Origin of the sequence: Martelella endophytica (assembly GCF_000960975.1) — a bacterium.
Taxonomy (GTDB): domain Bacteria; phylum Pseudomonadota; class Alphaproteobacteria; order Rhizobiales; family Rhizobiaceae; genus Martelella; species Martelella endophytica.
Genome location: NZ_CP010803.1, coordinates 3362379 through 3417744 on the forward strand (window position 1 = coordinate 3362379; position 55366 = coordinate 3417744).

General features: G+C 61.7%; 58 protein-coding genes and 1 tRNA gene (2 of these 59 only partly in view). 33 read left to right on the top strand and 26 right to left on the bottom strand.

Annotated elements, in window-relative coordinates:
* Positions 1-996: the 5' portion of a mechanosensitive ion channel family protein gene (locus TM49_RS15395; protein WP_082074764.1), read on the bottom strand. It extends 939 nt beyond the left edge of the window; the window shows 996 of its 1935 coding nt (coding positions 1-996); it begins with the start codon at positions 994-996; its stop codon lies beyond the left edge, outside the window.
* Positions 997-1239: 243 nt separating this feature from the next.
* On the opposite strand from TM49_RS15395, the gene TM49_RS15400 reads away from it, so the two are divergent.
* The 6 genes from TM49_RS15400 (at position 1240) to TM49_RS15425 (ending at position 10043) form a co-directional block, all read left to right on the top strand.
* Positions 1240-1313, top strand: a tRNA-Cys gene (locus TM49_RS15400).
* A gap of 690 nt (positions 1314-2003) precedes the next feature.
* The gene (locus TM49_RS15405; protein ID WP_425283250.1) at positions 2004-4043 is read left to right on the top strand and encodes a DNA translocase FtsK; all 2040 of its coding nucleotides are present in this window, start codon (positions 2004-2006) and stop codon (positions 4041-4043) included.
* Positions 4044-4523: 480 nt separating this feature from the next.
* Entirely contained in the window at positions 4524-5351 is an 828-nt protein-coding gene (locus TM49_RS23945) for a hypothetical protein (protein ID WP_052699872.1), read from the top strand.
* A gap of 188 nt (positions 5352-5539) precedes the next feature.
* Entirely contained in the window at positions 5540-6211 is a 672-nt protein-coding gene (locus TM49_RS15415; protein ID WP_045685323.1) for a protein-L-isoaspartate O-methyltransferase family protein, read from the top strand.
* A 144-nt stretch (positions 6212-6355) separates the two neighbouring features.
* On the top strand, positions 6356-6955 hold the full coding sequence (locus tag TM49_RS15420) for a PopZ family protein (RefSeq protein WP_045682570.1): 600 nt from the start codon (positions 6356-6358) through the stop codon (positions 6953-6955).
* A gap of 175 nt (positions 6956-7130) precedes the next feature.
* On the top strand, positions 7131-10043 hold the full coding sequence (locus tag TM49_RS15425; RefSeq protein ID WP_045682571.1) for a valine--tRNA ligase: 2913 nt from the start codon (positions 7131-7133) through the stop codon (positions 10041-10043).
* Positions 10044-10119: 76 nt separating this feature from the next.
* Here TM49_RS15425 and TM49_RS15430 read toward each other — a convergent pair whose 3' ends face one another.
* From TM49_RS15430 to TM49_RS23675, 4 genes are all read right to left on the bottom strand, one after another.
* On the bottom strand, positions 10120-10890 hold the full coding sequence (locus TM49_RS15430; protein WP_045682573.1) for an SDR family oxidoreductase: 771 nt from the start codon (positions 10888-10890) through the stop codon (positions 10120-10122).
* A 504-nt stretch (positions 10891-11394) separates the two neighbouring features.
* On the bottom strand, positions 11395-11871 hold the full coding sequence (gene rpsI / locus TM49_RS15435; protein ID WP_045682574.1) for a 30S ribosomal protein S9: 477 nt from the start codon (positions 11869-11871) through the stop codon (positions 11395-11397).
* The gene (gene rplM / locus TM49_RS15440) at positions 11871-12335 is read right to left on the bottom strand and encodes a 50S ribosomal protein L13 (RefSeq protein WP_045682575.1); all 465 of its coding nucleotides are present in this window, start codon (positions 12333-12335) and stop codon (positions 11871-11873) included. Before rplM ends, rpsI begins: the two co-directional genes overlap by 1 nt.
* Positions 12336-12474: 139 nt before the next feature.
* Positions 12475-12705 carry a hypothetical protein gene (locus TM49_RS23675; RefSeq protein WP_158498648.1) on the bottom strand — a complete coding sequence of 77 codons (231 nt, stop codon included), beginning with the start codon at positions 12703-12705 and terminating at the stop codon, positions 12475-12477.
* Positions 12706-12729: 24 nt separating this feature from the next.
* On the opposite strand from TM49_RS23675, the gene TM49_RS15445 reads away from it, so the two are divergent.
* On the top strand, positions 12730-14373 hold the full coding sequence (locus tag TM49_RS15445) for an acyltransferase (RefSeq protein WP_045682576.1): 1644 nt from the start codon (positions 12730-12732) through the stop codon (positions 14371-14373).
* A gap of 22 nt (positions 14374-14395) precedes the next feature.
* Positions 14396-15049, top strand: a complete 654-nt coding sequence (locus TM49_RS15450) for a ThuA domain-containing protein (protein WP_045682578.1) — start codon at positions 14396-14398, stop codon at positions 15047-15049.
* Positions 15050-15062: 13 nt separating this feature from the next.
* Here TM49_RS15450 and TM49_RS15455 read toward each other — a convergent pair whose 3' ends face one another.
* Genes TM49_RS15455 through TM49_RS15475 form a run of 5 tightly spaced genes read right to left on the bottom strand, consistent with a single transcriptional unit; the run spans position 15063 to position 19960 of the window.
* Positions 15063-16124: a siderophore-interacting protein gene (locus TM49_RS15455; RefSeq protein WP_045682580.1), complete on the bottom strand. Its 1062-nt coding sequence runs from the start codon at positions 16122-16124 to the stop codon at positions 15063-15065.
* Positions 16121-16930 (bottom strand): ABC transporter ATP-binding protein, encoded by an 810-nt coding sequence (locus tag TM49_RS15460; RefSeq protein ID WP_045682582.1) that lies wholly within the window; start codon positions 16928-16930, stop codon positions 16121-16123. Before TM49_RS15460 ends, TM49_RS15455 begins: the two co-directional genes overlap by 4 nt.
* Entirely contained in the window at positions 16927-17961 is a 1035-nt protein-coding gene (locus tag TM49_RS15465) for a FecCD family ABC transporter permease (protein WP_082074765.1), read from the bottom strand. The genes TM49_RS15460 and TM49_RS15465 overlap by 4 nt, the downstream gene beginning before the upstream one ends.
* On the bottom strand, positions 17958-18989 hold the full coding sequence (locus TM49_RS15470; protein ID WP_045682584.1) for a FecCD family ABC transporter permease: 1032 nt from the start codon (positions 18987-18989) through the stop codon (positions 17958-17960). Before TM49_RS15470 ends, TM49_RS15465 begins: the two co-directional genes overlap by 4 nt.
* Entirely contained in the window at positions 18986-19960 is a 975-nt protein-coding gene (locus TM49_RS15475) for an iron-siderophore ABC transporter substrate-binding protein (RefSeq protein WP_045682586.1), read from the bottom strand. The genes TM49_RS15470 and TM49_RS15475 overlap by 4 nt, the downstream gene beginning before the upstream one ends.
* 255 nt (positions 19961-20215) lie before the next feature.
* On the opposite strand from TM49_RS15475, the gene TM49_RS15480 reads away from it, so the two are divergent.
* Entirely contained in the window at positions 20216-22312 is a 2097-nt protein-coding gene (locus TM49_RS15480) for a TonB-dependent siderophore receptor (RefSeq protein WP_045682587.1), read from the top strand.
* Between the two features lie 22 nt (positions 22313-22334).
* Here the strand turns inward: TM49_RS15480 and TM49_RS15485 are convergent, their stop codons facing one another.
* From TM49_RS15485 to TM49_RS15500, 4 genes are all read right to left on the bottom strand, one after another.
* Entirely contained in the window at positions 22335-23249 is a 915-nt protein-coding gene (locus TM49_RS15485) for a helix-turn-helix domain-containing protein (RefSeq protein WP_144409579.1), read from the bottom strand.
* Between the two features lie 225 nt (positions 23250-23474).
* Positions 23475-24320, bottom strand: coding sequence for an FTR1 family iron permease (locus TM49_RS15490; RefSeq protein WP_045685326.1), 846 nt, complete (start codon positions 24318-24320; stop codon positions 23475-23477).
* A gap of 16 nt (positions 24321-24336) precedes the next feature.
* On the bottom strand, positions 24337-24711 hold the full coding sequence (locus tag TM49_RS15495) for a cupredoxin domain-containing protein (RefSeq protein ID WP_425283252.1): 375 nt from the start codon (positions 24709-24711) through the stop codon (positions 24337-24339).
* Positions 24701-25252, bottom strand: coding sequence for an iron transporter (locus tag TM49_RS15500; protein ID WP_045682591.1), 552 nt, complete (start codon positions 25250-25252; stop codon positions 24701-24703). Before TM49_RS15500 ends, TM49_RS15495 begins: the two co-directional genes overlap by 11 nt.
* A 248-nt stretch (positions 25253-25500) precedes the next feature.
* On the opposite strand from TM49_RS15500, the gene TM49_RS15505 reads away from it, so the two are divergent.
* Positions 25501-26955 carry a 4Fe-4S binding protein gene (locus tag TM49_RS15505; protein WP_052699874.1) on the top strand — a complete coding sequence of 485 codons (1455 nt, stop codon included), beginning with the start codon at positions 25501-25503 and terminating at the stop codon, positions 26953-26955.
* A 78-nt stretch (positions 26956-27033) separates the two neighbouring features.
* Here TM49_RS15505 and TM49_RS15510 read toward each other — a convergent pair whose 3' ends face one another.
* From TM49_RS15510 to TM49_RS15540, 7 genes are read right to left on the bottom strand one after another with little or no spacing between them, the layout of a single operon-like run.
* On the bottom strand, positions 27034-28059 hold the full coding sequence (locus tag TM49_RS15510) for an FAD-dependent oxidoreductase (protein ID WP_052699876.1): 1026 nt from the start codon (positions 28057-28059) through the stop codon (positions 27034-27036).
* Positions 28060-28086: 27 nt separating this feature from the next.
* Complete coding sequence (gene nifM / locus TM49_RS15515) at positions 28087-28935, bottom strand: nitrogen fixation protein NifM (protein ID WP_045682592.1); 849 nt, start codon at positions 28933-28935, stop codon at positions 28087-28089.
* On the bottom strand, positions 28932-29393 hold the full coding sequence (locus TM49_RS15520; protein WP_045682594.1) for a nitrogen fixation protein NifZ: 462 nt from the start codon (positions 29391-29393) through the stop codon (positions 28932-28934). Before TM49_RS15520 ends, nifM begins: the two co-directional genes overlap by 4 nt.
* Before the next feature lie 3 nt (positions 29394-29396).
* Positions 29397-29726 carry a nitrogenase-stabilizing/protective protein NifW gene (gene nifW, locus TM49_RS15525; protein WP_045685334.1) on the bottom strand — a complete coding sequence of 110 codons (330 nt, stop codon included), beginning with the start codon at positions 29724-29726 and terminating at the stop codon, positions 29397-29399.
* Positions 29723-30883, bottom strand: a complete 1161-nt coding sequence (nifV, locus tag TM49_RS15530; protein ID WP_201777007.1) for a homocitrate synthase — start codon at positions 30881-30883, stop codon at positions 29723-29725. The genes nifW and nifV overlap by 4 nt, the downstream gene beginning before the upstream one ends.
* 10 nt (positions 30884-30893) lie before the next feature.
* The gene (locus TM49_RS15535; protein ID WP_052699878.1) at positions 30894-31208 is read right to left on the bottom strand and encodes a NifU family protein; all 315 of its coding nucleotides are present in this window, start codon (positions 31206-31208) and stop codon (positions 30894-30896) included.
* The gene (locus TM49_RS15540) at positions 31205-31528 is read right to left on the bottom strand and encodes a HesB/IscA family protein (protein WP_045682598.1); all 324 of its coding nucleotides are present in this window, start codon (positions 31526-31528) and stop codon (positions 31205-31207) included. The genes TM49_RS15535 and TM49_RS15540 overlap by 4 nt, the downstream gene beginning before the upstream one ends.
* A 622-nt stretch (positions 31529-32150) precedes the next feature.
* Between TM49_RS15540 and nifB the strand changes: the two genes are divergently transcribed.
* The 4 genes from nifB (at position 32151) to TM49_RS15560 (ending at position 34633) form a co-directional block, all read left to right on the top strand.
* Positions 32151-33545, top strand: a complete 1395-nt coding sequence (gene nifB / locus TM49_RS15545) for a nitrogenase cofactor biosynthesis protein NifB (protein WP_342021294.1) — start codon at positions 32151-32153, stop codon at positions 33543-33545.
* Positions 33546-33567: 22 nt separating this feature from the next.
* On the top strand, positions 33568-33837 hold the full coding sequence (locus tag TM49_RS15550) for a 4Fe-4S binding protein (RefSeq protein WP_045682601.1): 270 nt from the start codon (positions 33568-33570) through the stop codon (positions 33835-33837).
* Between the two features lie 103 nt (positions 33838-33940).
* Positions 33941-34231 carry a 2Fe-2S iron-sulfur cluster-binding protein gene (locus tag TM49_RS15555; protein WP_045682602.1) on the top strand — a complete coding sequence of 97 codons (291 nt, stop codon included), beginning with the start codon at positions 33941-33943 and terminating at the stop codon, positions 34229-34231.
* A gap of 27 nt (positions 34232-34258) precedes the next feature.
* Positions 34259-34633 (top strand): 2Fe-2S iron-sulfur cluster-binding protein, encoded by a 375-nt coding sequence (locus tag TM49_RS15560; protein WP_045682604.1) that lies wholly within the window; start codon positions 34259-34261, stop codon positions 34631-34633.
* Positions 34634-34733: 100 nt separating this feature from the next.
* On the opposite strand, the gene TM49_RS15565 is transcribed toward TM49_RS15560, so the two are convergent.
* The 3 genes from TM49_RS15565 to TM49_RS15575 are packed head-to-tail and all read right to left on the bottom strand — an operon-like array spanning position 34734 to position 37185.
* Complete coding sequence (locus tag TM49_RS15565; RefSeq protein WP_045682605.1) at positions 34734-35843, bottom strand: FAD:protein FMN transferase; 1110 nt, start codon at positions 35841-35843, stop codon at positions 34734-34736.
* Positions 35843-36340, bottom strand: coding sequence for a SoxR reducing system RseC family protein (locus TM49_RS15570; protein ID WP_052699880.1), 498 nt, complete (start codon positions 36338-36340; stop codon positions 35843-35845). The genes TM49_RS15565 and TM49_RS15570 overlap by 1 nt, the downstream gene beginning before the upstream one ends.
* Positions 36337-37185: an SIR2 family protein gene (locus TM49_RS15575; RefSeq protein ID WP_045682607.1), complete on the bottom strand. Its 849-nt coding sequence runs from the start codon at positions 37183-37185 to the stop codon at positions 36337-36339. Before TM49_RS15575 ends, TM49_RS15570 begins: the two co-directional genes overlap by 4 nt.
* Positions 37186-37816: 631 nt before the next feature.
* On the opposite strand from TM49_RS15575, the gene nifH reads away from it, so the two are divergent.
* The 19 genes from nifH (at position 37817) to modC (ending at position 53415) form a co-directional block, all read left to right on the top strand.
* Complete coding sequence (gene nifH / locus TM49_RS15580) at positions 37817-38695, top strand: nitrogenase iron protein (RefSeq protein WP_045682609.1); 879 nt, start codon at positions 37817-37819, stop codon at positions 38693-38695.
* An 80-nt stretch (positions 38696-38775) separates the two neighbouring features.
* The gene (gene nifD / locus TM49_RS15585; protein ID WP_045682611.1) at positions 38776-40248 is read left to right on the top strand and encodes a nitrogenase molybdenum-iron protein alpha chain; all 1473 of its coding nucleotides are present in this window, start codon (positions 38776-38778) and stop codon (positions 40246-40248) included.
* A 64-nt stretch (positions 40249-40312) separates the two neighbouring features.
* On the top strand, positions 40313-41884 hold the full coding sequence (gene nifK, locus TM49_RS15590; protein ID WP_045685338.1) for a nitrogenase molybdenum-iron protein subunit beta: 1572 nt from the start codon (positions 40313-40315) through the stop codon (positions 41882-41884).
* Between the two features lie 66 nt (positions 41885-41950).
* The gene (gene nifT / locus TM49_RS15595; RefSeq protein ID WP_045682614.1) at positions 41951-42163 is read left to right on the top strand and encodes a putative nitrogen fixation protein NifT; all 213 of its coding nucleotides are present in this window, start codon (positions 41951-41953) and stop codon (positions 42161-42163) included.
* A gap of 30 nt (positions 42164-42193) precedes the next feature.
* Complete coding sequence (locus TM49_RS15600; protein ID WP_045682616.1) at positions 42194-42385, top strand: 4Fe-4S binding protein; 192 nt, start codon at positions 42194-42196, stop codon at positions 42383-42385.
* An 87-nt stretch (positions 42386-42472) separates the two neighbouring features.
* Positions 42473-43171 (top strand): NifB/NifX family molybdenum-iron cluster-binding protein, encoded by a 699-nt coding sequence (locus tag TM49_RS15605; RefSeq protein WP_045682618.1) that lies wholly within the window; start codon positions 42473-42475, stop codon positions 43169-43171.
* Positions 43168-43461 (top strand): DUF6129 family protein, encoded by a 294-nt coding sequence (locus tag TM49_RS15610; RefSeq protein ID WP_045682620.1) that lies wholly within the window; start codon positions 43168-43170, stop codon positions 43459-43461. The genes TM49_RS15605 and TM49_RS15610 overlap by 4 nt, the downstream gene beginning before the upstream one ends.
* A gap of 11 nt (positions 43462-43472) precedes the next feature.
* A complete protein-coding gene (locus TM49_RS15615; RefSeq protein WP_052699881.1) occupies positions 43473-44423 on the top strand; it encodes a hypothetical protein in 951 nt (316 codons plus the stop codon).
* A gap of 343 nt (positions 44424-44766) precedes the next feature.
* Entirely contained in the window at positions 44767-46170 is a 1404-nt protein-coding gene (gene nifE / locus TM49_RS15620) for a nitrogenase iron-molybdenum cofactor biosynthesis protein NifE (protein WP_045685340.1), read from the top strand.
* Positions 46171-46173: 3 nt separating this feature from the next.
* Positions 46174-47538, top strand: a complete 1365-nt coding sequence (gene nifN / locus TM49_RS15625; protein WP_045682621.1) for a nitrogenase iron-molybdenum cofactor biosynthesis protein NifN — start codon at positions 46174-46176, stop codon at positions 47536-47538.
* Between the two features lie 62 nt (positions 47539-47600).
* A complete protein-coding gene (locus TM49_RS15630; protein ID WP_045685341.1) occupies positions 47601-48038 on the top strand; it encodes a NifB/NifX family molybdenum-iron cluster-binding protein in 438 nt (145 codons plus the stop codon).
* Positions 48039-48062: 24 nt separating this feature from the next.
* A complete protein-coding gene (locus TM49_RS15635) occupies positions 48063-48539 on the top strand; it encodes a NifX-associated nitrogen fixation protein (RefSeq protein WP_045682623.1) in 477 nt (158 codons plus the stop codon).
* A gap of 27 nt (positions 48540-48566) precedes the next feature.
* Positions 48567-48779 carry a CCE_0567 family metalloprotein gene (locus TM49_RS15640; protein ID WP_045682625.1) on the top strand — a complete coding sequence of 71 codons (213 nt, stop codon included), beginning with the start codon at positions 48567-48569 and terminating at the stop codon, positions 48777-48779.
* Positions 48780-48782: 3 nt separating this feature from the next.
* Positions 48783-49124 carry a ferredoxin III, nif-specific gene (fdxB, locus tag TM49_RS15645; RefSeq protein ID WP_045682628.1) on the top strand — a complete coding sequence of 114 codons (342 nt, stop codon included), beginning with the start codon at positions 48783-48785 and terminating at the stop codon, positions 49122-49124.
* A 16-nt stretch (positions 49125-49140) separates the two neighbouring features.
* Entirely contained in the window at positions 49141-49785 is a 645-nt protein-coding gene (locus TM49_RS15650; protein WP_052699882.1) for a nitrogen fixation protein NifQ, read from the top strand.
* 250 nt (positions 49786-50035) lie between these two features.
* Positions 50036-50839 carry a TOBE domain-containing protein gene (locus TM49_RS15655; protein ID WP_045682629.1) on the top strand — a complete coding sequence of 268 codons (804 nt, stop codon included), beginning with the start codon at positions 50036-50038 and terminating at the stop codon, positions 50837-50839.
* 34 nt (positions 50840-50873) lie between these two features.
* Positions 50874-51623: a molybdate ABC transporter substrate-binding protein gene (gene modA / locus TM49_RS15660; RefSeq protein ID WP_045682630.1), complete on the top strand. Its 750-nt coding sequence runs from the start codon at positions 50874-50876 to the stop codon at positions 51621-51623.
* Between the two features lie 35 nt (positions 51624-51658).
* On the top strand, positions 51659-52324 hold the full coding sequence (modB, locus tag TM49_RS15665; RefSeq protein WP_045682631.1) for a molybdate ABC transporter permease subunit: 666 nt from the start codon (positions 51659-51661) through the stop codon (positions 52322-52324).
* The gene (gene modC / locus TM49_RS15670) at positions 52321-53415 is read left to right on the top strand and encodes a molybdenum ABC transporter ATP-binding protein (protein WP_045682633.1); all 1095 of its coding nucleotides are present in this window, start codon (positions 52321-52323) and stop codon (positions 53413-53415) included. The genes modB and modC overlap by 4 nt, the downstream gene beginning before the upstream one ends.
* A gap of 24 nt (positions 53416-53439) precedes the next feature.
* Here modC and nifA read toward each other — a convergent pair whose 3' ends face one another.
* Together nifA and nifL are read right to left on the bottom strand one after the other, a co-directional pair.
* Complete coding sequence (nifA, locus tag TM49_RS15675; protein WP_201777008.1) at positions 53440-55086, bottom strand: nif-specific transcriptional activator NifA; 1647 nt, start codon at positions 55084-55086, stop codon at positions 53440-53442.
* A 3-nt stretch (positions 55087-55089) separates the two neighbouring features.
* Positions 55090-55366: the 3' portion of a nitrogen fixation negative regulator NifL gene (gene nifL, locus TM49_RS15680; protein ID WP_045682635.1), read on the bottom strand. It continues 1364 nt past the right edge of the window; 277 of the gene's 1641 nt are visible here — the last part of the coding sequence; the start codon falls outside the window, past its right edge; the stop codon is at positions 55090-55092.

Below are 55366 nucleotides of genomic sequence, written 5' to 3' on the forward strand. Positions count from 1 at the left end.
CAGAAGAGGCGCGACAATGCGGCGCATTTGCCGGGCTGCAGGATCGAGCGGCACGGACCGGCGCGCGTTCCAGCGGCCGTAGACGGCAAAGGCGAAGACAAAGACCAACGTGGTGACGATGAGGGCGATCCATTGCCAATAGGCCTGGCCGGCAAAATTGAGTTGCAGCCAGAGCGGGCCATCGAGAATGAACTCGTACCACCGCGGCGCGACGAGATTGCCCGGCGTATAGATATAGTACTGGAAGAGGTCCTCACCCCGGTCGGAGACGAGGGGCAGGGCCTTCACCGCCTCATAATCATCTGGAATCTGATCGACCGTGGCAGCGGTGAAAAGGTACTCGCCCGCCTGCGGGCCCTCCGTCTGCCGCGCAATGGTGAGGCTTGTGCCGGGAATGATCCACCGGTTCGGGATGAGGCTTTCGTCATCGGACGAAATGGCGCCGGCCGGCAGGCCCGGGACGTCAGCAGTCGGCGGCAGGTAGATGCGGTCGAGGATTTCCTGGAGCTGCAGCACGACCTCGATGCTCGCGCGTTCGCGCGAGGCCGCCGGTATGTTGGACATGTCGAAGGTCCGCGCAGCCTTTTCCAGAAGCGACTGGACCAGAACGAGGTCTTTCTTCTGCTGGCTCGTCATGAAGAAGGTGTCGCCGTCGAAATAGCCGTCGCGGACGTTGAGCCAGAGCTTGTTAGCCGCTTCCAGTATCATCAGGAAGCTCTCCAGCGTCGCCCGCGGGCTGCGCGTGTCGGGCGGCGAGATCGGATTGCTGACAAGCCGGCCATAGCGTTCCCTGATGCCCGGATCGTCCTGGGCTTCGTCGATGATGCTTTCGACGAGATCGGCCGTGGTGCTGCGCCCGGCCGCAGCCTGCTCGGCGCCGACGGTCGGCAGACTGACGTGTGGCAGAACGGCGACCAAAAGGGTGGCCAGCGCTATCACGACCACGATCAGCGCCGTGCGCACGCGCCGGCTTCCTCTCTCTCTGTCAATTTCCATCTCGCCCCATCCTGTCCTGACGTTCCCACCCTGGCGCCTTATAACGTTCGCCTAAAACAAGCCTAACCGATTTCCGACGTGATTCGGCAAGGGGCGGATAGATTTCTGCAAAAACTTGGATCGGGTCGCATGACAGCGGCGGAGCGCCAAATCGCGAAACCAGCTGCGGTTTTCAGAAATTCCTCTTGCGCGGCCCGGATAAAATCGCTAACTCGCAGCCCACGTTCGATGAAACGGACGCGGGGCCTCGTGGCGGAGTGGTGACGCAGAGGACTGCAAATCCTTGCACGCCGGTTCGATTCCGGCCGAGGCCTCCAAATCCCCCCACATTGATTGCTTGTTCCCTTGCCTTGCGCCACGCGCAGCAAGTCGCTTCAGCTTGCCTTGCAGACGAGTTGGCGAGATGTTGCCTCTGCAAAATATTTCCACCCGCCCTTGAATGTCGCAAACTGCCCGGAATGTTGGGCTGAGCGCAGCCACCGGAAGCGGGGAGGGGGCGTCTTTTGGGCAACGGGAGCGGGCTCGGCAACCACTGATTAAGGTTTCTTTTCTATTCAATACGGGTGTGTGACAGCCCTTCGAATGGTCCTGAAAGAATGCCTTTTTCGCGTTATCCAAGCCTCCATTCCAGCGCCGCTGGCAAAACCTCCGACGACAAGACGGCGGAGGTTAATCTGCCTGAGCAGCGTGCAGCCATACTGGATCCCGATCAGCTGCCGAGCTGGCAGCGGCCATTCGTGCTCGGACCGAATGTCCGGTTCACGCGCACGCCGCACAAGCGCCAGCCGATCGGCGATGTTGGCCCCTCCGGGGCGGTCACTTCGCCGGCGGTCGCGCTGCAGACGCAATTGGCGGAGGCGCTTTCGGAGGGGCAAGCGGAGCAAACGGCAAGTGACCCGGTCGAAATCTCGCCGCCTCAAGACATTGAGACGGCAGCACCGCCACCAAATCCGACGCCTGTCGATTTCCTTTGCCGCCCGATCCGCCGCCCACAGCAGAATGCCTCCATGACCGAAATAGCCGAAGCCAGAACCGAACAGCTGGAAATCGTGGAAGAGCGTCATCCTGACGCTGCGGAATCGGTCGCCCCCGTCGAGAAGGCGGCAAAGGCCGAACGGTCCTTCGCCTTCATTCCCGATGGGCTGGCTTTCGAAATGATGGGGCTCGGCCTGATCGGCGAAGCCGATGAGGTGGCGCCGGAGCCCGTAGCGGAAGAGCCTCGCCCCGCTGCGGCGCTTGTCGCGCCGGTGCCCGTCGAGCCGGCGCCAGCCGCAGCCCCGGAAGCGCCTGAGGCGCCATCGCCGGTATCGCTTTATCGCCAGGTCACCCTGCGTGCGCCCGAGCCTGCCTCAGCGCCCGTTCCCGAGGAACCGGTGGAGGATCTGGTCGAGGAAGAGGACGGCTTCGACGAGGATGACCCGGCCGAGGTGGAATTTTACGAAGCGGCGGAAGATGAAATCGATGATGAAGACGACGAGACGCCGGCTGAGCCGCAACGCCGCGTCTTCGTGCAGGAGCCGGTAACGGACTTCGTCTTCCCCTCGATCGACCTGCTGCAGTCGCAACGCCACGATGAGGTGAGCGAGCTCAGCCAGGAGGTTCTGGAACAAAGTGCCGGTCTTCTTGAGAGCATTCTCGAAGATTTCGGCGTGAAGGGCGAGATCATCGATGTCCGCCCGGGACCGGTGGTCACGCTTTACGAATTCGAGCCGGCGCCCGGCGTGAAGTCGTCGCGCGTCATCAATCTCTCCGATGATATCGCCCGGTCGATGTCGGCGCTTTCGGCGCGCGTCGCGGTCATCCCCGGTCGCAACGTGATCGGCATCGAGCTGCCGAACGAGGAGCGCGAGACGGTCTATCTGCGCGAGTTGTTCGAAAGCCGGCCCTACATGACAACCGATTTCCGGCTGCCGCTCTGCCTCGGCAAGACGATCGGCGGTGAGCCCGTCGTCGCCGAACTGGCCAAGATGCCGCATCTTCTGGTGGCTGGCACCACGGGGTCGGGCAAATCGGTGGCGATCAACACCATGATCCTGTCCTTGCTCTATCATCTGCGGCCGGAAGAATGCCGGTTGATCATGGTCGACCCGAAAATGCTGGAGCTCTCCGTCTATGACGGCATTCCGCATCTGCTGACGCCGGTCGTGACCGACCCGAAGAAGGCCGTGCTGGCGCTGAAATGGGCCGTGCGCGAAATGGAGGAGCGCTATCGCAAGATGTCGCGCCTCGGCGTGCGCAACATCGACGGCTTCAACGAGCGCGTCGCCGAGGCGCGGGCCTCCGGCGAGACGATCATGGTCAGCGTGCCGACCGGCTTCGACCGCAGCACGGGCGAACAGACCTTCGAGGAGCAGGAGCTCGATCTTTCGGCGCTGCCCTATATCGTCGTCATCGTTGACGAGATGGCGGACCTGATGATGGTTGCCGGCAAGGAGATCGAAGGCACGATCCAGCGGCTGGCGCAGATGGCCCGCGCTGCCGGCATCCACCTGATCATGGCCACCCAGCGTCCCTCCGTCGATGTCATCACCGGCACGATCAAGGCGAACTTCCCGACGCGGATTTCCTTCCAGGTAACCTCGCGGATCGACAGCCGCACCATCCTCGGCGAGCAGGGGGCCGAATATCTCCTCGGTCAGGGTGACATGCTGCACATGAAAGGCGGCGGGCGGATCGCGCGCGTCCATGGCCCCTTCGTTTCGGACCACGAGGTTGAAAAGGTCGTCGCTCATCTGAAGCGCCAGGGTACGCCAACCTATCTCGGCAGCGTCACCGTTGACGAAGAAGGCGAGAGCGAGGACGACAGCGCCGTGTTCGATGCAACGGACATGGGGTCGGCGGGGGACGATGGCGACGATCTCTACGAAAAGGCCGTACGCATCATCCAGCGTGACAAGAAGTGCTCGACATCCTATATCCAGCGTCGTCTGTCGATCGGCTATAACCGGGCCGCCTCTCTGGTGGAGCGAATGGAGCTGGAAGGACTTGTCGGACCCGCCAATCACGTCGGCAAACGCGAAATTCTAGACACCGGCGCCGCGAGCTGAGGGAGGCCCTGGGCCGATTCTGACAAAAAAGTGAGCATTTTTTGCTGACGCGGTGGCGGTTCGAGCCATTGTCGGGTGTCATGGGCAGTTGCCCGGAATTTGCTGCATTTCCCTTTTGGGCTTCAGCGAAGCGCGTGCTCGCATCGGAGCATGTGCCTCAATCTTAACAATCGTCAATATCCGGTGCATTGGCGGCGGAAGTCTGGATCTCGCGGGCGCGGCTACGACGCCTGCCGAGCGCGATTAAAAGGTTGCATCTAAACAAATAAGTGTGGACTTTTTACATATTTCGGTTTTGGAATATGATCGCGCTGTCATCGTGCTCTATCACGCAAGCCTCTGAAAAAAAAGGAACCGCCGGCATTTTTCCTTCGTTGTTGTACACGCGACCCGATCAATTTTTCTGGTCGCAAGCGAGACAACAAAACAGGGGCCGGCCTCGGAGGCGGTCGAACGGAGGACATAATGATTACGCGTTCCATGAAATCCAAACTTCTCGCCGGCGTTCTTTTGGGCGGCTCGGTGATGTTCGTTGCTTCGACCCCGGCGCGGGCGCTTGACGTCAATATCGGTGGCGAAAACGGCATTAGTGCCAGCGTCAATGTCGGTCAGAATGAAGGCGGCGGCCTGGGAGCCGATGTTGGCGCCAGTGTTGGCGGCAGCAACGGTGTGAATGCCGACGTGGGCGCCGACGTCGGTGGCGGCCAGGCAGTCGGCGCCGATGTTGATGCTTCGGTAGGCGGTTCGAACGGCGTCAACGCCGATGCGAATGCAAGCGTCGGCGGCGGCCAGGCCGTTGATGCCGATGCCAGTGCGAGCGTGGGTGGTTCGAGCGGCGTGAACGCCAATGCCTCTGCCGATGTCGGCGGTGGTCAGGGTGTCAGCGCGGATGTCTCGGCAAACACCGGCAGCGACAGTGGCCTTAGTGCCGACGTTGGCCTTGGTATTGGCGGCGGCAGCGGTATCGATGCGGATGTTGATGTTGGCATCGGCGGCGGAAACGGCGGCGGCGGCAATGGCGGTGGCGGCGGAAACGGCGGCGGCGGCATTGGCGGTGGCGATAACGGCGGCGGCATGGGCGGCGGCGGGAACGGCGGTGGTGCTGTTGGCGGCGGTGGCTCGAACGGCGGTGGCGATGGCCAGATGCCTCCGAACCGCAACGACGGTCGTCTGGTCCTTGCCTTCGATAATCTGTCGAGCGGCGAGAAGCAGGTCGTCCGTCAGCAGTGCGGTCGCGTGATGCAGTCGCCCGGTTCCTACGATTCGGGACTGCAGCGGCTCTGCCAGCTGGTCAACCGCTATCGTTGATCCGGAAAATCAGGAAACCGAAGAGGCGTGCCGCAGGGCGCGCCTTTTTGGTTTGTCGCATTGAGGCGTCTCAAAATCTCCGAGATGTCCACTCCCGCCTTGCCTTGGAAGTTCGGCGCATTTATGAAAAGGCAAAGCCGGTTCATCCGGCATGCGGCGCAGCAAGAGCTTTCTAGAGGTTGATGGCCATGATGAATTTCGAAACGGCGCGTATCAAGATGGTGGAAAACCAGATACGCACCACGGATGTCACATCGCACCCCGTGATTTCTGCATTCCTTTCTGTTCCGCGCGAAGCCTTTCTTCCGCCTGAAATGAAGGCGCTTGCCTATATCGACGAAGACATCCCGGTGAAGGCCGCAACGCCCGAAAGCCCGGCCCGCTACATGATGGAACCGTCGCCGCTCGCGAAGCTGGTGCAGCTGATGGATGTCGACAAGGAAGACGTGGTCCTGGTGGTCGGCGCGGGCGAGGGCTATGCGTCGGCGATTCTGTCGCTGCTTGCCGGCTCGGTGGTCGCTGTCGAAAGCGACGCGGACCTCGCCGAAGCAGCAAGCCAGAATTTCCTCGAACTCGGTTATGACAATGCCGCCGTGGTCACGGGACCGCTGGAGGAGGGCTGTCCCTCCGAGGCGCCTTACGACGTCATCTTCATCAACGGCGCCGTCGAATATGTACCCGAGGCCATTCTGGAGCAGCTTCGCGAAGGTGGGCGACTTGTCTGCGTCGAAGGTTTCGGCCACGCCGCCCGGGCAAAGGTCTTCCGTCGCGAGGACGACATTTTCTCCGATACCGCCTTCTTCAACGCCGCCGTCAAGCCTCTTCCGGGGTTCGTCCGCCCGAAGGAATTCGTCTTCTAGAGCCGAATGTGATGGTCGCCTGCTGTTCAGAAAGCTGTGTACAGCGCTGAAAATGCGGGGGATTCCCTCGGGTGAAGGCTTGGTTTAGCCTATTCTTTCCAAGTGTGTTTGAGTCGCGCGCCGCAAGGCGCAGGAAGGTCAGGAATGGCGCAGCCGAAGATGCAGCAGGAACCCACCATGGAGGAGATCCTCGCTTCGATCCGCCGGATTATCGACAGCGGTGAAGAGCAGGGAGCCGAACGCGGGACGCGCGGTTCGCGTTATGAAGAACCCGCCGCCGAGCTTCCCGAAGCGGAAGCTGACGAGTGGCAGACGCCTGCAAATCGTGATCCCGTTGTGGTCTCGCGGACCTATTCCGGCGAAGTGGATATGCCTGCAGCGCCTGAGGCCGAGGAGCCTGCGGTTGCCGATCAGCCGGAGATGCGCGAGACGTCGCAGGCGGTCTATCCGGGCTCGCTCAGCGAAGTCGCCGCCCAGGTGCGCGCGGCCTCCGCCTCCGAGCCGGAAGCCGAGGAAGTTCCGTCCGCCGACGATGACGCCCTTCTTTCTTCGGATACCGAACGGCGTATCGGCGATGCCCTTCGTGAGCTCTCCGCGGCGCTGGAACAGGAGGGCGCGCGCAGCATGGAGGAAATCGTCGCGGAAGAGCTGCGTCCGTTGCTGCGGGAATGGCTTGAGGAGCACATGCCGTCCATCGTCGAAACGATGGTGGCGAAGGAAATCGAAAGAATGCGCAAGCGCTGAAAATCGGGGGATTTTCACCTTTCGGGCCGCCCCATGGAGGGCGGCTTTTTTATTGACAGGCCGGAAGCCAAGCGCTTAACAACGTCAGGCCGTCAAGGGGCCGCAGTTTCGTGGAAGAAACAGCGGTAACAAGCCCCGCAATGAACCTTTGTTCCAGTCAGGAATTGGCACAGACATGCTCGACAAGACCTATGATGCCCGAAGCGTTGAACCCAAAATCGCTGAGCGCTGGGAAAAGGCCGATGCCTTCCGCGCTGGCGCAAATGCGCGGCCGGGAGCGGAGTCTTTCAGCATCGTGATCCCGCCGCCAAACGTGACCGGCTCGCTGCACATGGGCCACGCGCTCAACAACACGCTCCAGGACATCATGATCCGCTTCGAGCGCATGCGCGGCAAGGACACGCTTTGGCAGCCCGGCATGGACCATGCCGGTATCGCCACCCAGATGGTCGTCGAGCGTCAGCTGATGGAGCGCCAGCTTCCGGGGCGCCGCGAGATGGGCCGTGAGGCCTTCATCGACAAGGTCTGGGAATGGAAGGAAGAGTCCGGCGGACAGATCCTCAATCAGCTGAAGCGCCTTGGCGCCTCCTGCGACTGGTCGCGCGAGCGCTTCACCATGGACGAGGGCCTTTCCGAGGCCGTCCGCGAGGTCTTCGTTTCGCTCTACAAGCACGGCCTGATCTATCGCGGCAAGCGGCTGGTCAACTGGGACCCGGCGTTTGAGACCGCGATTTCCGATCTCGAAGTCGAAAACCGTGAAGTCGACGGCCATATGTGGCATTTCAAATATCCGCTGGCCGGCGGCGAGACCTACACCTATGTCGAGAAGGACGAGGACGGCAACGTCATCCTCGAAGAGGAGCGCAACTACATCTCGATCGCGACCACCCGTCCGGAGACCATGCTGGGCGATGGCGCCGTCGCCGTCCACCCGACGGATGAGCGTTACGCGCCGATCGTCGGCAAGTTCTGTGAAATCCCGGTCGGCCCCAAGGAACACCGTCGCCTGATCCCGATCATCACCGATGAGTATCCGGACAAGGACTTCGGCTCCGGTGCGGTCAAGATCACCGGCGCGCATGATTTCAACGACTATCAGGTCGCCCGCCGCAACCATATCCCGCTCTATCGTCTGATGGACACCAAGGCGGCGATGCGCGAAGACGGCGAGCCCTATGCCTTCTGCGCCGAACAGGCGATGAAGATCGCGAAGTCCGGTGAGCTGCCGAGCGAGGCGGAGGTCGACGACATCAACCTTGTTCCCGACGAGTATCGCGGTCTCGACCGTATGGCCGCCCGCAAGCGGATCATCGAAGCGATCAACGCCGAAGGCCTCGCCGTCACGGTGAAGGACGGGGAGGGCAACGACGTCCCCTTCGTCGAGAACAAGAAGATCATGCAGCCCTTCGGCGACCGCTCCAATGTCGTCATCGAGCCAATGCTGACCGACCAGTGGTTTGCCGACGCCAAGACGCTTGCCGAGCCGGCCATCGCCTCGGTCAAGGAAGGCCGCACCAAGTTCGTGCCGAAGAACTGGGAAAAGACCTATTTCGACTGGATGGAAAACATCGAGCCGTGGTGCATTTCACGCCAGCTCTGGTGGGGCCATCAGATTCCGGCCTGGTATGGCCCGGACGGCCAGGTCTTCGTTGAAAAGACAGAGGAAGAGGCGCTCGACGCCGCTATCCAGCACTACATCTCGCATGAGGGCCCTTGGAAGGCCTGGGTCGAGGAGCAGCTCGAGAACTTCGAACCGGGCAATATCCTGACCCGCGACGAGGATGTTCTCGACACCTGGTTCTCCTCCGGCCTGTGGCCGTTCTCGACGCTCGGCTGGCCGGAACAGACCCCGGAACTCGCGCGCTATTATCCGACGAGCGTTCTCGTCACCGGCTTCGACATCATCTTCTTCTGGGTCGCCCGGATGATGATGGATGCGCTTTATGTGATGAAGGATGAGGACGGAACGCCGGTCGAGCCGTTCCACACTGTCTATGTCCACGCGCTGGTGCGCGACAAGAACGGGCAGAAGATGTCGAAGTCGAAGGGCAACGTCATCAACCCGCTCGACCTGATCGACGAATATGGCGCCGACGCGCTGCGTTTCACGCTTGCGATCATGGCGGCGCAGGGTCGTGACGTGAAGCTCGACGAAAGTCGCATCGCCGGCTACCGCAACTTTGGCACCAAGCTCTGGAATGCGACCCGCTTTGCCGAGATGAACGGCATGAAGCTCGATCCGGATTTCCGTCCGTCGGGTGCGACGCAGACGATCAACCGCTGGATCCTGACAGAGCTTTCGAAGGCCGCCGAGGACGTCACGCGGGCCATCGAAAGCTATCGCTTCAACGAGGCGGCCGATGCGCTCTATCGGTTTGTCTGGCACGAACTCTGCGACTGGTATCTGGAACTCCTGAAGCCGGTCTTCATGGGCGACGACGAGAAGGCGAAGGCGGAAGCCCAGGCCTGCGTTGCCTATGTTCTGGCCGAAACCTGCAAGCTTCTCCATCCCTTCATGCCGTTCATGACCGAGGAGCTCTGGTCGCAGATCGGCTGCGAGGGGCTTTGCTGCCATGCCGACTGGCATGTTCCGGCGTTCCGCGACGACAAGGCGGCGGACGAGATCAACTGGCTGGTCGAGCTCGTGACCGGCATCCGTTCGGCCCGCGCCGAGATGAATGTGCCGCCGTCGGCCAAGGCACCGCTGGTCTTCGTTGGCGCCAATGCCGAAACGCGTGAGCGCAGCGCCCGCCACTATCCAGCGATCGAAAAGCTCGCCCGCGTCGACTCGCTCGATTTCGAGAAGCTTGCGCCCAAGGGCTCGGCTCAGGTGATCCTCGGAGAGGCAACGGCCTGCATCCCGCTCGGCAACCTCATCGACGTCGCAGCCGAAACCGCTCGTCTGGAGAAGGCGATCGGCAAGGTCGACAAGGATATAGAGCGCAGCCAGAAGAAGCTCGAAAACGAGAAGTTCATCGCCAATGCCGATCCGGAAGTGGTCGAGACCGAGCGCGAGCGCTTCGAGGAACTGAAGCACCAGCGCCAGCAACTCGCCGTCGCCTTGACGCGGGTGGCCGAGGCCGGCTGATTTCTAGCCGATTACAGAAAAGGGCGGTGCCTTTGTGCGAGGCGCCGCCCTTTTTTTTGTTTAGGGCCTCGCGCGCTTACATCCGTATCGAGTGACCACCGTCGACGGTCAGGGTCTGGCCGTTGACGAAGGAGCCTGCCTCGCTTGCCAGGAACAGCGCAGCTCCGGCAATTTCCTCGGGTCTGCCCCAGCGCTGTAGAGGGACACGCATCTTGGTGAACTCCAGCATTTGCGCGTCGGTTGCCAAGTGCGCATTGGTCTCTGTGGCGAACATGCCGGGCGCGATGGCGTTGCTGGTAATGCCATAGGGTCCGTACTCGACGGCAAGAGCCCGCGTCAGACCGGTCAGCCCCATTTTGGCGACGGGGTAGAGATTGTCACCGGGCAGTGCAACTGTGCCGAGGATAGAGGTCAGGAAGATCAGGCGACCATAGCCGCTGGCCTTCATGGAACGTGCGACATCGCGCGAAAGAGAAATGGCTGCGAGCAGATCGGTCTCCATGAAGGTCGCGATTTCATCATCGGTAAAGGCGTCGAGGCTGCGGCGGTCCCGCGCTCCGACGTTATTGACGAGAATGTCGATCCCGCCATGCGTCGCGAGAATATCCTTCAGCGCGTCAGCACTGGCTTTCCGGTCGGCAATGTCGAAGGCCGTATAGTCGGCGCTGCCGCCATTGGCTTTCAGTTCGGCACAGGCTTGCGCCAGCGTTTCGCTGTTCCTGCCGGTGATCACCACATGAGCGCCAGCGTCGCAAAAGCCCCTGGCAATCTCGAACCCAAGCCCTCGACCCGCGCCGGTCACTATCGCCACGCGGTCGGTCAGCAGGAATCGGTCGAGACTGGTCATATTGTCATCTCCGGTGGTGTTTGGATGCGGGATTGATCGCGCCTGACAGGGCGCCGCTGAAGTGTGCGATTTTCAGGAGCGATGGGCAAGTGGCGCTGAATGGCGCTCCGCACTTCAGGCTTTGCGGGCCTGATTGATGATGTGAAGCGAGAGCACGATCATGATGCCGCCTGCGAGGCGGTTCAGCGACGTCTCGATGCGAAGATATTGCCTGAGTAGCACGTCGCCGGACAGGATAAGGGCAATGAAGTTGTACCAGAGGAAAGCCTGAACAGGGATCCAGATCAGAACTGCTGCGTAAAACGCCGCTGATGCTGTTTCCGGGTGTTGAAAGCAATTCAGCCCTCAGGTTGCTCCAGATGTCAAGCTGAGCCGCGCGGCTGCAGCAAGGTCTCCCAACAAGGACGCTCGCTTGAACCGTCAGGCAAAAATAAAAGGCGGGGCCGCGAGGCTCCGCCTTTTTTGTGTTCTGCGATAGCGTGGCGGGCAGGGCCCGTCGTGCCATTAACGCTTGGAGAACTGGAACGAACGGCGAGCCTTCGCGCGGCCGTACTTCTTGCGTTCCACAACGCGGCTGTCGCGGGTCAGGAAGCCAGCCTTCTTCAGGACCGAGCGCAGGGCCGGTTCATAATAGGTCAGCGCCTTGGAGATGCCGTGGCGAACAGCACCGGCCTGGCCGGAAAGGCCGCCGCCGGTAACCGTTGCGACGATGTCGAACTGGCCGTCACGGGCGGTCAGCACGATCGGCTGCTGCAGGATCATCTGCAGAACCGGACGACCGAAGTACTCGGTGAAGTCCTTGCCGTTGACGGTGATCTTGCCGGTGCCAGCCTTCACCCATACGCGGGCGACGGCGTCCTTGCGCTTGCCGGTGGCGTAGGCGCGGCCGAGATCGTCGACCTTGCGCTCATGCACGGGGGCAGCAACGGTTTCGGTGGTGGCAGCGTCGCCGAGGGCCTTGAGATCGGAAAGCTCAGCCATTATGCGCTCCTCACATTCTTCTTGTTGAGCTTGGCAACGTCGAGAACTTCGGGCTGCTGGGCTTCATGGGGGTGGTTGGTGCCTGCATAGACGCGCAGGTTCTTCATCTGGCGGCGGCCAAGCGGGCCGCGCGGGATCATGCGCTCGACAGCCTTCTCGATGACGCGTTCCGGGAAACGGCCCTCGATGATCTGGCGCGCAGTGCGCTCCTTGATGCCGCCGGGGTAACCGGTGTGCCAGTAGTACATCTTGTCGGTGTACTTCTTGCCGGTCATGGCAACTTTTTCGGCATTGATGACGACAACATTGTCACCGTCGTCAACATGCGGGGTGTAGGTGGCTTTGTGCTTGCCGCGCAGACGCATGGCAACGAGGGAGGCGAGACGGCCGAGGACGAGACCTTCGGCGTCGATCACGATCCACTTCTTTTCCACCTCTGCGGGCTTCTGGGAGAAGGTAACCATTGTTCAGATACTCTCGGTTTCATTCCGACCCGAAGGCCGGACTTTTCTTGTTGCTTTGCTTGGCAAGGATGCCAAACATGGGGCACGCCCGGCAGGACCGGAAATGCTCGCGGTTGTATAGAGACAGGCTCAGATTAGGTCAAGCGCCAAAAACGTGCCGTTGTTCAAAATAGTCGTTTAAAATCAATGGTATAAAAATACGGTAATTTGTTACCACATATTTGTCGGGTTTTATTGCTGCGGAGAACGGAAAAACACCGCCTTTTGACAGGTTTTTCACCGGTTTCCGCTGCGCCACACCTTCAGCGCATTGTCCCGGCAGATGAGAACAGCGAACCGTTTGCGGCGGCTGAGGGAATGTGCGATGCAAGCCATGCCTTTGGGAGTGAGTGGGATGAATGTGACCATCAAGGACGACGAGATTGCGCGGCGCGCGGACCGATTGCAGTTTGTCACCTGGGAGCGGACCCAGGAGGATATCGATGCGCCGGCGCATCGCGCCCGCTGCGCCCGTCTTGCCCGCGAGGCCGGCGCCGAGATCGATCCCAGCGCCTATATCGCCGACCATGCGGCGATCTATACCGAGCGCTTCCGCATCGGTTCCGACAGCTATATCGCGGCCTATGCGATCGTGCGCGGCGATGTCGAGATCGGGGAGAATTGCAGCGTCAATTCCTATGCGCATCTTGCCGGCAAGATCAGCATCGGCTCGCATGTGCGCATCGCCTCGCATACATCGATCATGGGTTTCAACCACGGCTATGAAGATCCCGATATCCTGATCTCGCGCCAGCCGCACGAGAGCCGGGGCATCGTCATCGAGGATGATGTCTGGATCGGCGCGAATGTCGTCATTCTCGATGGCGTGACGATCGGCCGAGGGGCGGTGATCGCCGCCGGTGCCACCGTCACGCGGGATATCCCGCCCTATATGATTGCCGGCGGCGTTCCGGCAAAGCCGATCCGCAGGCGCGGCGCAAGCCGGGCCAAGCCTGAAGCGGGCGTCGAGGCGAGCCTTAGGGCGCTTGGCGAACGCGCCGGGGCAGAGTGGCGGGACGTGCTCGCCGCAAACCGCCGCGACGGCGACTACGTTTCCCGCGAGGCCGATGGCGAGGCACGTGCCAGCATCCGCCATCTCTGCGATGCGATCGAGATCGCCGGCGGCTTCGGCGCGCGACCCGAAGGGCTTGATCTCGAGCCCGCGGTTGCGTGCCTTCAGGCTGTTCAGGATCCGGAAACCGGGCTGTTTCCCGATCCCGCCCAGCCGCCCGCGCCGGACAAGCCGCAGCGCGATGACGGATTGGCGCTCTATAACGTTCTGGCTGTCGGCTATGCGCTGGAAGTGCTCGGAAGCCGGCCGGCACACCGGATTTCCGCGGTCGAGCTCGATGCGCCGGCACTTTGCGGCTGGCTGGAGAGCCTGCCATGGCAAACCAATGCCTGGGGCGCCGGCGCGGCTGTCGATGCCATCGGCACGGCGCTCTATTTCAACGCGCGCTATTTCGAAACCGACCGGACCCGTGAAACGCTGTTAGGCTGGCTTGCGCTCAACGCCGATCGCTCGACCGGTCTTTGGGGCCATGCGACGGCAGCGGAGGGCCTGCTGCAGCCGGTCAACGGCTTCTATCGGCTCACCCGCGGCACCTATGCCCAGTTCGGCCTGCCCGTGCCCCATGCCGAGGCTGCGATCAATTCGGTGCTGGCGAATGTCCGCAACTATGATGGCTTCGCCGGCGCCACCTACACCGCCTGCAACCTGCTCGATACCATCCACCCGCTGCTGATCTGCCAGCGCCAGACCGATCACCGCCGCGCCGAGGCCGAGGCGATTGCCCGCGCGATCATCAACCGTGCGCCGGAGCGCTGGGTTGAGGGCAGGGGGTTCGCCTTTGCCGATGGCCAGGAGCCCGGTCTGCAGGGAACGGAGATGTGGCTTTCGGTCATCCATCTGGCGGCGAAGCTGCTGAAATGCGACCACGAATTCGCCTTCGTTCCGAGGGGCGTGCACCGGACGGAAGCGGTCGGGCTCGGCCTTTGAGCGACGCCGGGGAGGCAGCACGATGCAGCAACGGAAAGCGCTCGTCGTCTATGGCGGCATGGAACTGCATACGCCGGAGCGCGGCGCGGAGACGGTGCGCTCTATTCTCGTTGAGCACGGTTTCGATGTTACCGTAACGGATGACTATGATGCGCTCGGCGCCGAAGATGTCGGCGAGAATGCGCTGATCGTTCCGGTCATCACCGGCGGCGAACTGGCGTCGGACCGGATGGAGCGGTTGATCGCCGCCGTGCGCTGCGGAACCGGCCTTGCCGGCTACCATATGGGGCTTGCGACAAGCTTCCGCGCAAGCGTGCCGTTTCGTTATGCCGCCAGTTGCTACTGGGTGGCGCATCCTGGAAACATCATCACCTACCGCGTCGACATTGCCCGGCCGGACCATCCGATCATGGCCGGCATCGAAAGCTTCACGCATACCTCCGAGCAATATTATCTGAACTACGATCCGGCGGTCGACGTGTTGGCGACGACCAGGTTTTCGGGCGCCCATGATCCGTGGCGCAAGGATGTCGTCATGCCGGTCGTGTTCACGACCACGCATGGGGCGGGGCGGGTGTTCTATTCCTCGCTCGGTCACACGGCAGATGAGCTCGACCTGCCCGAAGTGCGCACGATCCTGACCCGCGGCCTGTTATGGGCGGCGCGCGACGCCTGAAGCCTTGGCCGTCTCAGCCGGTGATGCCGCGGGCCCAGTACCAGGCGACGTACATGTTCCGACGCTCGTGGCCGCGCTCCTTCAACACGCGGCGGATGATCCGGATATCGGCCTTTTCGCAAGCGGCCCAGACGAAACGATCGGTTTCCGACTGCGCAATGGCCGCGATGGCCTCATTCGCAAGCACGGTTTCGGCGCCCTGCGGATAGTCGGCGCGGTGCAGCCAGCATACGGAGAGCTCGCCCCTTGTGGGTAGCGGCTGTTCTTCCGCTGCGTTCTCGACCTCGATGATCGCTTCAAGCCGGGTGCCTTCCGGCACCTCCGCGGCAATGCGGGCGATCGCGGGCAGAGCGGTCTCGTCGCCGATCAGAAGGATGGACTGCGCCTTCGGCACCTCGCCGCTACCCGGTCCCATCAGCGCCACTCGGTCTCCCGGCTTCGCATTCTGAGCGAAATCCGCGCCAGGCGTATCGACGCCGGGCATCGGGTGCTGCAGGAAGTCGATGGCAAGCTGGTTGCGCTCGGCGTCAACGGCGCGGATCGTGTAGGCCCGCACCAGAAGGGCATCATCGCCGGACGGCCAGACGATGCGGCCGTCATCGCCGATCACCGGCCAGACCGGTGCGCGCCCAGGCGGCGGCACGATGAACCGGACATGCATATCGCCGCCGATGAACGGCGTCACATCGTCAACCGCTACGATGACGCGGAGCATGTGCGGCGTGATTTCGGCGGTGCTGACCACGGAGCCTTCGTAAAGATTGGCGGGAACGGCGGGCGGCGGCGGGTTGGTCCAGTGCAGCTCGAAGGGTTCGTTGCGGGCGAAATAATAGAGATGTTCGGCGAGCATCGTCCGGTAGATCTGCAGCGCTTCGGCGCTGACCGCGGACAACGCGATCGAAAGCCCGCCGTCGCTGGCAGCGATGACGGCTTGACCGTGTTCCTCCGTCAGCGTCACCCGGTCGTCGTCGCGGGCGACAGCGGCATGTTCGACGAAGTGCTCGGCGATTTCGGCCAGCATGGCGTCGACGCCGGCAAGCTTTGCGGTTCCGGAGAGGCTGTAAGGTGCGTTCATCTGGCGTGCTCCCTGCTGTGGTGGCGGCCGATCGGCAGCATGATGGGCCGGCCGGAGACCGGGTCCGCGATGACGCGACTTTCGAGCCCGAACACGGCGCGCACCGTCTCCTCCGTCAGCACATCCTCCGGGCTGCCGGAGCAGCGGATGCGGCCACCCTCCATGGCGATCAGGTGATCGGCGTAGCGGGCGGCGAGGTTGAGGTCGTGCAGCACCATGACGATGGTGGTGCCGTCGCGGTGGTTAAGGTCGGTCAGGAGATCGAGGACCTCCACCTGATGGCTGATGTCGAGGAAGGTTGTTGGCTCATCGAGCAGCAGCAGGCCGGTCTGCTGCGCCAGCACCATGGCGATCCAGACGCGCTGGCGTTGCCCGCCGGAAAGCTCGTCGACCGGGCGTTCGGCGAGATCTGCGGTTCCGGTGGTCTGAAGCGCGGCCGCGACGGCGGCGTCATCATCTGCACTCCAGCGCGAAAACATCCCCTGGTGCGGATGGCGCCCACGGCTGACGAGATCGGCGACGGTGATGCCCTCCGGCGCGATCGGCGATTGCGGCAGCAGACCGAGCGTGCGGGCAAGCGTCCGGGTCGGCATTCTGTGGATGGACCTGCCATCGAGCAGGACCTGGCCCTCGCGGGGCGCGATCAGACGCGAGAGCGTGCGCAGAAGCGTCGACTTTCCGCAGGCATTGGCGCCGACGATGACGCTGATTTGGCCGGGCGGAACGGCAACCGACAGCTTCTCGAACACGGCCTTGTCGCCATAGTCGGCCGAAATGTTTTCCGCGACAAGGGCGTGAACGTTCATAGCGAGCCTCCGCTGCGGTTGACCCGGATGATGAGGTAGAGAAGGTAGGGCGCCCCAAGCGCGCCGGTGACGACGCCCACAGGATAGCGCGCCGGCAGCAGGAACTGGCCGATATAGTCGCCGGAAAGCACCAGCACGGCCCCGACAAGGGCGGCCGGCAGCAGCAGCGAGCCGCTGTTTCCGGCGATCCGGGCGGCAATCGGACCGGAGAGGAAGGCGACGAAGGCGATCGGTCCGGTCATCGCGGTCGCGATCGCGACCAGGCCGACGGCTGCGACCATCGCCAGCATCCGGGTGCGGGCCACATCCACGCCAAGCGCTGCCGCGGTGTCATCGCCGAGACGCAGCGCCTCGATGTCGCGCCGGCGCAGCAGCAGCAGGCTGCCGAAGACGGCGAGGCTCAGCAGCATCGGCAGGGCTTCCGAAAGCCGGGCGCCGTTGACGCTTCCCGTCATCCAGCGCATCGCCTCCTGCAGGTTCCAGTTGGGCGCGATGGAAAGAATATAGGCGATGACGCTCTCCAGCATGGCGGCGACACCGATGCCCACGAGGATGAACCGCGTGCCGGCAACGCCGTGGCTGAAGGACAGTCCGTGAACCAGAAGCGCGACGGCAAGGGCGACGACGACGGCGAAGATCGAGACGGCCGTTCCCGTCATAGACAGCACGACGATGGCAAAGACCGCGGCAGCACTGGCGCCGGCGCTGATGCCGATGATGTCGGGGCTTGCCAGCGGATTGCGGAGCATCGTCTGGAAGGTGACGCCGCCGAGGCCGAAGGAAAGCCCGGCGAGGATCGACGCCACCGCTCGCGGCAACCGCAATTGCCCGACGGTAAAGCCTGCGCCGGGAACATCATGGCCGAGAAGCACGGCGATGACGTCTGCCGGCGGGGTGAACGACTGGCCGAGCGTCAGCGACAGGGCAAACAGGACCAACACGGCAGCAAGAAGCGCCCCGACAAGCAGTGTCAGCCGTTGCCGGCGGTGCACGCGGATGGCTTTCACCGCATGAAGCACAACTTCGCTCATAGTTCGCGCACCCGCTGCCGTCTGACGATATAGATGAAGAAGGGCGCACCGACGAGGCCGGTGACAATGCCGACATCGAGTTCGCCCGGTCGCGCCACGATGCGGCCGACAATGTCGCAGGCAAGCAGCAGTGCCGCGCCGCCAAGCGCCGAGAACGGCAGCAGCCAGCGCTGATCGATGCCGATGATCAGCCGGCAGACATGCGGCACCATCAGCCCGACGAAGACGATGGGACCGCAGATGGCGGTGGTTGCGCCGCAGAGCAGGATGGCGGCAAGCGCCGCCACGGCGCGGGCAAGAGCGGTGCGTTCGCCGAGGCCACGGGCGAGCTCGTCGCCAAGCGCCATGGCATTGAGCTTGCGGGCCGAGAGCATCGCCAGCACGAAGCCCGCGAGCAGGAAAGGCAGAACCGGCAGCAGGCGCTCGAAGGTCGCGCCGCCGACGCCACCGATCATCCAGGCCCGGATGCCGCCGGCAATGTCGTTACGTGGCAGCACGATGGCGGTGACGAGGGATGAAAACGCGATGGCCGTCGCGGTTCCGGCGAGCGCCAGTTTCAATGGCGTCGGCCCGCCGCGCCCCATCGATCCGATCGTATAGACAAAGGCGGCGCTGACGCCTGCGCCGAGAATGGCGACCCAGATATAGGCGGCCGCGGAGGAGATCCCGAACCAGGCGACGCCGATGACGATGGCGAGCGCAGCGCCGGTGTTGACGCCGAGAATGCCGGGTTCGGCGAGCGGGTTGCGGGTCACGCCCTGCATGATCGCCCCCGAGAGCCCAAGTGCCGCGCCGGCAAGCGCTGCGAGCAGCGTGCGCGGTATGCGGAGCGCGACGACGGCCTCGCCGATCGTCTCATCATGGCCGGCAAGCGCGGACACTATATCGGAGACGGGCACGTTTCGGGTACCGATCGCGAGCGATGCCAGCATCAGCAGGAGCACGAGGCCGATCATCGAAGCGAGCCAGACCATACGGCGCGAACGGGCGGCCGCAAAACCGGGGGCAGGGGGAGCGGCGGAAATCATTCGCTCTTGGCGGCGGCGTCCGCGAGCATCGCGACGTAGTCTTCAAGCACCCAGCTGATCGACAGCGGCGTCGGATTGGCGGCCGTGCCAAGCGGATTGCGGCCAAGCAGCACGATCGCGTCATTCTGCACCACGGGCATGTGGGCAAAGACCGGGTTCAGCTTCATCGCCGTCAGCAACAGCCCGTTGCCATAGGTCACCAGAATGTCGACATCATCGAACGTGTCGATCCGCTCGGCGCTGACCGAACCCGAGAAGCTGCCGTTCTGCGAGGCATCGGCAACACTCTGCGGCATCGCAAGGCCGAGGTCACCGAAGAACTGAACGCGTGTGTCCTGCGTCGTATAGAAGTTCACGACGCTGAGATTGGTCGGATCGAGATGGGTGACGAACATCGCCGTCTTGCCGGAAAGTACAGGGTACTTTGCGACCTCGTCGGCGATTTCGCCCTCGATTTTGTGGATCAGCGCTTCGCCTTCTTCCGGCATGCCGAGCCCGGCGCTGTCGAGCCGGATCATGTCGCGCCAGCTCGTTGACCAGGGCGATTCCGGATAGGCAACGACCGGGGCGATCTGGCTCAGCGTGTCGTAGTCCGACTGGCTGAGCCCGGAATAGGCGGCAAGAATCACATCCGGTTGGGTGGCGGCGACAGCCTCGAAATCGATGCCGTCACCTTCGTCGAAGAGGACCGGTGGTGTCGCGTTCAGTTCCTTCAGCCGCTCGGAGACCCATGGCAGGATGCCGTCGCCATCGTCATCGCCGAAATTGGCGGCGGCCATGCCGACCGGAACGACGCCGAGGGCCAGCGGCACTTCGTGGTTGGCCCAGGCGACTGTGGCCACGCGGTCCGGCTTTTCGGTGATGACGGTCGTGCCGAAGGCATGGTGGATGGTGATCGGCTGCGGCAGGCTTTCCCCCGCCAGCGCGGCAACAGGCAGTGCGGCAAGGAAGAAGCCGGAAAGGCGGAACATGAGCCAGCTCTCCGTGTGGGATAAAAGTTGACTTTTATTTTCATGTTCATCAGGAGAGGTCAAGCACACCGCTGCGAGACCGCTTCGGGACGGGCTTAACTTTCCGGGGATTTGTACAATTCCGGGGAAAGCTACAATACTGGATTATTTTTATCAAGTTAAAGAGGTTGTGACATCGACGGTTCGTCAACCTCGCAAGGCGTCTGGCCGAAGGGGCGGGCGGGCCCGCCAATCCTGACATTCTGGAACTCGACAATGGATATGCATTCGACCCGCCGACGGGCCACAACGCTTGGCTACAGAACCGCGCTCCTTCTTGGCTGCACAGCGCTTGCCGCCACCGCACCGGCTGCCCTCAGGGCGCAGGAAACCACCGTGCTCGAGCCGGTGACCGTCAGCCTTTCGGGCGACGACGACGCCAATTCCATCGTCTCCTTCACCAGCACCAGCGGTGTCGGTCTGGCGAATGACTTCCTCGATACGCCTGCCTCGGTCTCGGTGATCACCTCGCGGGAGATGCAGGCCCGCGATGTCCAGAGTGTCGAGGAGGCGATCGAATATACCGCCGGTGTTACCACCGACTTCTACGGTTCCGATGATCGCTTCGACTATTTCAAGATCCGCGGCTTCGACGCCTATGCCTATCGCGATGGCCTGACGCTCGGAGACCCCTTTGGCGGCGTGCGCGAAGAGCCTTACGCCTTTGAACGTATTGAGGTGCTGAAGGGCGCGAATTCGACCGTCTTCGGCGTTTCGGACCCGGGTGGCATGGTCAACTACGTATCGAAAAAGCCGAAGGAAGAGCGCTTCGGCGAGGCCTATGTCACCGGCGGTTCGTTCAACCATGCCGAGGTCGGCTTCGATTTCGGTGACAACATCACCGATGACGCCACCGTTTCCTATCGCTTGACCGGTAAGTTCCAGAATTCTGACGCCGAATACGACTATTCGCAGGACAATGAGAGCTTCATCATGGGCGGTCTGACCTTCCGCCCGGATGATGCGACCAGCCTGACCTTCCTCTATGACTATCTCGACCTCGACGGCGTGCCGGGCGGCGGCGGCCATCCGGTCGGCTCCGACTTCCCGCGCAGCGTCTTCCTCGGCGAGCCGGACTACAATTACGACACGACCAAGCGCAGCACCTACACCGTGCTGTTCGATCATGACTTCGGCTCCGGCCTGACGGTGAACGCCAGCGCGCGTTACAGCGATTCGGATACCGGATTCGGCTATGCCTATGTCTACGAGCCGGTCGACAACGGCGACACGATTGCCGACCGCTACTATTTCGGCAATGCCAGCACCGACAAGAACTTCATCTTCGACGCGCATCTGCAGTACGACGCCTATTTCGACTTCGTCGACAGCCGCACGCTCGCCGGCGTCATGTACAATGACTATTCCGGCACGAATGACAGCTATTACGACCTTGCTCCGGGGATCGACTGGACCAATCCCGTCTATTCCGGCGGCCCGAACTACACCGGCCCCTATGCGAGCACGGACAGCGAGCAGAAGACGACGGCGCTCTACATGCAGCAGGAGCTGACCTTCGCCGACAAGGTGATCGCAAGCTTCGGCCTGCGCAACGACTGGCTCGATCTTTCCTCGCTCAACAACCTTTCGGGCGTCGAGACCTTCGGCGATTTCAGCGAATTCACCGGCCGCGGCGGCCTGACCTACCTGCTCACGGACGAGGTCTCGACCTATGCCGCCTATTCGCAGTCGGTCGCACCGCCCACGCTCGGCGTCGATCCGGAGCGCGGCGAGCAGTATGAGATCGGCGTCAAATACGCCCCGCAGGCCTTCCCGGGCACGTTTAGCGCTTCGGTCTACGACCTCACCAAGAACAACATTACCCGCACCAACCCGGCAACCAACATGCAGGAAGCGATCGGCGAGGTGCGCGTGCGCGGTGTCGATCTCGAGGCCAAGGCCGAGCTGATCGACAACATCAGCTTCACCGCCGCCTATTCCTACATGATGTCGGACATCCTGGAGAACGGCACGGCAGGAAATGTCGGCAACCAGCTCTCCTTCGTGCCGAACAATTCGGCATCGCTCTGGGTCGATTACGAGTGGGAAGGCGAGGGCCGCCGCGGCGACATGACCTTCGGTCTCGGCGCGCGCTATCAGAGCTCCTATTATTTCGATGATGCGAACACATTGAAATCGGATGCCGCGATCGTCTTCGACGCTGCCTTCTCCTATGACGTTGCCGAACACACGACCTTCCAGGTGAATGTCAGCAACCTCTTCAACGAGAAGCACGTCTCGTACGGCGGCTATGGTGCGGATTGGTACAATCCCGGCCGGGCCGTCTACGCAACCCTGCGGCAGACCTGGTAACAGGAAAAGGCCCCGTCCGGTGCTACCGGGCGGGGCCCTTGATCAAATCCGTCGGCTGCGCCCGCTTCCAGGCGGCCGGCGTCTCGCCGACGACCTGGCGGAACACTTTTGTCAGATGCGCCTGATCGGAAAAGCCGAGCTTGGCGGCGACATCGGCAAGGCTGAGGCCGGTCGTCACCAGCAGCGCTTGTGCCCGCTCGATGCGTTTCTCGCGCTGCCACTGCAGCGGCGTCTTGCCCGTGGTCTCGCGGAAGACGGTGGCGAACCAGCTTTCGGACAGACCCACCGTGCCCGCCATTTCGGCAACCGACATGCGGCCGTCGGCGCGGGTATTGAAGCTTGAAAGCAGTCGGTTCATCTGCCCCTGGGTAATGCGCCCGCCAGCCGCCTTTTCCTGTTCGCGCGGGATATCGAGAAGGGCTGCGGCGACACTGCCGACAAGGCTTTCGGCATAAAGCGGATGCCGCATCGGGTTCGCGAGTTCCTCCACGATCATGTCGGCAAGGGCAGCGATCGGCCCGACATCCTGGATTTCCACCGGCCGCCGCAAGATCGCGCGCGCCGCCGAACTGCCGACCGCCGGCGCAAGCAGTCGCAGCAGCCGGCCCTGATGGAGGTGCAGGTCGAGATGCGAGAAGCGGTGCCAGGAGGTGAACTTGGTCCACATCGGCGTGCCGGCCGGGACGAAGATCGCCCGCGTCATCGGCCGGTCCTTTCGCCCGATCCCGCCGTCATGATTGGTCATGCGGATATGCGGCGAGACATCGTTGAAGAAGATGACGATGCGCGGATCAGGCGAAAGGTAATAGGCATGGGCGCCAGCCTCTCCCTCGGCATCCCAGAAGACGCCGACAAGCCCATCCAGCCCACGCCACTTCACCGGCGCAACCGGCCGAATGCCTTCGGTGTGGCAGATCATCGAGTGCTGATAGTTCAAACCGAAACCGTTTCGTCGTTCTGCAGCGCTCAGCGGGAGGTCGGGCGCAGTTAAATGTGAGTATAATTATCATGTTATTTCGCTGTGGCAAGCAGGCGCGGTTGGCTGGCCATTGCCTCTGCATGGTCAAGCGAACGAACATTGCAGGCAAACGAATGCCTGACGACCGGCGCCGCCTGAAGCGGTCCGGCGGCAGAGATGTGGCAGAATCGTATGCGGGCGATGTTACCCGCGGCTTGCGGCAATCCTGGCTGCCGTCCATCGGGAGCGGGTGAAGAGGCTGATGATGGCAATCCAGTAGGCAGTGAAAGCCAATAGCTCCATCAGGTTTGGCCGGGCGCGGTAACCGGTCAGCGAGGCGATGAAGCCGCCGGTCTGCGTACCGTCCGACAAAAGCCAGTTGCTGTTCCAGAGCCCGCGCGAAAGACGCGGCAGCACTCCAAGATCGATCAGCCCGTCAATGCCGGTCATGAACAGGCCGCAGGCCAGAAGCAGCAGCATGATTTCGGTGATGCGGAAGAAAACCGACCAGGACACGATGCGGCTTCCGGCCATCAGCAAGCCATAGGTGACTGCTGCCGCGGCCAGACCTTCAAGGCCCGCGAAAACGCCGGCAGAGGTCGAACTCATGGCGCCGGCGGAGAGGATGCCATAAAGGAAGATGACGGTTTCGCTGCCTTCGCGCGCAACAGCGATCAACGCCAGAGCAAAGACACCCCACCAGTTTTGCGCGCTGACTGCGGTCGCCATCGAGCCTTCCAGATCGCGCCGCAAGTTGCGGGCGTGACCGCGCATCCAGAAAACCATCTGCAGGATCAGCCCGGCGGCGACGAGAACCATGGCGGTCTGGTAGATGATCTGCGCCTCTTCAGAAAGCGCTTCGCCGATCATCAGCAGACCGGCGGCCAGAACGCCTGCGACTGCAAGGCCGGCAATCACACCGCCCCAGAGATAAGCGCGCGGCTTTCGCGTATCGGTGTTCTGCGCCACAAGCCAGGCATCGAGGATGCCGATGACCAGCAGGGCTTCGACGCTTTCGCGCCAGACGACAAAGACGATGGATGCGAACATGTCGGTTCTCTGCAGCTTATTGTGGCTCGACGGCGACGAGAATGGCCGGCGGCGCATCGGGATGGAAATCGTCGAAGAAGGAATATTCGCCGGGATCGAGATATTTGATCACGATGAATGTCTCGACACCGGGGCCGATGACCTTTTCTTTCCTGAGCGGAATGCTTTCAAATTCCGCAGGCGTCTTGCCCTCGTTGATCAGGCGGATCTCGAACCGGCTGTCGGAAGGCACTTCCAGGCGGCTCGGGGTCATCTCGCCATCGTTGAAGGTGATAGTGAACACCGGATCATCGGCAAGGGCGAGACCCGGCAGCATCATCGCGAGGCCAAGAGCGGTCGCGGCGACAAGGCGCCGCGACCGGATCTGGCGATCACCAAGATCAGTAGCCACCTTTTTTCCCGACCCCCGTGAATGTGAAGTCATAGGTGGTTTCGAACGGGGTGAACCAGGGGGCCACACCGGTTTCGTCATCGACGTGGCGTCCGAAGGTCATGCCTTCGGGCGGTGCGATGGAGAAGACAAGGTGGTAGCCGCCGGGGCCGTCGAGCTTGATGTTGTCGCCGTAATGCGGACCGTCGGAGGCGACCATGGCCATCAGCGGGCCCTCGGCAACCGTTTGGCCATCCTTGGACAGAACGAAGCTGACATTGAGATCGGGCAGCCAGTCGCCATTGGCGAAGCCGTTGACGTTGTCGCGGGTGGCGTGGATGTCGGCTTCGAGATGGATATCGCTTTCGGCTGCCGGTTTCATCATGCCGGCCGGTTCCATCTCGATCGGCTGAAGATAGACGGCTGCAACTTCCATACCGCCATCTTCCTGCGGTTCTCCGATCGGGTATTCGAGCGCTTCGGCGGCACCAGCGCCGAGGGCGAGAGCGGCGGCGAAAGCCGCGGGGGCAAGGCGTGAAGAGAGGGAGGTTCTGTAACGCACGGGCAATCCTCGTTTCTAGCGTTTCGACTGCCTTATTTTCTGCTGGAATAAACTGGAGTCAATTACGAAAGTTTTATTTATTTCACTGAAATGTTGACGTATTTCAATTATTTACTTGGCCATTACTGTTAAAGTTGAGTGTGTTTGTCTTGATTTACCGGTAGCACACCGGAACCGGCCAGCGATTTCTCCGAAATATCGACACAGCTGTTTCCGCCGGTCATTCAGCAACCTGCCGAAGGCCCGCCATGACTGAAATTTATAACCATCTCAGCACCGCCCATCACGCCCACGTTTCGAAGCGGGCGGAGAAGCAGGCGCTGCCGGATCGTCCCGGTTGGGTGGTCCGGCTCGAGGGTTGGATGGTGGCCACGCGGGGACGTTTCGGTCTGGTTCAGGCGGGCATGTTCATCGTCTTTCTCATCGTGATCGGCATCCCGGTGCTTCTGGCCGATCCCGCAGCGGAAACGACGCCGCTGACGAACTGGACGCTGGCGCTGCAATACCTCCTCTGGGGGATATGGTTTCCGCTGGTATTTCTGTCGGTCATCGTGCTGGGGCGTCTGTGGTGCGGCGTGCTGTGCCCGATGGGGGCGGCCTCGGAGCTTGCCAACCGATACGGGCTGCACCGGAAGATCCCGGCTTGGATCCGCTGGGAAGGCACGCCGGCGCTGAGTTTCATCATCATGACGGTCTATGGCCAGACGATCGGCGTGCGCGACCATCCCGAAGCCGCTGCCGGACTTTTCGGCGGCACCATGCTGCTTGCCATTGCCATTGGCGGCATTTACGGGCGCAAGAAGCGCGTCTGGTGCCGGCACCTCTGCCCGATCGGCCGCGTTCTGGGACTCTATTCGCGCCTGGGCGCGGTCCAGTTCACGCCGAAGGTGAGGCTTGCGGGTGGCGATGCCTATACCGAAAAAGGCGCGTGCCCGACCATGATCGATCTGCCGCGCAAGAATGAAAGCCGGCACTGCATCACCTGCTTCCGCTGCGTGCATCCGCAGGCAGCGGGCAGTCTCCGCCTGGATATCCGCCATCCGGGGCAGGAAGTCGAAACCATCCGCGATAACCGCGCCAACCCGGCGGAAGCCTGGTTCCTGTTTCTCGATACGGGCGTCGCGCTGGGCGGCTTCCTCTGGCTGGTGCTGCCGCAGTATCAGCAGCTGCGTCAGGCCTTCGGCGTCTGGAGCATCGAGCACGGCTGGAACTGGGTCACGTCCATCGGTCCCTCATGGCTGATGAGTGTCCATCCGGCACGTGCCGAAGTCTTCCGCTGGCTCGATTTTCTGATGATCGTGTTCTTCATGCTGGCGACGATGGCGCTGCTGACCGCCGTGCTCGCGGGATTGACTGCCGTCAGTGCCTGGCTGGCGAAGCGGGCCGGCGCGGACGGTGGACGCCGCCAGCTTTTCACCGAGCTTGGCTATCAATATGCGCCGGTCGCGCTGATGAGCCTCATTATCGGCCTTGGTGCCGAACTGCTCCATCCGCTGCGCTACACCGCCCTTGGTGAGGCGGGTGAGGGCGCAATCCGCGGCGGTCTGTTTCTCACCGGTGTCGTCTGGAGCGTGTGGCTCGGCATCAAGATCCTCGAGCGCCAGAACGTCTCGCTGAACCGCCGCCTTGTTCCGCTGCTGCCCGGAATTGCCGGAAGCCTGGTGGTCGGTATCGGCTGGTGGCCGGCGATCTTCGGCCTTTGAGCGTCATTCCGGATACCTCGCCGCAAAAAGAAGGCCCCGCAGACGAACTGCGGGGCTTTGCGACGTGAGACGGCGAGGTCAGGCGATTGCGTTGGCGATGATCTGCGCCCTGCGATCGATGGCGGCGAGATCGGCGTTTCCGGCGACGGCCGAGCTGTCGCCGATGAGGTAGGCACGCTGATGCAGGCGAGAGGCCCCTGTCTCGCTTTCGACCGGACACCAGCCGCTGTCGTCGGCAAGGCCTGAAACGCGAGCGATACGTCCGGCTTCCTGCGCAGGAATGAAATTGATGACGTCGCCGCATAGGCTCATGCGCTCGCCGTTCAGCACACGGTTTTCCGTCTCCACGGATCGCATCGCGCCGAAGAGTTCGCCGGAGACATATTCGATCCGCTCGCCGAAACGGGCAGACAATCGGGCAAGCATCGCTACCTCACGAGGTCCCGGCTGGCTGTGATCCAGAATGACCACCACGGCATCGGGTTTCTCGGCTTCCAGATAGCGCGCGATTTCGCCGGCACGGCGATAGGCGCCTTCGGGAAAGCGCATGCGTCCGGGCGGAATGCGGATGATCACCGTGCCGCCATTGGCCATGGCGCGGATATTGGCGGCAAGTGCCGCAACACCCTGTCGATCGGTCCAGCCGTGGGGGAAGCGCTCGGCCGCCTCGCGGTCATAACCGGCGATGTGTTCATCGCGCATGGCAATGCCGGGGGCGAGGATGACATGATCGAAGGCAAAAGAACGTCCGCTCAGGGCTTCGGCCCGCCGCGTCTGCCAGTCGATACTGCGAATATCGTCAAGACTGACCTCGACGCCGGCTGCGGCAAGTTTGTGATAGTCCGCCGGATCGCGCCTGCCGGTGATGATGTCGGTCTCGTTCTGGCGCAAAAGCCGGGTGGGGTCGCGTTCGACCACCAGCACATCGGCATCATGGCTTTTCGCCTTCACCGCGAGGGCAGCCGCAACGCCGCCCGGCCCGCCGCCGATGATCAGCACGCGAGCATGGGCGGGACGGGCGAGAATGGCGGGCAGGCCAAACGCACCGGCAACAGCGATGCCGGCACCCGTGGCAAGAAGGCGGCGTCTGCTGATACTGCTCATCGAAGAAGACCTCCAGTTCGTTTCAATTCAAGCCGTTTCCGGCTGTGCCATCAGCGCCGCCAGCCAACGCGCCTTGGCCCGTTCGCGGCGCTTGTTGTCAAGCGCAGTGCGGATCTTCTCGCGGGCTTCAGCAAACGGCACCTGCCGCGCGGGATGGACCGCCTCGCACAGGATGATGTGAAAGCCGACCGCGCTTTCCAGCACATCCGAAACCTCGCCTTCGCCAAGTCGAAAAAGCGCCATATCGAGTTGCGGATAGAGCGTGCCGGGAGCTACCGTGCCGAGCCTCCCGCCCTCCATGGCGGTGGGACATTCGGAATGTCGGCGGGCGATCTGCTCGAACGATGCGATCGTGCCGTCGAGCTGGCGCCTCAGATCGGTGATCCGCGCAAACGCCTCGGCGCGCCGGTTTTCAACATAGGCGTCGTTCACCGTGACCAGCACATGGCGCGCCATGCGTGTTTCCGGAGCGGCAAATCTGTCGCGATGGCTGTCATACCAGGCATGAAGCTCGGCTTCGGAGGGATAGGAAAGGGCGGCCGCCACCTTCTCCAGAACGGCGTCGGTTTTCAGCTCGCGGTAAAGCGCCGCCTTGAGGCCATACAGAGAAAGATCATTCAGCGACAGATCGGCCTGGAAAGCCTCTTCATCGCTGTAGCGCGCACGAATGTCCTGCAGGGCGTCATCGAGGGTTTCGGGCGGGACGGAAACCGAGATCGCCTCGGTACTTTGCAGCACGGCCTCCTCCATCGCCATGGCACGCGCCACATCGGCATCGATCTGGTGCCGCGAGCGGTTGTCCAGTTCAACGTAGCGGCAGGAAAAGCGATGCAACGCTGCCTTCAGGCGATGGTGGGCGAGGACGGTGTCGTTCATGCCTCTTCCACCTCGGATACAGTTGCAGCGCAAAGGGCCGTCTCCGGAACCAGCAGCGTGCGGCCGGGAAAGCGGATGTGATAGGCAGGGCCGCCGGGCAGATCGCGCAACACCTTGAGGACTTCGCCCTCATCGCCCGGACCGGCAACAATCTTGCCACGCACGCCGAGCGAAAGTGCCGCCGCCACCGTGTCGCCGAATTCGATCAGGGTTTCGACCCAGGGGTCGTCACCGCCGATCAGCTCGCCGTCGCGACAGCCGACCAGCCGGTCTTCATCGAGAAAATGCACGGTGTAGATGGTCTGATCCTGCAAAAAGGTGCCGACGTCGCGAACGATACCGGTGGAGCCGCGCCGCACGAGCAATGAACCGGTGGCCATGCCCGGAAAAGTCCCGTCATTGCGCACGTTGCGGGTCACGCGCACCTCGTCGCCATATTCGAAACGAAGCGGTTCCATGGATCAGATCTTCTTCACGATACTGGTGAGCGGCACGAAGGCGGGACGCCGCTGCGGCTGATGGTGGAAGACCTTGAAGACCTTCTCCGTGTGCGCGTCCGAGCTGACAAAGTCGGAATAGGCTCGCTGCAGATGGCGGGCATAGAAGGCGTTCCAGCTTTCGCTATCCGCCGGTCCGGCGTCCTCCTTTTCGAGGTAGTCGTGGAAGCGCTGGAGGATGTGCAGCCGATTGACGAAGACGACTGCAGGATCGGTCTCGATTCCGAAGAACTGGAAGAACTCTTCCGCGCTATTGAGTTCGGCGAGCTCTTCTTCGAGCGTATCGTTTCTCATGCGTGGCTCCATTCGCGCTTGGCCCCGTTCAGATTCCGGTGAAAACCGGTGAGTTCGGCGGCGTTCGGTGCGCGCTTTTCGGTTTCCGCGAACATGCGGATTTCATCGAGGAGCCGACCGGCATCCTCGCGACTGAGCGTGAGACCGAGCGCGCCATAGGCATGAATGACGCCACTGGTGCCGGAATGCTTGCCGAGAACGAACTCGTGGTGCCGGCCCATTTCGGCCGGGTCGTGGCCCTGATAGGTGAGGGGGTTCTTCAAGAGCCCATCGACGTGGATCCCGGATTCATGGGTATAGACCGACTTGCCGATCAGGCTCTTCTGACAGCCGACAGGCCTGCCGGAAGCGGCCGCCACCAGATCGGAGAGGCGACAGAAATCGGCGAGCGACACGCCGGTGTCGCTCTGGTGCAGATGGCGCATGCCCATAACGAACTCTTCGAGCGGCGCGTTTCCGGCCCGCTCGCCAAGGCCGTTGACGGTGGTGTTGACATGGGTCGCGCCATGGGTGGCTGCCGCCAGCGAATTGGCCGTTGCCAGGCCGAAATCGTCATGGGCGTGCATTTCCAGTTCGAGGCCGGTATGGGCCCTCAGGCGGGCAAAGATATCGGCCGTGCCGAAGGGCTCGAGTACGCCGGTCGTGTCGGCAAAACGGAAGCGGCGGGCACCCGCCCGCTCCGCCGTTTCCAGAACGGCGAGCAGGAAGTCGGGGTCGGCGCGCGAGGCATCCTCGCCTCCAATGCAGACATCCATGCCGGTATCCAGCGCGCGCGGCACCATATCGGCAATGATCGCAAGCGCCTGTTCACGTGTCCGCTTCAGCTTGTAGGTCATCTGCGTGTCTGAGACAGGGATGGACAGATCGACGAGATGGACGCCCAGGCGCGCGGCGGCGGCAAGGTCGTCTTCGCGCATGCGGCACCAGACCATCAGCCGGGCCTTCAGACCGAGGTCCGCGACGGCGCGGATGGTTTCGCATTCCTTTGCGCCCATCGCTGGAATGCCGACCTCAAGTTCCGGGACGCCGATCGCATCGAGAGCGCGGGCAATCTCGAGCTTTTCCTCGGCGGTGAAGGCAACCCCTGCCGTCTGTTCGCCATCGCGCAGGGTCGTGTCGTTGATGATGATCGGCCGGGCAGGCATGGGGCGGCACATGTTCATCGCCTCATCTGCCGCGCAGCTTGGTGATCTGGCTTGCCGGGATCACACGCACCGCTTCGCCGAGTTCGCTGCAGATGCGCTGCTTGACACCGTGGAGCGTGAAGGCGGCGAGCTGACAGCCAACGCAGGCGCCGGTCATCTTGACGAAAATCTTGTCGCCGACGATATCGACCAGCTCGATGTCACCACGGTCCGCCTGAAGTGTCGGACGCAGGCTCTCGATGACGAGGTTGATGCGAGCCCGGCGCCTGTCTTCGCCGGCCTTTTCTTCGTTGATCCTTGCTGGATCCTCGACGGGTAATGTGATCTCGCTGCTCATGCTGCAAAACTCTTTCCGCAGGCGCATTTGTGAGCGGCGTTTGGGTTGTCGAAGATAAAGCCCGATGCCCCGATGCTCTCGACATAATCGATCGTGGTGCCGTTGAGGATGCCGGCACTTTGCGGGTCGACATAAATCCGCGTTCCATCGCAATCGACGACGATGTCATCTTCGAAAGGTTTGCCGATCAGGGCCATGGCATATTGCAGTCCGGAACAGCCGCCGGAATCGACGGCAAGCTTCAGGCCGGTCAGCGGTTCATCCGAGCCTGTCATCAGTCGGATGAGCGTGTCGCGGGCCTTGTCTGTCAGCATCAGCATCGAAATGCTCCTCTTGAACGTGGCGAAGGATGTTCACCAGATCACTGAGCAAGCGCCGTGCCACTTCCGCGACATCGCCTCAACGCCTTGTAATTGCAGTTGAAATTGCGGACAGAGGCCAACAGTCTTGTTTGTTGGCTTTGCGACAATCCGTGCGTCACGTTGGTTGAAGCCTGACAGTTCCGCGCATAACGGGCTTCTGGCAGGGATAAGCCAGGAGACGTCATTTGTCATTGCGATATTCGGCCCGGTTGTTGCGAACGGAACACCGCGATTTTCAGTGCTTTGTCGGCTTTGCGACAGAGGATTTGAGTTTTCCTCTGCCGAAAAAGTAAATCGAAACAGAAGGATAGTCATCCTGTTTGGAACTGGCACGGTGGTTGCAATGTCCGGATTGGAAAACATGCGCCCGTGTTTTTGAAATCCGGTCAGGAAGCCGGGTTCCGCCGAGGTGCTCCACCTGCAGCCCCTGAAACCGGGCCTGCTGCGACCGTCAACACGGCAACCTCTTGAGGATGTCGCGCACATAAGGGACTTGCAAATGGCGATCATACTTCCCGGACCGACCAGTTCTTCCGTCAGTGGCTGTCAGACGAGTTCCTGCGGGTCGACGGCCGATCAGATGTCCCATCTGCCCGAGAGCATCAGGAAGCGGGTCCAGGATCATCCCTGTTATTCGGAAGAGGCGCATCATCATTTCGCCCGCATGCATGTGGCCGTTGCGCCTGCCTGCAACATCCAGTGCAACTACTGCAATCGTAAGTACGACTGTGCCAATGAAAGCCGTCCGGGCGTCGTCTCGGAGCTTCTGACGCCGGAACAGGCGGTGAAGAAGACGCTCGCCGTTGCCGCCAATATTCCGCAGATGTCGGTGCTGGGTATCGCCGGTCCCGGGGATCCGCTGGCCAATCCGAAGCGCACCTTCGACACGTTCAGGGCGCTGTCCGAGGAGGCTCCTGATATCAAGCTCTGTGTCTCGACCAACGGACTGAACCTGCCCGATCACGTCGACGAGCTTATCCGGCACAATATCGACCACGTCACCATCACCATCAACTGTGTCGACCCGGAGGTCGGGGCCAAGATCTATCCGTGGATCTTCTGGAACAACCGCCGCATTCGCGGCGTCAAGGCCGCCCGCATCCTCATCCGTCAGCAGCAGAAGGGGCTGGAGATGCTGGTGGAGCGCGGCGTGCTGGTGAAGGTCAATTCGGTGATGATCCCGGGTGTCAACGACGATCACCTGAAGGAGGTGAGCCGCGTCATCAAGGAAAAGGGCGCGTTCCTGCACAATGTCATGCCGCTGATCGCGGCTCCGGAACATGGCACCTATTACGGCGTGATGGGCCAGCGCGGCCCGACCGCGGCTGAGCTCAAGGCATTGCAGGACGATTGCAGCGACATGAACCTGATGCGCCATTGTCGCCAGTGTCGGGCCGATGCTGTCGGCATGCTCGGCGAGGACCGTGGTCACGAGTTCACGCTGGAGAAGATCGAAACAATGAGCATCGATCAGGAAGCAGCGCGGGAAAAACGCGCGAAGATGCGCATCGCGATCGAAAAGCAACGCGCGGCGGTCCAGGCTTCGCGGGCGCTGGCGGCGGCAAAGGCGACACTTCCGGCCACGCTGAGACCGGTGCTGATGGCCGTCACCAGCAAGGGCGGCGGCGTCATCAACCAGCATTTCGGCTCGGCAAGAGAGTTTCTCGTCTATGAGGCCTCGCCTGCGGGCGTGCGCTATATCGGCACGCGCCGTGCCGACAACTACTGCTCCGGCCCCGCGACCTGCGGTTCGGGCGCGCTGGCGCTCGAGGACATTATCCGCGCGCTTGAGGGGTGCGAGGTCGTGCTGTCGTCGAAGGTCGGCTTCAAGCCATGGCAGCGTCTGGAGCGCGTCGGCATTCAGCCGAACGGAGAACATGCTGAAAAGCCTATCGAGGAGGCGGTCGGCGCGATCTACCGGGAGATGGCGCGCGCCGGCCTTCTGGAAAATGAGGCCGCGCCTTCCGTTGCCTAGCCCCTCACGAGCGAGAACGAAGATGACCTATTCGATTACCGAGCACTGCGTTTCCTGCTTCGCCTGCGTCGACGTCTGCCCGAGCGGTGCCATTCAGGAAACCAGCCCCGTTTTCACCATCGCCGAAAAGAAGTGTACGCATTGCGAGGGCGCGCACGCCGTTTCGCAATGCGCCAGCATCTGTCCGGTCGAAGGTGCGATCCTCGATCCGCTGGGCGAGATGGCCAATCCGCCCGGATCGCTGACAGGCATTCCGCCGGAAAAGCGGCTCGCGGCCGGATTGCTGGTCTAGTCAGCCGCGCAGGGCGCAAAATTCCGCAGCACCTTCGAAAAGCCGTGCTGCCGAAGATGCGGCAGTGGCCGCATCGCATCACTGAGGAAACAAGGAGAGTGAAATGGCGAAAGGCAAACTGACGTTCGAAGACATCAACGTCTCGGTCAACGTTCCGGCCGGCACGCGGGTGATCGAGATATCCGAAAAGGTCGGCGCGGGCATCATTTATGGCTGTCGCGAGGGCGATTGCGGTTCCTGTCTGATGAAGGTCGATGAGGGCATGGAGTTCGTTTCCGAACCCTCGGCGCTGGAAGACAAGGTGCTGAAGGAAAATCTGGCCGGTCGCGGCATGCGGCTTGCGTGCCAGGCCCAGATCCTGGGCGAGGGCGAAATCAAGGTCCGTCCGGTCTGACGGCCCATTTGCGGCAAGGAGAGAACCATGCCCAAGATCATATTCCAGCATCCGGACTTCGATGAAATCGAAATCTACGTGCCGGCGGCAAGCCACAAGCGCACGATTCTTTCGCTGGCAAAAGAGTTCAAGGTGCCGATCAACTTCGACTGTCAGGACGGTGAATGCGGTACCTGCGTCATCCACGTCACCGATGCCGACGGAAACCCCACCAAAATGGGTGTGAACATGACGGAGAAGGAAAAGGCCGTCCTGCAGGAAATCGGCAAGATGTCGCGCGCCGAACTGGAACGGATCATCGTCGATGATCTGCCCGGCGAGTGGCGGCTCGCATGCCAGATGATCACGCGCGATGAGGATATCCGCGTGACTTACGAGCGCATGCCGGAAGACCAGCCCTGAGCCAAGTTCAGGACCATCTTCGGGTCTTCCAACCGGCCGGATGCCGCAGCACGGTTTCCCCTCCGCGTGCTACGGCGCCGGCCATTTTCCGCATTAGGTTTCAGTTGATTGCCGTAGGCGAACCTGGTGCATCTGGCTTGCCGGCTTCCGGGGCATTCAGGTCCTCGATGAAGATGGCGGTGGTTCCGGCATCCTCCTCCAGCCTGATGCGCTGGCGCATCTCCGGCGTCATGTGGATGGCCCCGTCACTGTCAACCAGAAGCACGAGGCTGAGGCCCATCAAGCGGGCCGTCTCACGCCAGTGCTCGGATCCGGCCACGGAAAGTGCTGTGGCCGCTGCATCGGCAAGGGCGCCGTTTTCGGCAATGACGCTCGCGGAAACGACGCCGCCCACCGGCCGGCCGGTGCGCGGATCGAGAATGTGGGAGTAGCGGATGCCGGCATCTTCGCGGTAGCGGAAGTAATTGCCAGAGGTGTAGAGCACCTCGCCGGGTTTGAGTTCGACAGAGGCGATTGCGCCCCAGCCGCTCGGGTCACGGATCGCGACCCGCCAGGCTTTCGCACCGTTGCGGCCGATGACGTTCACATCGCCGCCGGCATTGAGCACGGCATCAATCACGCCCGCATCCTGCAAGGTGCCGGCCGCCCAGTCCAGCGCCGTGCCCTTGGCAAAGCCGCCGAAATCGAGGCTGACGGCTGGATTGTTCGAATAGACCTCCTGGCCGTCAATGTGGATATCCGCCATGGAGGGGTGGGCTGCCACGAGCGTCTCGATCGCTTCATCCGTTGGCGGAGGGCCGATGGGCAGATCATCGCTGTGAAAGCCCCAGAGACCGATGAGAGCCCCGATGGCCGGGTTGAACAGGCCGCCGCTTGCGGCCTCAAGCTTTTGCCCCTGAAGGATCGCTTCGGCGAGGAGCGGGGAGACGGTCATGCTTTCGCCCGCCGCGAAGGCGGCATTCAGCCGCGTCATTTCACCGGGCTGCCAGGCATGCCAGTCGCGGTGCATGACGGTAAATTCCGCCGAGATCGCCGGCAGGATGCGTTCGGCCGCTCGTCGTTCGCTTTCCGGCACGACGATTTCCACCAGCGTGCCAAAGACATAGAGCGTATAATGCCGGTCGGGCGTCTCCCGCTGGAAGCCCCAACACGCCGCCGCGCCGGCAATCGACAGGGCAAGGGTTGCCGAAAGCAGGCGTTGCCGTCGCATCAGCGCGCCTCGATGCGGATAGGAAGAAGCCTGGTGATGAGGCCTGGCATGCTGGCCACGCGCCGCGCCGCGAGGAAACCGATGACGAGACCGATAGCTGCGGCAAGAATGGTCATATCCTCGCTCGCCCCCGTCGAGGCCGCGACAACCGTCGCGAGGATCAAACCGGCGAGCGGCAGGAGGTAGGTCAGCATGGCGGCGGTCAGCAATCCGCTTTCTGGGACCGAAAGCGTGACGGCTTGGCCGATGGCGAGATCCCCCTCATGGGCGAGCTCAAGCCGGGTATCGGCTTTTCCGAGCATCTTGTGCAGGGATGATGAGCCACAATTCGTGGCGATTTCGCAGGCCGAGCAGGCGCTTTCCCGTCCGGTCTGGACGATCACCCGGTCGCGCCTGAAGCCGACCACCGTTGCGCGGGCCTCCACCAGCCTTTTGAGAGCGATACGGTCTTCCTGCGCGGGTTCGCAACAGTGGCCGCGTGTCATATGGTCGGTCATGATTGCACCAAAGCCTCCGTTTCAAGAAATTCGGATATGTCGGTTTCCACGATCTCGATGTTCTGCTTGGCGCAGTAGCGGCGCTCCTTGTCGCTGGGGTTTGCGATCAGCGCATAGCCGGCCGGCGTGCCGGCATCGTAGATGAGGTCACTCATCACCATGCGCTCGGTATCGCGGATGAAACGCATGCCGCAGAACAGGTAGCGCTTGCCGCGCCGGGACGCCTTCAAAAAGGCTGGTATGGCGAAGCCCCCCATCAACTCCGTGATGTAGTCGACATAGTCGGCATCTGTCGCGATGTAGCCGGTGTCCGGCTCCGGCAAGCCCATGGGCTTGAACAGGACCGGCAGCGATGGATCGGCGTCGTGGTTGTCGATCTGGCGATAGCTGCCGCCGTCATAATGAAAGAGCACATAGCGGAAGTCGGTGCCGCCGATACGTGCGAGCCCCTTGATCAGAATATGCGGCGTATCGGCATAAATCTGCTGGAGCTGCAGGTCGCGATTGATGTCGATGATGTAGGGTGGCTTGAGCTGTGCCAGCCAGTCGAACACGGCGCCACGAGTCCAGTTCTTCTGTCCATAGGTGTTGGTCAGGAACTGATAGACGGCCCGCCTGCCGCGTTTCAGCTCTATGTTCATCGCCGCGCGCGGGAATTCGAACATAAGTTTCGGCGCCATCGGCCGGCCCTTGTTCATCGCCAGGATCAGGCTGTCGCTGTCGGCGGGCATCGGCTCACCTGTCTCACGACCACGAACATCTGCCAAAACGCCTGGCCCGAGATAGGGAACGATCTCGCCATCTGCGACGCCCTTCAGGATGTCGTCAAGGATCTGGTTGCGCATCACGGCCTCGCTGGTTGTTGCAACAGAGCTTTCAACTTTGTCTAAGCAAGAACCGCGCCAGTGACGGTGTTTCCTTATAAGGAATTGAAATATATGTATTAAGGTGAGGTATGTTGTGATGTCGCGTTTGCGACAAAGCGAGTTTTGAGCATTGTCCTTCGATGATACTCTATCCCATCGGAGCGCGTCATCCTCGGGCTTGACCCGAGGATCCAATCAGGGCGTTCGCGAGCAGAGTCAGCGGGCTCCAGACACAGCTCGTGCTACCTTAAGCCCCTTTTGTCGTCAGTTGCGTCAAGATTGCCTGGATCCTCGGGTCAAGCCCGAGGATGACGCCGGGGAAGAGGAAGCGCTGGGGCAGGATGCCCCCAGGTAGGGCGAAATGCTGGCCAGCCCTTTGGTCATTCCCTTCCACCGAATTCTGTTGGCTATCCGACAAAATACCCTTGCGATTGTTGTTCTTATAACGTTGCTGTATAGGGCGAAGGTTTTTACAAAATATATAAAAAACAATGGGATAGTAATAAGAATAACAACTGGCACGGTGCTTGCAGAGATGTGGATAGCATGACGGTTCTCTTCGCTTTGTCGAGCGGACCGGGACATCCATCCACTGCCAAGGAGAAGCAACATGGCACTGCGTCAATGCGCGATATACGGAAAGGGCGGCATCGGGAAATCCACCACGACCCAGAATCTGGTGGCCGGTCTCGCTGAACTCGGCAAGAAGGTCATGATTGTCGGTTGTGACCCAAAGGCGGATTCCACCCGTCTCATCCTTCACGCGAAGGCCCAGAACACCATCATGCATCTGGCCGCAGAAGCCGGGTCGGTGGAAGACCTGGAACTCGAAGACGTGCTGAAGGTCGGTTACGGCGACATCAAATGCGTCGAATCCGGTGGCCCGGAGCCGGGCGTCGGCTGTGCCGGCCGCGGCGTCATCACCGCCATCAACTTCCTGGAAGAGGAAGGCGCCTACGACGAAGACCTCGATTTCGTTTTCTATGACGTTCTCGGCGACGTTGTCTGCGGCGGCTTCGCCATGCCGATCCGCGAGAACAAGGCCCAGGAAATCTACATCGTCTGTTCCGGCGAAATGATGGCCATGTATGCGGCCAACAACATTTCCAAGGGCATCGTCAAATACGCCAATTCCGGCGGCGTGCGTCTGGCCGGCCTGATCTGCAACTCCCGCAATACCGACCGTGAGGACGAGCTGATCGAGGCGCTGGCCACTAAGCTCGGCACCCACATGATCCACTTCGTGCCGCGCGACAATGTCGTTCAGCACGCCGAGATCCGTCGCATGACCGTGATCGAATACGACCCGAAGGCCAGGCAGGCGGATGAATACCGCGCACTGGCGCAGAAGATCGTCGACAACACCAGGTTCGTCATTCCGCAGCCGGTCTCGATGGAAGAGCTCGAAGACCTGCTGATGGAATTCGGCATCATGGAAGTCGAGGACGAAAGCATCATCGGTCAGAAGGCAGAAGAGGCTGTCGCCTGAGGGCGTCGCCGGCACGTGGTGGGGACGTGCGGCCTTGACCCGCATTTCCCACGCCGCCGCCGCAACAAAGGACACGAGATATGTCGACAATGACCAAAGAGGAAACCGAGGCCCTCATCCAGGAAGTTCTCGAGATCTATCCCGAAAAGGCCAGGAAGGATCGCGCCAAGCACCTGATGGTCAATGACCAGTCGCTGGAAAAGTCCAACAAGTGCATCACCTCAAACCGCAAGTCGCAGCCGGGCATGATGACCATTCGCGGCTGCTCCTATGCCGGGTCCAAGGGCGTGGTCTGGGGCCCCGTCAAGGATATGGTGCATGTCTCCCACGGGCCGGTCGGCTGCGGTCAGTATTCCCGCGCCGGGCGCCGCAACTATTATGTCGGCTCCACCGGTGTCGATACGTTCGGCACGATGAACTTCACCTCGGATTTCCAGGAAAAGGACATCGTTTTCGGCGGCGACAAGAAGCTTGAGAAGATCCTGGACGAGATCGATATGCTGTTTCCGCTGGCGAAGGGCATTTCGGTTCAGTCCGAATGTCCGATCGGGCTCATCGGTGACGATATCGAGGCGGTTTCGAAGAAGAAGTCGGAAGAGCTCAGCAAGCCGATTGTGCCGGTGCGTTGCGAAGGTTTTCGCGGCGTGTCGCAATCGCTCGGCCACCACATCGCCAATGATGCGATCCGTGACTGGGTGATCGATCCGGCAGCCGATAAGCCCTTCGAATCCACGCCGTATGATGTTGCCATTCTCGGCGACTACAATATCGGCGGCGACGCCTGGTCCTCGCGCATCCTGCTGGAGGAGATGGGTCTCAGGGTCATCGCACAATGGTCCGGCGACGGCACGCTGGCCGAGATGGAAAATACGCCGAAGGCCAAGCTCAACCTTCTGCATTGCTACCGCTCGATGAACTACATCTCCCGTCACATGGAAGAGAAGTTTGGCGTGCCGTGGATGGAATACAACTTCTTCGGCCCGACCAAGATCGCCGAGAGCCTGCGGGCGATTGCCCAACACTTCGACGACCGGATCAAGGACGGCGCCGAGCGGGTCATTGCCAAGTATGAGGCCGAGTGGACGGCCGTGGTCGAAAAGTACCGTCCGCGCCTCCAGGGCAAGCGCGTCATGCTCTATGTCGGCGGCCTTCGTCCACGCCACATCATCGGCGCCTATGAAGATCTCGGCATGGAAGTCGTGGGCACGGGCTACGAGTTCGGCCACAATGACGATTACGATCGCACCATTCCCGAAATGAACAATGCAACGCTGATCTATGACGACATCACCGGCTACGAATTCGAGGAATTCGTGAAGCGGGTGAAGCCCGATCTGATCGGCTCCGGCGTCAAGGAAAAGTACATCTTCCAGAAGATGGGCATCCCGTTCCGGCAGATGCATTCCTGGGACTATTCCGGCCCGTACCACGGCTATGACGGCTTCGCCATCTTCGCCCGCGATATGGACATGACCCTGAACAATCCGTGTTGGGACAACATGACGCCGCCGTGGAAGCGGGGCTCTGAGCCGGTCGCGATGGCGGCTGAATAAACCCGACTTTCGGTTCAACCAAAGCTTCGTTTGTCCACGGATGGGTGGCGCGAAGGAGGATATGATGAGCCAGACTATAGACGATATCAAACAGAGCTATCCGCTCTTCAGAAGCGACGACTACAAGAAATCGCTTGGCGATAAGCGCGCTCTTTTCGAGAACACGGTCGACCAGCAGAAAATCGACGAGATCTTCGAGTGGACGACCAGCGCCGAATACAAGGACCTCAACTTCTCCCGCGAGGCGCTGACGATCAATCCGGCCAAGGCCTGTCAGCCGCTCGGCTCGGTGCTGTGCTCGCTGGGCTTTGAAAAGACGCTGCCCTATGTGCACGGCAGCCAGGGCTGCGTTGCCTATTTCCGCACCTATTTCAACCGCCACTTCAAGGAGCCGATTGCGTGCGTTTCCGACAGCATGACGGAAGACGCGGCCGTTTTCGGCGGCCAGAAGAACATGTTCGACGGGTTGGCGAACGCCAAGGCGCTCTACAAGCCTGACATGATCATGGTTTCGACCACCTGTATGGCCGAAGTGATCGGCGACGACCTCAACGCCTTCATCGGCAACGCGAAGAAGGAAGGGCATATCGAGGAGGATTTCCCGATCCCGTTTGCCCACACGCCAAGCTTCGTCGGCTCCCACACCACCGGCTGGGACAACATGTTCGAAGGCGTGATCCGTTACTTCACGCTGAACGCGATGGAGGACAAGACGGTCGGTTCCAACGGCAAGATCAATATCGTGCCGGGTTTCGAGACCTATCTCGGCAATTACCGCCTTCTGCACCGCTACATGCAGGAAATGGGCGTGGACTACACGCTTCTCTGCGATCCCTCGGAGGTGCTGGATACGCCCGCTGACGGCACCTACCGGATGTATTCCGGCGGCACCACGCAGGATGAGGTGAAGGACGCGCCGAATGCTATCGACACCTTGCTTCTGCAGCCCTGGCAGTTGGTCAAGACGCGCAAATACACGACCGCGACCTGGAACCACGAAACCCCGGCGATCAACATTCCGATGGGGCTCAAGAGCACCGACGATTTCCTGATGAAGGTTGCCGAGCTGACCGGAAAGGAAATCCCGGCCTCGCTGGAAAAGGAACGTGGCCGCCTTGTCGACATGATGACCGACAGCCATGCCTGGCTGCATGGCAAGAAATACGCCATCTGGGGCGATGCCGACTTCGTCATGGGCATGGTGGCATTCCTGCTGGAGCTCGGCGCGGAGCCACGCCACATTGTCTGCAGCCACGCCAACAAGCGCTGGAAGAAGGCCGTCGAGGCCATGCTGGCGGAAAGCCCCTATGGCGCCGGTTGCGAGGTTCATGTTGGCTGCGACTTGTGGCACCTGCGCTCGCTGATCTTCACCGACCGACCGGACTTCATGATCGGCAATTCCTACGGCAAGTTCATCGAACGCGACACCCGCCGCAAGGGCGAGGATTTCCAGGTGCCGCTGATCCGCATCGGCTTCCCGATCTTCGACCGCCATCACCTGCATCGCGCAACGACGCTCGGCTATGAGGGCGCGATGACGATCCTGACCACGCTGGTGAACGCGGTCCTCGAAAAGCTTGATGCCGACACGATGGAAATGGGCGTGACCGACTTCAACTACGATCTCGTCCGGTGACGTTTGAGCCCTCTCCGCTACGGTCTTTCAGCCCGGCGGAGACGGGAGCACTTAAGGGGTAAGCCGATGCCGAACGTCATGCTGCGCTTCAGCGACCGGGGAGAACTTCTCTTCTACGTCGCCAAGAAGGATCTCGAGGAAACCGTGGTTTCCGTCGAGACCGATACCGAGAACGCCTGGGGCGGAACCGTCGAGCTTTCCGATGGATCCAAATATTTCATCGAGCCCATCAGTCCGCCGCCAGCATTCCCGACAACCCTGCGGTTCAACCGCGCCTGAACTCACTTGAGAAACAAGGGGAATGAAACCATGGCCATGAAAATTCTCGCCGACATGTGCACCGCCTGCGGCGATTGCGAGCCCAACTGTCCGACCGACGCGATCAGCCCGAAAAAGGGTGTCTACGCCATCGATCCCGACGTCTGCACCGAATGCGAAGGCGTGTCCGACACGCCGAAATGCATGCAGGCCTGCATGGACGACTGCATCGAGCCGGCCTGATCAAGACCATTGGCAGGATCGGCGCGTTGGAGTGCCGGTTCTGCCGCTGGCTTGCGCTGTCGGTGACAGGATTTGAGGAGACAACTCATGAATACCACGCTCGATCGCAATCTTGCGCTGAAGGTTGGCCTTGCCGCGCGTCAGTTGCCGGACATCGGCATCGCCACGCTTCTATCCGTGCTGGACAAGGCCGTGTCGTTGCCGCTGACGGAGGAAAAGCTGCAGGGCCTGACCATGAAGGCTTTCCGATCCGCCGGCGGCCAGGAATTTCTGGCGATCCCCGGTGACCGGCAGAAGGCGGCTTTCGCCTGTTTGAAGGAACCCGTTGCTTCCGGTGCTGACGATCCCATCATCGAAACCTATCACGATGGCGATATGCGGGCTTCGCTGAGGATCGCCTGCGGCTCGAATGGCGCAGAGCGGCTCGACGGCCATTTCGGCTCCTGCAGCCGGTTTCTGATTTACCAGGTCTCCGCGACTGAGTGCCGGTTGATCGACGTTCGCCGTACCGATGGCGAGCGTGACGCGGAGGACAAAAATGTCTGGCGCGCGGGCCTGATTTCGGACTGTCAGGTGTTGCATGTTCTGGCGATCGGCGGTCCGGCCGCCGCCAAGGTGGTGCGGGCGAACATACTGCCGCTGAAGCATGCCGCACCCATCGCCGCCCGCGATGTCATGGCCGGCATGCAGAAGGTGATTGCCGGAACGCCGCCGCCGTGGCTGGCGCGCGCCATGGGGCGCGAGGCCGAAACGCTGAAAGGTTTTCTGGAGGAGGTCGCAACATGATCGTGAAGGACGATATCACGGAAATTACCCGCTATACAGAGCAGGCCGGAGCCAGCGAAAAGACGGTTGAGAGGCTGCGTTCGGCCTTCCCCGAGTATCATTTTACCTGGTGCCTTGATGACGATGTCACTGCTGCTAAGCCGGTGCATGAAAGCCGGGATTTCAATCTCTATCTGGTGAGCGGCAACGGCGGATGCATCGGCTTTACCGGTGAGCCGGAAATGGCCACCGGTCTCGTCATCGCGGTTCTGGACGATGACTGGTCGCCGTTGCTTGCACAGCAATCTTGACGGGGTGATGGATGTTTCACGACACCTTCCCCGAGGCCGGGCTTGTCGAACTCTGCAGCCGCGTCACGCCGGAGGCAGACCACGGCACATTTCTGGCTGCCATCAATGCCGAGGCCGGCGACACGCCTTTCTATCATGTGGTGACGCGTGGCGGCTGGTATCGCGTCGGTGGCGTCGTCAGCAGGACGGGCGAGCGCGTGGCCCCCAGTTTGAGGAAATGGGCCGAAGCCGAGAGTGATGGCGACATGATTGCGCTTTACGCCGCCCATGCCGATGAAGACCTTCTGACCACGCGGCTCGACGGGCGGATGCATTATTTCGTGGCGCCCTGCGGCGAGCGCTCGCGCGATTTCGTTCAGCTCGAGGTCGAGGAGCTGGTCGAGGTGGTCGATCGGCCGCTGTTCGTCGATGATCATGTGCCCGATGATGTCGAAGAGCTCCTCGATCCGCCTGGCGCCTACCAGGCGCGGGTGGAGCCGCAGGTGCTGACGCCGCCGGCTTATGTCTTCCACGGCCTCAACGATGTCGCCCGGCTGGTCGATGATCAGGGCCGGACAGGGGGAAGCGACCGACGCTATATCCGCCTGCTGGAGGAGTGGGACGTCAGTTCCGCAGGTACGCAGGCGCGGTTCTGCGACCACTTCGTGCTGCGGCTCTTGCCGTTTCTCGATCGTTTCGGGGAGCACAAGATCGAGGCGACGCCGCTGCCGGTGAAGCTTGTGCCCGAGCCTTCCGTAGAGGTGCTGTCACTGAGCGGCGCCCCGCTTGCCAACTACCTCCAGCAGTATAATCGCGACGCAGGTTTCCCGCTCGCATGGTATTTCCAGATGCTGTTGCAGAAGAAGCGGATGGTGACGCTCGCCCAGACGGTCTACGTCGACTATCAGCGCAGCTACCGCTACCTCGCCGACCGCGATCTCGCCGTGCTCGAAAACTGGATCCGCAATCCCTACAGTTTTTGAGGACCAATTACCCTCAGTTGTCATCCTCGGGCTTGACCCGAGGATCCAGGCAAGCTTCCACAGGCCGGCATGGCTGGTGTCTTTTTTCGGCGGCCTATGACATGAAACCACATACATTGCTCACAACGCAGATGATTGGCCCCTCGGGTCAAGCCCGAGGGTGACGCGAGTGGACATGCCGGTAGGCCGACAGGCGAATGTGGCTCTTTGTCTGAAACCCTCGCTTTGTTGGCTTTGCGACAACTCGTCCGCCACGGAAAATATCATAAAATCAGAAAGATAAAAACTGGCACGCCGTTTGCAAGTTCCTCTGTTGATCGAACACAGCACGGGGATTGTCGTCTTGAAACGAAGTGAGATTGCGGAGCTGCTCAATGAGCCCGCCTGCGAGCACAACGCGAAGTCCAAATCCGGCTGTTCGCGTCCCAAACCGGGAGCGGCCTCGGGGGGATGCTGTTTTGACGGGGCGCAGATCACGCTTTTGCCGATTGCCGATGTCGTGCATCTCGTTCACGGCTCGATCGCCTGTGCGGGAAGCTCCTGGGATAATCGCGGCAGTCGCTCGTCCGGATCGACGCTGTACAAGCGCGGCTTCACAACCGACCTGACCGAGCAGGACGTGATCATGGGCCGCAGCGAGAAGCGGCTGTTTCTTGCCATCAAGCAAGCCGTCGATGAACATGCGCCGGCGGCCGTCTTTGTCTACAATACCTGCGTTCCGGCACTCATCGGCGACGATCTCGAAGCCCTCTGCAAGGCGGCGGCAACGCGCTGGGGCGTGCCGGTGGTCCCTGTCGATGCGGCGGGCTTTTATGGCAGCAAGAACCTCGGCAATCGCCTGGCCGGGGAGGCGATGGTCAAATATGTCATCGGCACACGCGAGCCGGAGCCCGTGCCCGACCATCTGCAGCGCGCCGGTATCACCGTGCACGACATCGCGCTGATCGGCGAGTACAATATTGCCGGCGAGTTATGGCATGTCATGCCGCTGCTCGACGAACTCGGCCTCAGGGTTCTCGGCTCGCTTTCCGGTGACGCGCGCTTTGCCGATGTGCAGACCATGCACCGGTCTGAAGTCAACATGATGGTCTGCGCCAAGGCGCTTTTAAACGTCGCGCGCAAGCTGAAGGCGAGTTATGGCACGCTGTGGTTCGAAGGGTCCTTCTACGGCATTCGCGACATGGGGCAGGCGCTGCGCGACATCGCCAGCCATATCGGTGACCCCGGCCTTACGGCGCGCACCGAAGCGCTGATTGCCCGCGAGGAGACCCGCGTTCATGCGGGACTTGTGCCTTATCGCCGAAGGCTGAAGGGCAAGCGCGCGCTGCTTTATACCGGCGGCGTCAAGGCATGGTCGATCGTCTCGGCGCTGCAGGATCTCGGCATGGATGTGGTCGCCACCTCGACCCGCAAGTCGACCGAGGACGACAAGGCCAAGATCCGGGCGCTGATGGGAGAAAACACCCGCATGCTCGAGGAGAGCCAAGGGGCTCGGGCGCTGATCGACATGGTCAACGAGACCGGCACGGATGTGCTGATTGCCGGCGGGCGCAACATGTATACCGCGCTGAAGGCGCGCATTCCCTTCGTCCATATCAACCAGGAGCGCGAGCATGCCTATGCCGGCTATCAGGGCATGATCACCTTTGCAGAACAGATCGCGCAGACCATCGACTGTCCCATCTGGCGCGCAGTGCGCGCGCCTGCCCCGTGGGATATCGAGCAGCCGGCGATCGCCGCGGAGTAGGCCATGACGACGATCTTCAAACGCAACAAGGCCCTTTCCGTCAGCCCGCTGAAGGCGAGCGCCACCATGGGCGCCGCGCTGGCCTTTCTCGGTATTCGCGATGCGATGGCCATGCTGCATGGCGCCCAGGGGTGCACGGCCTATGGCAAGGTTTTCCTCATCGGCCATTTTCGCGAGCCGGTGGCGCTGCAGACGACGGCGATGGATCAGGTGACCACCGTCATGGGCGCGGATGACAATGTCATCGAAGGGCTTGCCGCCATCTGTAAGAAGAACCGTCCGGCGCTGATCGGTGTGCCGACGACCGGTCTTTCGGAAACGCAGGGGTCCGATGTGAACGGGGCGGTGTCGCTGTTCAGGCAGCAATATCCCGAATTTGCCGGCACAGCCGTCATACCGGTGGAAACGCCGGATTATGCGGGTTCGATGGAAACCGGGTTTGCGAAAGCGATGACCGCAATGATCGATCGGCTGGTGCCGGAAGGCGCGGGGGCAGATCCGGCATCGCCAAGGATCAATGTTCTCGTCAATAGCACGTCTTCGCCGGGTGACGTCGAGGAACTGAAGGTGCTTGTCGAAACCTTCGGCCTTGAGCCGGTCATCCTGCCCGACCTTTCCGACAGTCTCGACGGTCACCTCGATGACTTCGATCACAAGGCGCTGACCACTGGCGGCACTGGCGTCGGCGATATCCGGCGCATGGGGAAGGCACGGGCGAGCATCATCATCGGCAGCAGTCTTGCGGCGGCCGCCGATCTGCTTGCTGCCCGTACCGGCGTTCCCGACCATCGCTTCGACCACCTGATGGGTCTTGATGCGGTGGATGGTTTTGTCGACTGCCTGCGAAGGCTTTCGGGAAGGCCGGTTCCGGATCGGATCCGGCGCCAGCGCCGGCAGCTGCAGGATGCGATGCTTGATACCCACTTTCATCTCGCGGCCATGTCGGCGGCGATAGCGGCAGAGCCGGATCTTCTGAAGGGTTTCGGCGATCTGCTGGCCGGCATGGGAGCGCGGGTTTGCGCGGCCGTGGCACCCGTCAATGCACCGGTGTTAAGCCGCTTGGCCTGCGAAAGCGTCAAGATCGGCGATCTCGAAGACCTGGAAGCCGCGGTGTTCGAGCATGGGACCGACATCGTCATCGGCAACGCCCATTGCCGAGCTGCGGCCGAACGCCTGGAAAAGCCGCTTCTTGGCGCGGGGTTTCCGCAGCATGACCGGTTCGGTGCTCCGGCGTCTGTTTCCATCGGCTATCGCGGCTCCCGCCGCCTTCTTTTCGATATGGCCAATCTCCTGCTCGAGGCCGAGCCGCAGGCAGTCAAGCCGTATCGCTCGATTTACGCCAGCAGCGAAACCCGAGGGAGTGCCTGATCATGGTTGCCTCAGTCGCCCGCAGATTGACCCTTGTCGAGACAATGAAACAGGAGCGTTTCATGGATGACGTCGCCAAACTTGCCTTTGCCACCTCTGATCACAGCACCATCGATCAGCATTTCGGCTCGGCCGAGAGCATTGTCATCTACAAGGTGACGCCGGAAGACGCGGTGTTCAGCGAAATCATCGTGTTCGATACCGCCGAACATGATGGCAACGAGGACAAGCTGAAGTCCCGTATCGCCGCCGTCGAGGATTGCGCCGTTGTCTATTGCCGCGCCATTGGCGGGTCGGCGGTCATGCAGCTCGATGCGCTTGGCATCCAGCCCGCCAAGGTTTCGCCGGGAACGACGATCAGGGGCCAGATCGCACTGCTGCAGACGCAGATGCGCAAGGACCCGGTGCTGTGGCTTCTGCTGAAAAACAGGGGCGGCAAGCCGGCCGAAAAGCCGGCCTCGCGTTTTGACGACATGGAGCGGAGCGGTTGGGTCGAATAGGCCTGTAGCTGAAGGAGGGTTGCAATGAGCGATTGGGACGAACTGGCGATCGAAAAGGACGACGCGCTGCTGGCGACACCTTTCATGGTGGAGATGCTGCGCCAGATGCGCGCAGTCGACCGCTACGGGATCTGGGATCAGGCGGGCGACCATGAAATTCTCGATCCCTTCATCATGACGAGTGAGCGCAAGCGCTGCATCCCGGTGGTCGGCGATCCGGATGAGGATGTGCTGGCGCGGGTCAGCGCCTGGTACAACGGCCTTGCTGCGGCCATCGAGCGGGGAGGCGGCAGGATGGCCGTTCCCTTCATTCATCTGAGCCATGAAGGCTTTGGCCGGGCGCTGGTCACCGTCGGCAGGCTGATCGTCGTCGACAACACGCTGCGCGACGTTCATCGTTTCGGCTTCCGCTCGCTGGATGCGATGGTGGAAGAGGCCAACAACACTGTCGCGCGGGCGGTTCAGCTGATCACCGATCACGACGATGTGGCTTCCCTTTGAGCTAACCCGAAAAAAACGGAGGATTGCATGAACGATGACAATCAAGACCTGCTGCGAAGGGCAGTGCTGAAGGCCAAACGGATTGCTGGTGAAAAGGCGATGGAACTGCATGATCTGGTCGAGGATCGGCTGCCCGCCGCCTATGAGGATCTTCCGGCACTGGCGGAGGAAACCTATGCCGCCTGCCGGAGCTGGGCCGAGGCGGAGGCCGCCCTTGCAGCAGTCTCGAGGGAGGCCTGAACCATGTCGGAGCAGATTGTCGGGCAAACGCTGGGTGGCGCCGAATGGCTGCCGAAATTCGTCCAGAAGCTGGATGCCGGTCGGTGTATCGGGTGCGGACGCTGCTACAAGGTCTGTTCGCGTGCCGTGCTGGAACTGGTGGAGCGCGCAGAACTGGCCGCCTATGAGGACGATTGCGACGACCCCTTCGGGGACGATGACGAGGATGACGGTTTTGCCGATGACACCGCGATGGTGATGTCGCTCAAGAATCGGCTTGATTGTATCGGCTGTGAGGCCTGTTCGAAGATCTGTCCGAAGAACTGCTTCAGCCTGGCCGCAGCACCGCGCGCCGAAGCTGCCTGAGGTTTCAGCGGCGAAGATGAAGCGGCGAGAGCAGGAGACCGTTGCCGAAAGCATCTATCGCCAGCTCATGGCGGGGCAACCGCTATGCGTCGATGACGGGCATGATTTTGATCGGCACGTGCTGGCCTCCGTCCTTGCCATTTCCTGCGAAGAAGTGTCGTCACGGGAGGCTGGCTCGCTCAGCGAAGCCTGCGGCCTCTCGCAAGAGGCGCTGGAATATCTGTCTGCCGCATGGTTCTGCGCGGCGGGGCAGGGGCTGCTTGCCGGCTTTGCCGGGAAGGCATTTAAGACCGATGACGAGGTGCTGCTGCTGGTCGACCTGCTGTCAGGTTTTGCCGACCTGCCGCTGTCGCCGCTCATGGCGACGCTCGTCGCACGGCGAGCGATGCAGGACAATCACCTCTGGCAGGACCTCGGGCTTCGCAACCGTGCGGAGCTTTCGCGATTGCTGTTCCGCCATTTTCCTGCGCTGGCGGCCGGCAACACGCAGAACATGAAGTGGAAGAAATACTTCTACCGAGCGCTCTGCGAGGCGGAGGGCTCGGTACTCTGCACCGCCCCGACGTGTCGCCAGTGTACCGATTTTTCCGATTGTTTCGGTTCGGAAGACGGCGAAAGCCGGATGGCCTACATCCGCAATGGCTATCCGTTGTCAGTGTGATCCCGGCGGTTTGTCGTGTTGTCGCCAAAAATGACGATCTTTGTCGGGTTTGCGACAAAGATCGCGCTGTCTTGTGTCCGACGCCAATTCCCGCTTGAAGGTGTCATCCGGCGTTTGACCCAGGAATCCTGGGCGGCGTAGCGCCAGGCAAGGATCGCCGGCGCTGAAAATCCGTTCTGGCATGGCGATTGCTTTCCTTGTTTTATGCGTTATGCATTTTAACTACATAACGAAACTTGAAGGTTGGACCATGAGCAGGCTTTCGCCCGCATTGACATTCGAAACCCCGTCCGGCGATCGCGCCGGAGAGGCACGCTTCGCGCTTCTCGCCGAAATCGACCGACTCGGCTCGATCTCGGCCGCCGCCAAGGCTACCGGCTTCTCCTACAAGGGCGCCTGGGATGCGGTGAATGCGATGAACAACCTGTTTCCGCGGCCGTTGATCGTCAAGCATGCGGGCGGAGCCAGTGGTGGCGGGGCGGAGGTGACGGAAGAGGGCCGACGCGCCCTTGACGCACACCGCCAGCTGACGGCAGCGCTTGGCGATGTCATGGCGCGGCTCGAAACCGTCATATCGGAAACCCCCGGCCTTTCGATCCCCACCGAGAACTTGTTCTGGAGCCCCCTCATGCGCACAAGTGCACGCAATTGCTATCATGGCGTTGTCGAGGCCGTGTCCCACGGCGCGGTCAACGCGGAAATCCTGCTGAAAATCGCGCCCGACGTGACGCTTGCCGTGATCGTCACCGAAGCGAGCGTTGCCAATCTCGGGCTCGAGCCCGGTCGTGAGGCCTACGCTCTGATCAAGGCTTCGACGCCGATCCTGCTTGAAGACGGCGACCACGTTCTCTCGTCGGCCCGCAACCGGATCACCGGTACGGTGATTTCCGTGGAGCCCGGCGCCGTCAATGCGGAAGTTGTGCTCGATATCGGCGGCGGCAAGACGCTCTGCGCGATCATCACCGGCAAGAGTGCCGAAGCGATGGCGCTTGTCACCGGCAAGCGCATGACCGCCCTCATCAAGGCCTCCCAGATCATTCTGGCTCTCGGCTGACAGTCCAAACGCAAATCTCAACGAAGGAAAATCCATGAAACCGATGCTTTCGCTGCTGGCGACCTCCGCCATCATTCTTTCCGCTGGCCTTGCCAACGCCGCGGAGATCAATGTTGCCGTCGCGGCCAACTTTACCGATGCGGCGACCGACATTGCCAAGGCTTTCGAAGCGGAAACGGGCGATACCGTGCTGCTTTCGTTCGGTTCGACCGGCAAGCTCTATACCCAGATCGCCAATGGCGCCCCCTTCACCGTTTTTCTCGCCGCCGACCAGGCACGTGCGAAAAAGGCCGTCGATGAAGGCTTCGCCGTCGCGGGTAGCGAGTTCACCTATGCAATCGGCAAGCTGGTGCTGTTCAGCGAGGATGCTGACCTCGTTGATGCTGACGGCGCGGTGCTGAAGGCGCCCGACGGTTTCAGCAAGATCGCCATCGCCAATCCGACGGCGGCGCCATACGGTTCGGCAGCGGTCGAAACCATGAAATCGCTCGGTCTCTATGAAACGCTCGAACCGAAGATCGTGCAGGGCGACAGCATTTCGCAGACCTTTCAGTTCGTCGCCACCGGCAACGCTGAACTCGGCTTCGTCGCCCTCTCTCAGGTGATCGGTGAGGATAGTGGATCCAAATGGGTTGTGCCTGCCGACCTCTATAGCCCGATTGCACAGGATGCCGTGCTGACGAACAAGGGGGCCGATGATGAGACATCCAAGGCCTTTCTTGAATTCCTGAAGGGTGACAAGGCCGAGGCAATCATCGCAAGCTACGGTTACGCGACCGAATAGAACCGAAATAAGCATCACAGAAAGCCCGGAACCTGATGGCCGAAGCTGTCTTCCTCACTCTGAAACTGGCGACCCTGACCACCATATTGCTGATGGTGGTCGGTATCCCGATCGCCTGGTGGCTGGCCCGCTCGAAAGTCTGGTGGAAGGAGGCGATCGGCGCGATCGTCTCCCTGCCGCTGGTGCTGCCACCCACGGTTCTGGGCTTCTACCTGTTGCTTTCGCTCGGTCCCCAAAGCCCGCTCGGGCAGGCGATCAAGTCGGTCGTCGGCTTCACGCTTCCGTTCACCTTCACCGGACTTGTCGTCGGCTCGGTCATCTATTCGCTGCCATTTGCCGTCCAGCCGATCCGCAATGCGTTCGAGGCCTTCGGCGAGGATCCGCTGGAGGCTGCGGCCACACTGCGATCCTCGCCGCTCGATCGGTTCTTCACCGTAGCTCTGCCGCTGGCCCGGCCGGGTATCCTGACCGGTGCCATCCTCGGCTTTGCCCATACAGTCGGCGAATTCGGCGTGGTCCTGATGATCGGCGGCAATATTCCGGGCGAAACCAAGGTTCTGTCGGTGGCGATCTACGATTATGTGGAGACCCTGCAATGGGGCAAGGCCCATGTGCTTGCCGGTGGCATGGTGGTATTTTCCTTCATCGTCATCCTGTCGATGATGCTGATTGAGCGGCGCATGCGGGAGCGGCTGACATGACCGCAGGCGAAGACACGCTTTCCGCTCGGTTCAGGGGCTCGCTCGGCGCCTTCGAACTCGATGTCGACCTCACCTTTCCGGCCAATGGCGTCACCGCGCTTTTCGGCCCTTCGGGCTGCGGCAAGACCTCGCTTCTGCGCTGTTTCGCCGGGCTCAACCGCCTCGAAACGGGAGATTTCGCCATTCGTGGCGAGATCTGGCAGGATGGGAATACATTCCTGCCGGCGCATCGCAGGGCGATCGGCTATGTCTTCCAGCAGGCCAATCTCTTTCCGCATCTTTCCGTTCACGACAATCTCGTCTTCGGCATGAAGCGGCTGGCACGCGCAGAGCGCGACGCGGCCAGGACGCGATTCGATGAACTCGTTTCATTGCTGGGCATCGCCCACCTTCTCGACCGGGCGCCACGCAAGCTTTCCGGCGGCGAACGCCAGCGCGTTGCCATTGGCCGCGCGCTTTTGACCTCTCCGAAACTGCTGCTGATGGACGAGCCGCTATCGGCGCTTGATTTTGAGGCCAAGCGGGAAATCCTGCCCTATCTGGAGACGCTGCGGAAAACCCTGTCGGTTCCGGTCTTGTACGTGACCCATGCGCCGAACGAGGTGGCACGCCTTGCCGATCACGTCGCGGTCATGGAAAACGGGTGTGTTCTCGCCTCCGGTCCGCTGACGGAGACGCTTGCTCGTCTTGATCTTCCGATCCGCCGGGAGGAGGGGGCTGGTGTCGCCATTGATGCGCAGGTCGTGGAGGTCGATCACCAATGGCATCTGGCACGGGTTACTTTTCCAGGCGGTTCGCTCTGGGTCCGAGATCCGAACAAGCCTGTCGGCACAAGCGTCAGGGTCATGGTGCTGGCACGCGACGTCTCGCTGGCGCTCGCCCCGTCCGAAAATGTCTCGATCGTCAACCATCTGCCGGCGACGGTGCTGGAAATCGCTAAAGGCGATCACCCTGCCGTTGTTGCGGTCAAGGTGGATGTCGGGGGAACGCCGCTGATTGCGCGGCTGACGGCGCGCTCGGCAGCCGCCCTCGAGCTTCAGCCGGGCAAGCCGGTTTCCGCGCAGATCAAATCTGTCGCGATCGTCGAGTAGGAGGCAGGCATGAACAACAAGGCGTCAGATCTTGCGCATCCGGATATCGAGGATCTTGATCCGGTAGGCGATCTGGCGCGGTGTCATGTCGAGAAGGCGCGCCGCGCGGGCCTGCACCCAGCCGGCCTCTTCCAGCGCCGCGATCACCCGCTCGCGCTCGCCGATATCCTCGTTCTCCCAATCGGGTGGGGCGGAATTGGGCATGCTGTCTGCCGGTGGCGAGGCCGGACGAGGGGCGGCGGGCTGTCGGGGCGCCGGCGGAGGGCCGCCGGTCATCTTGTCGGACGGCCCGGCAAGCGAAATGGCATCGCGATCGATCACGCCGTCACGGCTCATGATCGCCGCACGTTCGAGACAGTTTTCGAGCTCGCGCACATTGCCCGGCCAGGCGTGGCGCATCAGAAGTCGGATGGCGCTGTCGGTCAGCTTCAAGGGCCGCCCCTGTTTGGCCGAAACCTTGCCGACGAGAAAGTGCGCGAGATCGGGAATATCATCGATCCGCTCGCGAAGTGCAGGCATGGTCAGCGCCATGACGTTCAGCCGGTAATAGAGATCTTCGCGGAAATCGCCGTTCTCGACGGCCGTTTCGAGGTCCTTGTTGGTGGCCGCGATGATGCGGACATCGACCTTCAGCGTGCGGTTGCCGCCAACGCGTTCGAATTCGCCCTCCTGCAGAACGCGTAGGAGCTTCGACTGGAAGGCCGGCGAAATCTCGCCGATCTCGTCGAGGAAAAGCGTGCCCCCGTCGGCCTGTTCGAACCGTCCCTTTCGCTGGGCTGTTGCGCCGGTAAAGGCGCCTTTCTCATGGCCGAAAAGTTCAGATTCCAGAAGGTTGTCGGGAAGTGCAGCGCAGTTCAGCTTCAGGAACTGGGCGCTCGACCGCGGCGAGTTGTAGTGGATCGCATTGGCGATCAGCTCCTTGCCCGTGCCGGATTCACCGCGGATCAGAACGGTGGTGTTCCACTTGGCCACGACGCGAACCTGGTCGAAGACGACACGCATGCTCTCCGTCGCGCCAATGATGTTGTCGAAGCCGTGCTGCTGTTTGACATGGCGGCGAAGCTGGTCGCGTTCGGTTCGCAAAAGGTCCTGTTCGCGCTCGATGGAGCGGGCGAGGTGCAGGTTCTGAGCGATCAGGGAGGCGATCATCTCCATCAGCTTGGCATGGTCGCCGAGATGCTTCACGGGGCCGCGCGGTTGCGCCGCCAGCACGCCGAGAGGGCCTTCGGCGCCATAGGAAATCGGCACGGCGATGAAGGGCAGGTTCGGATCGTAGACGCGCAGCCGGTCGAGAAAGCGCGGCTCCTCGGCAATGCGCGGAACGACGATCGAGTTTCCGTCCCTAAGGATGGCGCCGACGATGCCTTCGCCCGACTGATAGCGGGTCTTTTCCATCAGCCCGCCACTGTCGCGATAGACGTCGATGATTTCCAGTTCGCGATTGTCCTCGCCGGCAAGACAGATCATGCCGGAGTGAAGGCGGCCCTCCTCGTGGAGAAGTTTGAGCACCGCGCGCGCGGTCTGCCGCAGGTTCAGTGACCGGCCGAGCACCTGGCTGACCTGATAGAGCGTTTCCAGCTCGTCCTTGTAGAACGCACAGAAACGCGGCGTGGGACAGATGCCATCCGATCCGTCGAGGTGAGTGTCTCGCCTTCCCATCCTATCCTGCATGCCTCAAGTCCCGTTCTTCAATGCTCCGCATGTCGGCAGCGCTACGCACATGCCAAATCCGGGCTGATGCGCCGTTTCGATCATCATCTCGCCGCCGAGTTCGCTGACAATCTGCTGGCCAATGGCAAGCCCCATGCCCGCGCCCCGGCGCTTCGGGCTCCAGGCCGAAAAGAAAGGCTCGAAGATCTGCGAGCGAATGGCCTTGTCGACGCCCGGTCCCCGGTCCCGCACGAAGATCTCGATCATCGAAGGGCCCTCGATCCGTGTTGCGATCAGGATC

What these genes read in the sequence shown, in the direction of transcription:
- TM49_RS15450 (WP_045682578.1), top strand. Translation starts at nt 14,396, where the DNA reads ATGCAGCAACGGAAAGCGCTCGTCGTCTATGGCGGCATGGAACTGCAT.
- TM49_RS15635 (WP_045682623.1), top strand. Translation starts at nt 48,063, where the DNA reads ATGAGCGATTGGGACGAACTGGCGATCGAAAAGGACGACGCGCTGCTG.
- TM49_RS15640 (WP_045682625.1), top strand. Translation starts at nt 48,567, where the DNA reads ATGAACGATGACAATCAAGACCTGCTGCGAAGGGCAGTGCTGAAGGCC.
- TM49_RS15600 (WP_045682616.1), top strand. Translation starts at nt 42,194, where the DNA reads ATGGCCATGAAAATTCTCGCCGACATGTGCACCGCCTGCGGCGATTGC.
- TM49_RS15615 (WP_052699881.1), top strand. Translation starts at nt 43,473, where the DNA reads ATGTTTCACGACACCTTCCCCGAGGCCGGGCTTGTCGAACTCTGCAGC.
- TM49_RS15465 (WP_082074765.1), bottom strand. Translation starts at nt 17,961, where the DNA reads ATGAGCGAAGTTGTGCTTCATGCGGTGAAAGCCATCCGCGTGCACCGC.
- TM49_RS15510 (WP_052699876.1), bottom strand. Translation starts at nt 28,059, where the DNA reads ATGAGCAGTATCAGCAGACGCCGCCTTCTTGCCACGGGTGCCGGCATC.
- nifH (WP_045682609.1), top strand. Translation starts at nt 37,817, where the DNA reads ATGGCACTGCGTCAATGCGCGATATACGGAAAGGGCGGCATCGGGAAA.
- TM49_RS15655 (WP_045682629.1), top strand. Translation starts at nt 50,036, where the DNA reads ATGAGCAGGCTTTCGCCCGCATTGACATTCGAAACCCCGTCCGGCGAT.
- TM49_RS15425 (WP_045682571.1), top strand. Translation starts at nt 7,131, where the DNA reads ATGCTCGACAAGACCTATGATGCCCGAAGCGTTGAACCCAAAATCGCT.
- TM49_RS15540 (WP_045682598.1), bottom strand. Translation starts at nt 31,528, where the DNA reads ATGCTGATGCTGACAGACAAGGCCCGCGACACGCTCATCCGACTGATG.
- TM49_RS15405 (WP_425283250.1), top strand. Translation starts at nt 2,004, where the DNA reads ATGACCGAAATAGCCGAAGCCAGAACCGAACAGCTGGAAATCGTGGAA.
- TM49_RS15505 (WP_052699874.1), top strand. Translation starts at nt 25,501, where the DNA reads ATGACTGAAATTTATAACCATCTCAGCACCGCCCATCACGCCCACGTT.
- TM49_RS15480 (WP_045682587.1), top strand. Translation starts at nt 20,216, where the DNA reads ATGGATATGCATTCGACCCGCCGACGGGCCACAACGCTTGGCTACAGA.
- nifN (WP_045682621.1), top strand. Translation starts at nt 46,174, where the DNA reads ATGACGACGATCTTCAAACGCAACAAGGCCCTTTCCGTCAGCCCGCTG.
- nifW (WP_045685334.1), bottom strand. Translation starts at nt 29,726, where the DNA reads ATGAGAAACGATACGCTCGAAGAAGAGCTCGCCGAACTCAATAGCGCG.
- TM49_RS15455 (WP_045682580.1), bottom strand. Translation starts at nt 16,124, where the DNA reads ATGAACGCACCTTACAGCCTCTCCGGAACCGCAAAGCTTGCCGGCGTC.
- TM49_RS15535 (WP_052699878.1), bottom strand. Translation starts at nt 31,208, where the DNA reads ATGAGCAGCGAGATCACATTACCCGTCGAGGATCCAGCAAGGATCAAC.
- TM49_RS15555 (WP_045682602.1), top strand. Translation starts at nt 33,941, where the DNA reads ATGGCGAAAGGCAAACTGACGTTCGAAGACATCAACGTCTCGGTCAAC.
- TM49_RS15430 (WP_045682573.1), bottom strand. Translation starts at nt 10,890, where the DNA reads ATGACCAGTCTCGACCGATTCCTGCTGACCGACCGCGTGGCGATAGTG.
- nifB (WP_342021294.1), top strand. Translation starts at nt 32,151, where the DNA reads ATGTCCCATCTGCCCGAGAGCATCAGGAAGCGGGTCCAGGATCATCCC.
- TM49_RS15490 (WP_045685326.1), bottom strand. Translation starts at nt 24,320, where the DNA reads ATGTTCGCATCCATCGTCTTTGTCGTCTGGCGCGAAAGCGTCGAAGCC.
- TM49_RS15630 (WP_045685341.1), top strand. Translation starts at nt 47,601, where the DNA reads ATGGATGACGTCGCCAAACTTGCCTTTGCCACCTCTGATCACAGCACC.
- TM49_RS15605 (WP_045682618.1), top strand. Translation starts at nt 42,473, where the DNA reads ATGAATACCACGCTCGATCGCAATCTTGCGCTGAAGGTTGGCCTTGCC.
- TM49_RS23945 (WP_052699872.1), top strand. Translation starts at nt 4,524, where the DNA reads ATGAAATCCAAACTTCTCGCCGGCGTTCTTTTGGGCGGCTCGGTGATG.
- TM49_RS15570 (WP_052699880.1), bottom strand. Translation starts at nt 36,340, where the DNA reads ATGACCGACCATATGACACGCGGCCACTGTTGCGAACCCGCGCAGGAA.
- TM49_RS15415 (WP_045685323.1), top strand. Translation starts at nt 5,540, where the DNA reads ATGATGAATTTCGAAACGGCGCGTATCAAGATGGTGGAAAACCAGATA.
- TM49_RS15610 (WP_045682620.1), top strand. Translation starts at nt 43,168, where the DNA reads ATGATCGTGAAGGACGATATCACGGAAATTACCCGCTATACAGAGCAG.
- TM49_RS15460 (WP_045682582.1), bottom strand. Translation starts at nt 16,930, where the DNA reads ATGAACGTTCACGCCCTTGTCGCGGAAAACATTTCGGCCGACTATGGC.
- nifK (WP_045685338.1), top strand. Translation starts at nt 40,313, where the DNA reads ATGAGCCAGACTATAGACGATATCAAACAGAGCTATCCGCTCTTCAGA.
- nifD (WP_045682611.1), top strand. Translation starts at nt 38,776, where the DNA reads ATGTCGACAATGACCAAAGAGGAAACCGAGGCCCTCATCCAGGAAGTT.
- TM49_RS15445 (WP_045682576.1), top strand. Translation starts at nt 12,730, where the DNA reads ATGAATGTGACCATCAAGGACGACGAGATTGCGCGGCGCGCGGACCGA.
- modA (WP_045682630.1), top strand. Translation starts at nt 50,874, where the DNA reads ATGAAACCGATGCTTTCGCTGCTGGCGACCTCCGCCATCATTCTTTCC.
- nifA (WP_201777008.1), bottom strand. Translation starts at nt 55,086, where the DNA reads ATGCAGGATAGGATGGGAAGGCGAGACACTCACCTCGACGGATCGGAT.
- rpsI (WP_045682574.1), bottom strand. Translation starts at nt 11,871, where the DNA reads ATGGCTGAGCTTTCCGATCTCAAGGCCCTCGGCGACGCTGCCACCACC.
- TM49_RS15575 (WP_045682607.1), bottom strand. Translation starts at nt 37,185, where the DNA reads ATGCGCAACCAGATCCTTGACGACATCCTGAAGGGCGTCGCAGATGGC.
- nifV (WP_201777007.1), bottom strand. Translation starts at nt 30,883, where the DNA reads ATGTGCCGCCCCATGCCTGCCCGGCCGATCATCATCAACGACACGACC.
- TM49_RS15420 (WP_045682570.1), top strand. Translation starts at nt 6,356, where the DNA reads ATGGCGCAGCCGAAGATGCAGCAGGAACCCACCATGGAGGAGATCCTC.
- fdxB (WP_045682628.1), top strand. Translation starts at nt 48,783, where the DNA reads ATGTCGGAGCAGATTGTCGGGCAAACGCTGGGTGGCGCCGAATGGCTG.
- modC (WP_045682633.1), top strand. Translation starts at nt 52,321, where the DNA reads ATGACCGCAGGCGAAGACACGCTTTCCGCTCGGTTCAGGGGCTCGCTC.
- TM49_RS15565 (WP_045682605.1), bottom strand. Translation starts at nt 35,843, where the DNA reads ATGCGACGGCAACGCCTGCTTTCGGCAACCCTTGCCCTGTCGATTGCC.
- TM49_RS15475 (WP_045682586.1), bottom strand. Translation starts at nt 19,960, where the DNA reads ATGTTCCGCCTTTCCGGCTTCTTCCTTGCCGCACTGCCTGTTGCCGCG.
- modB (WP_045682631.1), top strand. Translation starts at nt 51,659, where the DNA reads ATGGCCGAAGCTGTCTTCCTCACTCTGAAACTGGCGACCCTGACCACC.
- TM49_RS15520 (WP_045682594.1), bottom strand. Translation starts at nt 29,393, where the DNA reads ATGGAACCGCTTCGTTTCGAATATGGCGACGAGGTGCGCGTGACCCGC.
- nifM (WP_045682592.1), bottom strand. Translation starts at nt 28,935, where the DNA reads ATGAACGACACCGTCCTCGCCCACCATCGCCTGAAGGCAGCGTTGCAT.
- TM49_RS15550 (WP_045682601.1), top strand. Translation starts at nt 33,568, where the DNA reads ATGACCTATTCGATTACCGAGCACTGCGTTTCCTGCTTCGCCTGCGTC.
- nifT (WP_045682614.1), top strand. Translation starts at nt 41,951, where the DNA reads ATGCCGAACGTCATGCTGCGCTTCAGCGACCGGGGAGAACTTCTCTTC.
- TM49_RS15650 (WP_052699882.1), top strand. Translation starts at nt 49,141, where the DNA reads ATGAAGCGGCGAGAGCAGGAGACCGTTGCCGAAAGCATCTATCGCCAG.
- rplM (WP_045682575.1), bottom strand. Translation starts at nt 12,335, where the DNA reads ATGGTTACCTTCTCCCAGAAGCCCGCAGAGGTGGAAAAGAAGTGGATC.
- TM49_RS15470 (WP_045682584.1), bottom strand. Translation starts at nt 18,989, where the DNA reads ATGATTTCCGCCGCTCCCCCTGCCCCCGGTTTTGCGGCCGCCCGTTCG.
- TM49_RS15560 (WP_045682604.1), top strand. Translation starts at nt 34,259, where the DNA reads ATGCCCAAGATCATATTCCAGCATCCGGACTTCGATGAAATCGAAATC.